This window comes from Aurantimonas sp. C2-5-R2, from assembly GCF_036549495.1.
Classification (GTDB): Bacteria; Pseudomonadota; Alphaproteobacteria; order Rhizobiales; family Rhizobiaceae; genus Aurantimonas; species Aurantimonas coralicida_A.
On sequence record NZ_JAZHLJ010000001.1, the window covers coordinates 1 to 56669 of the forward strand.

Consider the following 56669-nt stretch of genomic DNA (forward strand, 5'->3'; position numbering starts at 1 on the left):
CAGCTGCGCCGACCTTTGACGGGCTTTACTCCGGGGAATGGGCGCACCCCACATTTAGTGGGCGTGGGTAACAACCGGATAGGCAAGGAACGAAACAACCAATGCTCTGGGGATTGCCAACTCTTCAGCTCGCATACTTCCAAAAAATACAGTTTGCCTATCAAGGACAGCATCAGTTGGCTATGTGGTCGTCATGGGCTGCCCAATGGCAACAAGCCAAGACTTCGTCAACTGGGTCTGCGGCGACGAGCTAAATCCGCATTTCTTGAAATATGCCTTGTTATGCGAAAATCGCGCTCTCAAAATGTTTGCAACGGGCAGCGTGCACCAGACGATCTATTTTCCTGAGGCGAAAGCCTTTCATGTCTGCGCGCCGGTGCGGTCTGAACAGGACCGTGTCGTCGAGGTATTGAAATCGCTCGACGACAAGATCGAATTGAACAGGCGGATGAACGAGACGCTAGAGGCGATGGCGCGGGCGATCTTCAGGGATTGGTTCGTCGATTTCGGCCCGACCCGCGCCAAGATGGAAGGCCGCCCGCCCTACCTCGCCCCGGACATCTGGCCGCTCTTCCCCGACCGCCTCGACGACGACGGCAAGCCGGAGGGGTGGAAAATGGCGCGCATCGACCGGTTGATGGAATTTTCCTACGGAAAGGCGTTAAAGGCTGCTGACCGCGAGCCAGGCTCGGTCCCCGTCTATGGCTCCGGCGGCATCACTGGTTTTCATTCGTCACCGCTCGTGAAAGGACCGTCCGTCATTGTTGGGCGAAAAGGAACTGTCGGCAGCCTCTTCTGGGAGGATCGCTCGTTCTTTGCGATAGACACGGTCTTTTATGTCGTTCCGAAAGTCCCGCTGACATATTGCTATTATGGACTGGAGACTCTCCGCCTGCAAACAATGAACACAGATGCTGCAGTTCCAGGATTGAACCGAAACAACGTTTATCGGCTAGAGCTGGCATGGTGCGGCAACGGAATTGTCGATGCATTTGATCTGGTCGCCACCACTCATAGGGAGAAGATCAAAGCAAACAGTGACGAATTCTACACCCTCGCCGCCACCCGCGACCTCCTACTTCCAAAGCTGATGTCGGGCGAAATCCGCTTGAAGGACGCCGAGAAGATCGCCGGGGAGGTCGCATGAGCGCCGACTGGTATCCCGGCATCCGGGCGTTCTGCACGCATTGGAAACATGCGCCAATGCTCCAACAGACCTTCGAGACGCTGGAACGCGAGTTCGCCGATGAGAACGACGCCTGCATCGACGCCGCGAAGGGGCTGGTCGAATGTGCCTGCCGGGTGCTGATCGAGGAACTCGACGATCCGGTAAGCCCGAAAAAACCGGTGGAAGCAGATCCTAAGCTTGGCCATCTTGTCGGTGTCGCCACACGCCTGCTCGATCTGGGGGAAATCCGCGACCGCGCCTTTGCGGACCTAATCAAGCAGCACAACAACCTGACCGAAACGCTGCGGGTGCTGCGCAACCAGGCGGGCACGTTAAGCCACGGCAAGGACGGCTTCATCTCCAAACTGTCCGCGCATCACCGCCGCTCGTCCATGCTTGCCGCCGATGCGATCATCACCTTCCTGCACGAAGCCTATCTGGAACGCGAGCCCGACCCGATCCGGACGCTGGAACCCTACGAACGTTTTGAGATGTCGAACGCGCTGATCGACGAATTCGCCGCCATGCGCGCCGAAGCGGATGAAGACGGCCTGCTTCGCGCCGTAGTGGTTCTGCCGGGCGGCGATGAGGTCCCGCTGGCGATCGAGCCATCACGTCTACTGTTCGGGGTGGACCGTGAGGCATACAAGCTGGTGCTCAATGCCTGCGCTGAAGCGAGAAAGGCGGCCATTGAGGCTGGCGAGGCAGCGTGATGGCTTACTTATCCGAAGCTCAAGTCGAACAGGCTGCGCTCGAACGATTGCAGGCTCTCGGATACGAAGGGTCGTCGGATGCGCTGATCGGTCCCGACGGAGCAACACCCGAACGAGACGCCTATGCCGACGTCATTCTGGTCGCTCGCCTCGCCGCCGCAATCGAGAAGCTCAATCCGACGATTCCGGTCGAGGCGCGGAGCGATGCGCTCCGGAAGATCGTCGCGACCGAACGGCCTTCGCTGATCGATGAAAACAGGCGACTGCATCGACTGATCATCGAGGGCGTACCGGTTGAATATTATGATGTCGACGGGACCATTCGCGGTGATACCGTGCGCCTGATCGACTTCGACAATCCCGACGCCAACGACTGGTTGGCGAGTGGGCAATTCACGGTCGTCGAAAACGGCTTCAATCGCCGGCCGGATATCGTCCTGTTCGTCAACGGTTTGCCGCTCGGTGTGATCGAGCTGAAGGCGCCTGGTTCCGAAACCGCGACGCTGTCGAGCGCATTTACCCAGCTCCAAAACTACAAGAGCCAGATCCCTTCACTGTTCCGCACCAACGGCGTGCTCGTCATCTCAGATGGGCTGACGGCGCGGATCGCTTCGCTGAGCGCGGATGAAGAGCGTTTCATGCCCTGGCGCACGACCGATGGAGCGGAGATCGCGCCGAAAGGATCGCCGGAGCTGAGCGTGCTGATCGACGGTGTCTTCGAACGGCGCCGTTTCCTCGCGTTGATTCGGGATTTCATCGTTTTCGGCGAAACGGAGAAGGGCCTGGCGAAGATCATCGCGGGCTATCATCAGTTCCATGCCGTTCGCCGCGCGGTCGCGTCGACCTTGCGGGCGCTGGCGCTCAACATCGGTGGCGAGCCTCCCAGCCATGACTTCGCAGGCATGAGCGAGGAGCCGGCCGTCTATGGCCTTCCCGACGCGGCCGATCATCCGCGCGGGGACCGGCGCATCGGCGTGATCTGGCACACACAGGGCTCCGGAAAGAGCTTCCTGATGGCATTCTATGCCGGGCAATTGGTACGTCATCCGCAGCTGGAGAATCCGACCATCGTGGTCGTTACCGATCGCAACGACCTCGACGACCAGCTTTTCGGCACCTTCGCCGCCTGTAGCGACCTCATTCGCCAAAAGCCGCAGCAGGCCGACAGCCGCGATGATCTCCAGGCCGCGCTGAACCGGGCATCGGGTGGCGTCATCTTCACGACGATCCAGAAATTCGCGCCCGCTTCCGGCGAGACGGCCTATCCGATGATTTCAGATCGCCGCAATATTGTCGTCATCGCCGACGAGGCGCACCGCAGCCAATACGGCTTTGGCGCGAAGATCGATCAGAAGACCGGTGCGATGGCCTACGGCTTCGCCAAGCATCTGCGCGACGCACTGCCGAACGCGTCCTTCATCGGCTTTACGGGAACGCCGATCGAAGCCGAAGACGTCAACACGCCGCGCATCTTCGGCAACTATGTCGACATCTATGACATCAGTCGCGCGGTCGAGGATGGTGCGACCGTTCCGATTTATTACGAAAGCCGGTTGGCGAGGATCGAGCTTTCCGACGAGGAACGCCCAAAAATCGACGATGAAATCGAGGAATTGACCGAGGGCGAGGAGGTCGCCGAAGCTGAGTGCTTCAAGAGCAAATGGGCGACGGTCGAGGCTCTGGTCGGTTCGGAAAAGCGTCTGACATTGATCGCGCAAGATCTCGTCGATCATTTCGAGGCGAGGGAAGCCGCCAAACCCGGCAAGGGGATGATCGTCTGCATGAGCCGGCGCATCTGCGTGGCGCTCTACGAAAAGATCATCGCGCTCCGCCCGGATTGGCATAGTGACGACGACGCCGAAGGCGCGATCAAGATCGTCATGACCGGTTCCCGTTCCGATCCGGAGAGCTGGCAGCAACATATCGGTGAGAAAGCCCGCCGCGACCTGCTGGCGAAGCGCGCGAAGAACGCGGATGATCAACTGAAGCTCGTCATCGTCCGCGACATGTGGCTGACCGGGTTCGACGCGCCTTCGATGCATACAATGTATGTCGACAAGCCGATGAAGGGACACGGGCTGATGCAGGCGATCGCCCGCGTCAATCGCGTGTTCCGGGACAAGCCGGCCGGTTTGATCGTCGACTACATCGGCATCGCCCAGAATCTGAAGTCGGCGCTCGGACGCTATAGCGGTTCTGATAGACAGCAAACCGGGATCGACGCCGCCGAGGCCGTTGCGGTGTTTCTCGGAAAACGTGAAGTCGTGAAAGCGATGTTTCACGGCTTCGACTACGAGCGCGGGCCTTCGGGGACGCCTCATGAGCGCCTCGTCACGCTCGCCGAGGCGATCGAGTGGATTCTTTCACGCCAGCACGAGGCGGCGGCCAAGGAGACGACAGCGGAGGGTAAGCGGCGCGAGAACCGCCGGTATCAGGATGCAGTCTTGGCTCTTTCCAAGGCGTTCACATTGGCTTCGGGCAGCGACGAAGCTCGGAACCTCGCCGACGAGGTCGGCTTTTTCCAGACTGTCCGCGTTGCGCTCGTCAAATCATCGGCTGGAACGGGACGAAGCGGCGCGGATCGTGATTTGGCAATTCAGCAAATCCTGAACCGTGCAGTCATCTCGACCGATATCGTCGACATTCTCGGCGCGGCCGGCATTTCGACGCCCGACATCTCGATTCTCTCCGACGCTTTCCTGGAAGAGGTACGGCATCTCGACAAAAAGAATCTGGCGCTGGAAGCGCTGCGCAAATTGTTGAACGATGAGATTCGGTCGAGAAGCCAAACAAACGTCGTGGAGACCAAACGCTTTACCGAACGGCTGGACGCCGCGATTGCGCGCTATCACGCGAACGCCATCACGACCGTCGAAGTTCTCAACGAGTTGATCCGGCTGGCAAAGGAGATGCGTGAATCACTCCAGCGCGGCGAAGAAACAGGGCTGTCGCGCGACGAGATCGCATTCTACGACGCGCTTGCCGAGAACGAGAGCGCCGTCGACATAATGGGGGATGACTCGCTCAAGGTGATTGCCCACGAACTGCTGAACAGTCTGAAGAGCAATGCGACCGTCGACTGGTCGCATCGTGAAAGTGCCCGCGCGCGAATGCGGGTGCTGGTTAAGCGGATTCTACGTCGGCACGGATACCCGCCCGATCTTCAGGACGAGGCCGTTCAGACCGTTTTGCGACAGGCCGAAGCGCTATCGGCGCGATGGGCAGCTTAGGATATTGGGCCGCCACCCAAAATTTATGTGGGCTGGAATGTGGGTCGAGACAATGCTGCGACAAAGATTGTTCATATAAATCAATATATTAATAGAATTAATTGGCGGACCAGAGCCACCGGCCGCGGGGATCGAAATCCCGCGCCGCCTCGGCACCCTTGGCGGGCCTGCTTTTTGATTCTGACGGCAACAGGATGAGCCCGACCTACGCGATCAAGTCCGGGCGGCGCTACCGCTACTACACATCCGCGCCGCTCGTTCGCGGCACCGCCGACGGCAAAGGCATGCGCGTGCCGGCGCCGGACGTCGAACGACTGGTCGTCACCACTATCGCCGATCACCTCACCGATCCGCAATGGCTGGCCGGAATCGCACGAGGTGCCGAGCTCTCCCAGCTGACCAGGATCATCAGCTCCGCACAGCGGTTGTACCAATCGATGGGGGAGCCGGCCGAGCAAGAACTGCAGCTCAAGGCGATCCTGCAGATCATCGAGCGGATCGGGGTGGCCGAGGACAGCGTGACCCTCGCCATCAACCGAATGGCGCTGGGTGAGGCGCTGGAGATCGCAGAGCCTGACTGGATCGCGAACATCGCCGACGTTGAGGAGCCGATCGAGATCGCCGTCGCCATTCGACTGCAGCGATGTGGCAAGCAGGTCCGGCTCATCCTCGGGGAGGTCAGCAGCAAGACGAGATTACCCCATGCCGATCTCGTGCAACTCGTACGCGATGGCCATCGGTGGTTCGAAGACCTGCGCTGCGGCCGGGCAGCCACCATCGCCGCGATTGCCAGACGGGATCGGCATCAGGTCTCCCATGTCAGCCGCAACCTGTCGCTTGCCTTCCTCGCCCCGGATATCACGGAGATGATCCTTACCGGCCGACAGCCCATCACGCTGACGCCCGAGCGATTGAAGGCCGCGCGTCCCCTGCCTCCGGGCTGGAACGAGCAGCGCGCCATCCTGCTTGACTGACTCATCATCCGGCAATCCAGATGATATCCTTGGCTTCCGCCGGGGCATTGCTCGTTCACCTGGCATCATGCCAGCCCGCGGACTTGCTCCTGGTGTTTCGCATCATCCCGCGAGCATGTCGGGAATCTAACCGACGGAGAATGCGAGGCGACCATCGCGCGAATTTCGGCCGAATTGGCTTTGGAGAGAGCGGCACCGGCGGCGGGCTAGCCGCTAACCTCCGGAAACCACGGAGGTTCCTGGGGAGCACTCGCATGTCGCGGAAATGCCAGAGACTGGCTGGCTGGGGCGGCAGGGTTCGAACCTGCGAATGGCGGCATCAAAAGCCGCTGCCTTACCACTTGGCGACGCCCCAAAGCTCGCGTCCGGTGGCGTGCTATAGCCTCTGGCCGGCCGTCATGCAACGACCGACCGCGCGGCAAATCAATCATGTTTTTCGCTGATCGCCGCCGGGCAACTTGCATCATCCGCAGCCTGCCCGATGTACCGCCCGGAAAACAGCGGCAGGATGACACACCATGGCCAAGGGCAAGCAGACCCAACTCTCGAAACGGGCGGGCGCGGAAAAGAAGGCAGACCTGCTGCTCGATCGCGGGCCGGCGGCCAGGGTCGATCTGTTCTTCACCCATCAGGACCGGCTGGCCCATGTCGATGATCCGATCTGGCAGGATGTATCGGCGCTCGCCGTCACCGGCCGCTCGATCTTCTGCACTTGCGACGAGACCTCGACCATCGAGCGCGTGAGCTTCGATCCGAAGACCGGCAAGGCTGGCGAGCACACACATTTCGTGCTCGGCGAGACCTTTGACCTGCCGGAGGGACCCGGCGGCGAGATGGATATCGAGGGTCTGGCGGTCGCCGATGGCTATCTCTGGATCTGTGGCTCGCACTCCCTGAAACGCGACAAGCCGGAGGATGACGGGCTCAAGGACATGGAGGACATCGACTGGGACGCCAATCGCGGGTTTCTCGGCAAGGTGCCGCTGCTCGATCGGGGTGACGGCGTCTTCGATCTCGTGGCGGCGATCGAACCGCTCGACGGCGCGCCGGCTCGCGCGGCCCGGATGATCCCCATGAGGAAATCCCGGAAAACGCCGATCCGCAAGATGTTGGCCAAAGACAAGTTGATCGGCCCGTTCATGGATCATCCCTGCAAGGAAAACGGCTTCGACATCGAGGGGCTTGCCGTCACGGGAAACACGGTCCTTCTGGGGCTGCGCGGCCCGGTCGTCGGCGGCTATGCGATGATCGTTCGCATGGAAATGAAGGACGCCAAGAACGGGTTCCTGAAGCCGCGAAAACTCGATGGCGGCAAACGCTACAGGCTGCAGGCGATCGATCTCGACGGCCAGGGCATTCGCGACATGCACTGGCAGGACGGCCGGCTGTTGATTCTGTCCGGCGCCACGACCGATCTGGAAGCCCTGCAGTCGGTCTTCGCCATCGAGGACTACGATCCCGAGCAGAACATCTACGAGGACGACGCCCTGGCACGTGTGCTCAACCTGCCGGCGATCCGCGGCTCCGACCATGCCGAGGGAATCGCGCCGATCGAGATCGACGGCGTGGCGAAACTTCTCGTCGCTTATGATTCTCCGCACGAGGACCGGACCGACGCCAAGACCCAGCGCCTGACCACCGACATGTTCGAACTCGCCTCGGCGCGATCCGCGTCGCCGAAGCCGCGCGCCGCGGGCGGCAAAGGTTGAGCAGGCCAGTGACCAGCTTCGATACCGCCTTCGACCCCGCCTACGGAAAGGCCGTCCCCCTCGGCGACTCCGTCTGGCGGGTCACCGCGCGCAATCCGAGCCCGTTCACCTTTCATGGCACCAACAGCTATGTCGTGGGCGACGATCGTTGCTTCGTCGTCGATCCGGGTCCCGACGACCCGGCGCATCTGGACGCGCTGCTTGTGGCGATCGACGGCCGACCGGTCGATGCGATCCTGTTGACCCATACCCATCGCGACCACACCGGCCTGGTCGACCGGCTGAAGGACATTATCGGCGCTCCGCTTCTCGGCGGCGGGCCGCATCGCCCGATGCGCCCGCTGCTGGCCGGCGAGGCAGCGCGGATCGAGGCTGCTGGCGATGCGTCCCTCGTCTTCGACCGCACGCTTTCGGACGACGAGACGCTGGTCCTCGGCGGCACCAGCGTCACGGTGATCGCCACCCCCGGCCACTGCGCCAACCATCTGGCCTTCGCGATCGGCACGGACGGAACGGTGCTGTCGGGCGATCACGTCATGGCCTGGTCGACGACGATCGTCGCGCCACCGGATGGCGCCATGCGGGACTACATGAATTCGCTCGATCGCCTGCTCGCTCGCGACGATTCACGCTACCTACCCGGCCATGGTGGCGCGGTCGGACGGCCGAAGGCCTTCGTGCGGGCGCTCATCGGCCATCGCCGGATGCGCGAGAATGCGATCCTAACGCGTCTTCGCGCCGGTGACCGGACGATCCCGGCGGTCGTCGCGGCGATCTATCGGGGCACCGATCCGAAGCTGCATGGCGCCGCGGGTTTGTCGGTGCTGGCCCATCTGGAAGACCTGACGGAGCGCGGCCTGGTGTTGACCGACGGGCCACCGACGCTCGATACCCACTTCGCGCCTGCTTGACGGCCACAGGCCGCTCCGGGAAACGACGAGATCAGCCTCCCGTATCGACCGTCTCCAGTCCGGCCATCGCCGTGTCGAGATCTTCGAGGAAGCGCTCGATAAAGCGACGATTCTGGCCGAAGTCGATATCGATCGAGCGTGAGACCGATTGCAGATCGACGAAACTCTCGTCGCCGTCCTGGACAATGCGGATGCTGATATCGCTCGGCAGGGCGAAGAGAAGATCGCGGGCGATGGCGCTGATCCGGTATTGTTCGCTATCGGGCCGGTCGAGCGGATCGGAAGCGGCCTCGGCATCGATTCCGGCCCGCGCCGTTGGGATCGGGATGTCGCCAGCTCCGCTAACGCCGAGGTCACCACCGGCCAGTTCCGGCGCCGCGACGACGGCACTGGCCGGACCTTCGGCGACAACACCGCCGACCTGCCAGCCCAGATCATCCAGCACCACACGCGCGGCGGCATAAACCCGTGGCGCGGTGGCGACGAAACGCCGCCCCGGAACAACGCTCGGCTCCGCCAGGGCCGCCTCGGGCGCGGCCACAACCGGCGCGTCGGCAGGCGCTTGAGGCTCGATCACCGCGGCGGGACCGTCGGGGTCCAAGCCGTCCGTATAGGCGGCGTTCGTCCTCGGATTCACGGCCGCGAGATAGGCCGTATAGGCAAAAGGAGAGAGCACGATGCTCGCCAGGACAAAGGCCCCGAGCGCCGCGCCGCCGCCGGCGACCCCCTGGAACCAGACCCGAACGAGCCCATACAGGGAGATCAGCAACGCCAGCGCGGCAACGCCGGCGGTCAAGAGCAGAAGGCCGATCAAGGCCTGCGGCACGATGGCCCCAAGCCTGAAGATGGCAAGCGACGTGACCAACAACATCAACGCGAAGGCCGCCAGCCTGCGGGCAAAGCCCGCCAGCCGCAGCCGCTTGCGCAGATAGTGCCCCGAAACCGGGAGCCGTCCGTAAATCGAACTCATGGGCGATCCTTAAAAGCCACGGCCCTGTCGCGTCGGCCCCGGCGGCCATTGAACCGCCGGTACGCGCATAACTCAGGCCGTGGGCAGGCGATAGTCACGAAACTGATCCCTGAGTGTCGTCTTCTGTATCTTGCCGGTCGCCGTATGGGGAATTTCCGACACGAAGGCGACGTCGTCCGGCATCCACCATTTGGCGACCTTGCCCTCCAGAAAGCCGAGAATGTCTTCCTTGGAAGGCTCCCGCCCCTCCTTGCGGACGATGACGAGCAGCGGCCGCTCGTCCCATTTGGGATGGGCGAGACCGATCACGGCGGCTTCCGCGACATCGGGATGGCCGACGGCGAGATTTTCCAGATCGATCGTCGAGATCCACTCACCGCCCGACTTGATGACGTCCTTGGCGCGGTCGGTAATCTGCATGTAGCCGTGCTCGTCCATATGGGCGACGTCGCCGGTGTCGAACCAGCCGTCGTCGTCGAACACTTCCGGGCCGGTGTTCTTGTAGTAGCTACTGGCGACCGCCGGGCCGCGCACCTTGAGACGGCCGAAGGTCTTGCCGTCCCACGGCCGCTCGACATTGGCGTCGTCGGTCACCTTCATTTCGACGCCGAAGGGCGGGTGGCCCTGCTTCTGTTCGAGATCGAGCAGCGCCTCGCCCTCAAGATCGGCATATTCCGGCTTGATGGTGCACAGGCTGCCGAGCGGACTCATCTCGGTCATGCCCCAGGCATGGATGACCTGGACGCCGTAATTGTCCTGGAATTTCTGCGTCACGGCGCGCGGACAGGCGGCGCCGCCGATCACCACCCGTTCGAGGTCGGGCAGTTCACCACCCTCCTTCTCCAGGTGCTGCAGCAGCATCAGCCAGACCGTCGGCACGGCGGCGCTGAAGGTGACCTTTTCCTGGGTCAGCAATTCGAAAACCGAGGCGCCGTCCATCTTGGCCCCCGGCATCACCATCGCGGTTCCAGCCATCGGGCAGGTCAGGGCGAGTCCCCAGCCATTGGCATGAAACAGCGGCACGATCGGCAGCAGCCTGTCGCGCGAGGACAGGCCCATCGCATCGGGCTGTTGCGCCATCATCGAATGCAGAACGTTCGAGCGGTGGGAATAGAGCACGCCCTTGGGGTTGCCGGTGGTGCCGGACGTGTAGCACATGCCGGCCGCGGTGTTTTCGTCGAACGCCTTCCAGACGAAATCGCCGTCCGCCTCGGCCAGCCAATCCTCGTAGCAGACCACGTTGGCCAGTTTCGTCTCCGGCATATGCGCGGCGTCGGTGAGAACGATGATCTTTTCCAGGCTCGGAACCTTCGGCGCGATCGCCTCGATGATGGGCATGAAGGTCAGGTCGACGAAGATGAAGCGATCTTCGGCATCGTTCATGATCCAGGCGATCTGATCCGGGAACAGCCGCGGGTTCAGCGTGTGATAGATCGCGCCGATGCCGAGGATGCCGTACCAGCATTCGAGGTGGCGCCAGGTATTCCAGGCCAGGGTGGCAACGCGATCGCCGAGCTTGATGCCGTCGCGCTCCAGCCGCTGGGCGAGTTGCAGGGACCGCGTCCGGACCTCGCTGTAATTGGTGCGGTGGATCGGCCCCTCGACCGAGCGCGTGACGATTTCACGGCGCGGATGATAGGTCGCGGCGTGATCGATCACCTTCGAGCAAAGCAGTGGCCATTGCTGCATCAAACCCTGCATGAATATTCCTCCCTGGCGTCGAGGGTTCCAGACGGTTCCCGTTCGCGACGCCAATGTCGGCAACGGCCCGGCGTTTGTCCAGACGCCGCGAGCGAGACCTGACCGTCGCCACAGTTCGGCCGCTTGCCGGAGTCAGGTTTCGATCCCACGCGAGTAGGGACTAGGAGCGATACGATGCAGGTGGACGCACAGACGGCAATCGGCGCGGGGTCTGGAAACGAGGCTCTCGGCGCGGTCGAGTTCGAACTGGCCCTGGACATGCAGGATCCGACACGGATCGCTTTCGACGAATGCGTGCGTTCGGCTGCCGCCGTGGTCGGCGGAGAGCTCCTGTTCGACATGCCGTCGGATGGCTCTGTCGAGGATGCATCCCGCATTGCCGCAGTGCGCGTCGCCACCCCTCAGCGCGAGGACATTCTGTTCGCGATATTGAACGAGGCCGGCGACACCATCCGCAATCCGGATCGCGAGGAGATCGGCGAGCGCTTTTATGGCTTCGCCCGCGCCTTCGTCGGCGTCCTCACACGCATTCGCGACGCCATGCCCTTCGGCGGCATGGAAACCGAAGGCTCGGCCTGACGAGCGGCAGTCCCGTCTCGGTCGGACGAGTCGAGGACGGAACCGACCGCCCCGACGAACGACGCCGCAGCGGCCGAATTCAGGTCACGCCGGGAACGCTTACCGAATAATCGATATTTATCCGGCGTGATTGGCACAGCGGTCTTGTCAAACCGCCCGTTCGTCGCAGTTCTGAGTTCTGCCGGGACCTCCTCGCCGACGGAACCTCATGAACGCCTTTCTCACGGACTATTCCTCCTACATCGCGCTGGCGGTGATAGGCGTCGTTTTCGTGGCCTTCGCCCTCGAGCTCTACCCGCCGGAGGTGATCGCGGTCGGCGGCGCCGTGAGCTTCCTCGTGCTCGGCTATCTGGACGCGGACGAGTTCGCCTCGGTCTTTTCCAATCCCGCGCCGATCACCATTGCGGCGATGTTCGTGCTGTCGGGCGCATTGGTGCGAACCGGCACGCTGGAAGGGGCCGCGGGCTGGCTCGTCGCCAGCGTCGAGCGATACCCCCTCATGACCCTTGCCGTCATGGGTCTCGGCGTGATGGTCGCCTCCGCCTTCATGAACAATACGCCGGTGGTGATCGTGTTCATTCCGATCATGATGGAGATCGCCAAGAAACTGGGTGTGGCATCGACGCGGCTGCTGATCCCGCTGTCGTACCTGACCATTCTCGGCGGCACCTTGTCGTTGATCGGCACGTCGACCAATCTTCTGGTCGACGGCGTCGCGCGCGGCCAGGGGATGGAGCGATTTTCGATCTTCGAGATCACTCCGGTCGGCATCGTCGCGTCGATCACCGGAATTGTTTACCTGCTGATCGTCGGGCGGTTTCTCCTACCCGACCGCAGCTCGGCCGAAGACGTCCTGGGCGACGACGCAGGCAATCTCTATTTCAGCGAGATCGTCGTGCGGGACGGCGCGAGTTCGATCGGCAAGCGACTGAAGGACGCCGCAACCTTTTCAGCGCGCGGCATCCAGCCGATGGCCATTTTGCGCGGCTCGGAGACGCTTCGCCGCGACATCGGCGATATCGAGATCCAAAAATCCGACCGCATCGTGCTATTCGCGACAGCCGAGGAACTCTTGACGCTGAACGCCAACCAGAACGTCCGGATCGCCCGCGTCACGCTCTCCGCAGAGAAGGATGAAGAACGGGTCGTCGTCGAAGCGACCGTGGCGCCGCACCGGCGCGGCATCGGCCGCCGCATTTCCGAACTAACAGGAATTTCAGGATCCGGCGTCGCGGTTCTCGGCGTCCAGCGTCATCGGCACGTGCCGGGTCCCACGCTGCACGGTACGAAATTGCGTCCCGCCGATCGTCTGCTTCTGGAAGGACGTCCGGAGGCGCTCGCCCGCATCGCCGAGGCCAATGATCTCATCGGCATCGACGTCAGCGAGGCACGGCCGTTCCGGCGTCGCAAGGCGCCTATTGCCATCGGCGCGCTCGCCGGGGTCGTGGGCGTCGCCGCCTATGGGCTGGCGAGCATCCAGGTGCTTGCGTTCGTCGCGATCGCCGCCCTGCTTCTGGTGCGGGTGATCGATGCCGACGAAGCCTGGCACTCGATCCGAGGCGACATCCTCATCCTCATCTTCGCCATGCTGGCAATCGGTCTTGGGATGCAGAATTCGGGGGCCGTCGACTTGCTGGTCGGGGCGATAGAGCCGCTCCTGCGCGATGCCTCGCCCTTCATCGTGCTGTTGAGCATCTACGCGATCTCGTCGATCCTGACCGAGATCGTCACCAACAATGCCGTCGCCGTGGTGGTGACGCCGATCGCGATCAGCCTGGCTACCGCGCTCGGGCTTGATCCGAGGGCTGCCGTCGTCGCCGTGATGTTCGGCGCTTCCGCCTCCTTCGCGACGCCGATCGGCTACCAGACCAACACGCTGGTCTATGCCGCCGGCAACTACCGGTTCTTCGACTTCGTCAAGATCGGCGCGCCGATGAACCTGATCGTCGGCTTCACGACCTGCATTGCGATCTACTTCTACTACGGTTCCTGACGCCGCCCCCGGCCACGGAGCGAACGGCCCGCCCGGATCGCCGACTGGGCCGCGGCAAGCCGGGCAATCGGCACGCGAAACGGCGAACAAGACACGTAGTCGAGTCCAGTCTGTTCGAAAAAGGCGATCGAGGCCGGATCCCCGCCCTGCTCGCCGCACACGCCGAGCGAAATGTCCGGACGCGTGCGCCGCGCTTTCTCGACAGCGAGACCGATGAGTTCGCCGACGCCTTCGACGTCGATGGTCTGAAACGGGTCTCGCTCGATGATCCCCTGACGGACGTAGGTCGACAGGAAATTGCCGGCGTCGTCGCGCGAGATGCCATAGACGGTCTGGGTCAGATCGTTGGTGCCGAAGGAGAAGAACTCGGCGACCTCGGCAATCGTATCGGCGCGCACGATGGCCCTTGGCAACTCGATCATCGTGCCGACGAGATAGTTGATGCTGCAGCCGCGCTCAGCCATGACCAGTTCGGCGACCCGATCGACACGCTCCTTCACGAAGTCGAGTTCCTTGCGCAGGCTGACCAGCGGGACCATGATTTCGGGAACGACCGCGGCGCCGGTCTTTTCGCCGGCCTCGACCGCCGCCTCCAGGATCGCGCGCGCCTGCGTCTCGACGATCTCGGGATAGGAGATCGCCAATCGGCAGCCGCGATGGCCGAGCATCGGGTTGAATTCCTCGAGCGCCGCGATCCGGTGCTTCACGACTGTTTCGTCGACGCCGAGCATCGCCGCCGTCTCGGTAATCTCCGCATCGCTCTTGGGCAGAAACTCGTGCAGCGGCGGATCGAGCAGGCGGATCGTCACCGGTAAGCCCGCCATGATCTCGAACAACTCGATGAAATCGGAGCGTTGGATGGGCAAAAGCTTTTCGAGCGCCGCCCGCCGCCCGCTCTCGTCCGATGACAGGATCATCTCGCGCATGGCGCGGACGCGGTCGCCCTCGAAGAACATATGCTCGGTCCGGCACAAGCCGATGCCCTCGGCGCCGAAGGAGCGGGCGGAACGGGCTTCGACCGGTGTGTCGGCATTGGCCCGCACCCGCATGCGCCGCGCTCGATCGGCGAATTCCATCAATGTTGCGAAATCGCCGGTCAGTGACGGCCGGACCAAAGGCACTGCTCCCTCGATCACATCGCCGGTAGAGCCGTCGATGGTGATCCGGTCGCCCTCCCTGAGTACGCGGCCGGCGGCGTGAAGGGTTCCCTTTTGAGCATTGATGCGCAGTGATCCAACGCCGGTCACGCACGGTTTGCCGATGCCGCGGGCGACCACGGCCGCGTGACTTGTGGTGCCGCCACGAATGGTCAGGACGCCCTCGGCGACATGCATGCCGTGGATATCTTCGGGGTGGGTCTCGTTTCGCACCAGGATCACCGGGCGCTCTTCGTTCGCCAGTATCTGAGCCCGCTCGGAGGTGAACACGATCTCACCCGTCGCCGCACCCGGTGACGCCGGCATGCCCCGGCCGAGCACGACGAAATCCGCCGAGCGTTCGATGGTCGGATGCAGCAACTGATCGAGCGACGCCGGGTCGATTCGCAGAATCGCTTCCGATTCCTCGATCAGCCCTTCCTTGACGAGTTCGACCGCGACGCGGATTGCCTCCGGCGCGGTCCGACGGGCAATCCGCGACTGCATCAGGAACAGCTCGCCGTCCCCGACCATGAAATCGACCTCGACCGCATCGCCGGCATGGGCCTCGATGCGGCGAACATGACGGGTCAACTCGCTCAAATCGGTCGGAAAATCGCGACACTCGCCATTCGCGAGGTCCGCCAGGTCGAGGACCGGCGGCTTCTCGCCGATGGCGCTAGACCCCCTGGCGCCCAGTCCGAACTCTCCGGACAGCCGGGATTGCCCGCTACCCAGATCGCGGGAGACCGCGCGACCCGTCCCGGAGTGGTAGTTGCGCTCGTTGAAGATCATCGCATGCACGGTGACCGCGAGACCGGCATTTTCCGGGATACCCTGGATCAATCGGTGCGACACCGCCAGCGGATTGCGCCAGCTCGCATAGCTGGCGGCCACGACGCTGAATAACTGCTCGAGCGGCGTCTGCGGCAGCACCGCGCCGATCTCGCTGTCGAGATGGCCCTGATAACGCGCGATCAGCGCGCGCCAGTCGGCGGGCATCTCCGGCTCGACGGCCCAGCCCGCGCGATCGCGTTCCTCGTCCGCGATTTCTTCGAAGTGGGATGAATCGACGTCGAAGACCAGCGCGGCATAGCTTTCGATGAAGCGCCGGTAACTGCGATAGGCGAATGCGGGATCCTTGAGCTCGGTTGCCAGAATCTCGACGGTCCGGTCGTTGAGGCCGATGTCGAGGACTGTCTCGGCCAAGCCCGGCATCTGCGCCCGGGCGCTGCTGCGCACGGCCAGAAGCAACGGTCGTTGATCGCCGTCGAAACGCCGGCCGGTCACGCCCTCGAGCCACTCTATCGCCGCCCTCAGTTCGGCCCGCAGCGCCTGTGGCAGGCCGTCTTCGGATCCTTGCGCCTCACGCCAGACAGGTGTCGCGATGGTGAAGCCGGGCGGAACGGGCACATCGAGAGAGGCCAGCAGCGCCAGATTGGCGCCCTTCAGCCCCAGCGCTTCGGCGGCGTCGGCCGTGCGATCGGCCGCTCCGCGCCTGAAAGTGAATATCCGTTTGGACATTGAATGCCGCCGACTGCCTCCCCGATGAGTCGGGCCTTCCGCCGGAAACCCCGCCCACCTCTAGAAGAAAATCGCAGACACGCCAATTGTTGCAATGCAAAAACCCGACGCGGTCGATCGGCGGATATCTGCTCCCGCAGGAACGGGCACCCGCCGCGTTAGGTCGCCGGCTGTTACAGATGCGACTCGATCACGGCCGCCATCTCGTCCGGTCCAAGGGCGCCGGAGTATTTGTCGCCGTTGACGAAAAAGGTTGGCGTCGCGTTCACGCCGAACTCGTTCTGGCCGCGCTCCTGCGTTTCCACGACCTTCTGCTGCAACTCCTTGTCGTTGAGACACGCAGTGAAGTCGTCCTGGCTCATTCCGGCCAGCTTGGCGAATTTCAGCAGCGCCGCGGAGGCGTTTTCCGCCCGGGCCCATTCGGCCTGCTGCTCCATCAGGACGTCCACCATCGCCGTGCGTCTGGCGTCATCACCGGTGCAACGCGCCAGCATGGCAGCCGCCAGCGCGCGCGGATCGAACGGAAATTCCCGAAGAATCAGCTTGGCCTTGCCGGTCTCGATGAAATCCCTCTTGATCTGCGGGTAGGAATTCACATGAAAAGCCGCGCAATATCCGCAGGTCATCGACGCGTATTCGACGATCGTGACCGGCGCCTGGGGATCGCCGACGACGATGTCGGGAAGCGGCCCTTCGGCCATCAGTTCGGCTACATCGACAGAGCCGGACGAGGCCGGTGCTTCGACGGTGGGGGCCGGCGGCGTGGCGGGGGCGGTCTCCGACTGCGCGACCTGAATTTCCGTCGCTGACTGGGCAGAGCTGCCGGCCGCTTGGGCCAAGCCTCCGGTGCTCGCCACGAGCCCGGCGCTGGCGAGAAATGCGGCGATCTTGAAAGCCAGGGGGCGGCGGGAGGTGTCGGAAGACATACTCATCATCGATTGGAACCTTTGAGGATAGGGTGGCATCAGTCTTTGCGATCTATGGAAGAATTGCGATTTTTCCAATGAACTCTTCATGAACGGGCAAAGTGGCGTCGCAAAGGCCCATCATCCCTCATTGCGCCGTAACGTCGTCTCGGCGAAGGCCCGCAGTGCGTCGCGAAGCTTCGGATCCTCGATGCGCGCGACCATGTCGTCGATGCGGGTGATATCGCCGGGATCGAGGTCTCGCAGCTTCGGCTTACGGTTCGGACGCACCTGATTGACGGCTTTTTGCACGATCTTGATGCGCTCGACCGCCGCGAAGCCGAAGAACGCGTTCACCCGGGCGATCAATTCGCTGGTCTGATGCTGCAGACGCAGGGCCGCGGCCGCTTCGCAGGCGACCACGAGCGTCGCCGGCTCGAAAGCGTCGGTGTCGGATCGCCGCGCCGGCCAGAGCAGCTTTTCCGGTCGCGTCATGTCCTGCAGGCGGGGGCCGGCGATCTCCGACCAGGCGGCTACAAGGCCGCTGGTCATCCCCGCCTTGCGCCTCAGGATCGGGTCCATCAGGCCGCCAATGAGATCGGCAACCGGAATCGCAGAAGGCGGCCGGCGCCGCTTCACCCTCCGGCTCCGGACAGGCCGCTTCGATACCGCGCCCGGAAAGCGTCGCGGCGGATCGCGACAAGGATGAGGGTCATGAAGGAAAAGATCGACAGGATCATCCACTCGTTCAGGAGGACACCGTGGAACGATCCGAAGGTGACCACCAGAAAGACGAAGGCATAGGAGGTCTCCGGCACGAGATGGCCGGGCGAACATCGCGTGACGCGCACGAGAAAGACAGCGAAGATCGACATGAGCAGCGCCAGCCCGACAAGACCGTTGGACGCCGCCTCGTCGACGAACAGATTGTGCAGATGCGTGAAGTGGGCAACATAGGGTGCGTTTGCGGGCGCGACGGCGGCAGCGACCGCGTCCATCCGTTCCATCCCGCCGACGCCGACGATCGGGCTCTTGGACACGACATCGAAGGCCCCCGCCCACATGACCAGGCGAACGTCCATCGATCCGATCGCAGCGCCCGACCCGTTCATCTGCTCCAGTTCCACCATCCCCGCGCTGATGCGTTGGCTAACAATCGAACTTGCGGGGACCGCCGCCACGATTAGAACGGCGGCGGTCGGAAGCGCCAGCGAACGCAGCCGAAACGGAATTTTCCGCCAGTGCCGAATCAGCTCCAGTCCGTCGAACAGGGCGACCAGCAGGTAGACGAACCACGCCGCCCGGGTGCCCGACAGCAGGACCGGTACGAAGGAGAGGTAGAACCAGAGTCGGCTGTTGGGAAGAAGAGAGGCTGGGCGTCGGGCGTCCAGCCGGGCGGCAAGACCGGCCGTCGCGGCCAGGAATGCGACGATCGCCGCGTTGCCGCCAAGATCGATCCGGCCGCCGATGACCATCGGGTCGAAGGGAATCAAAGCCAGGACGGCGAGAATGGCCGCGCGCGAGCCGAGGATCAGCGCATCCAACGGTTCTCGCACCAGACTGATCGAGAGCGGCAGAAAGACAAAGCCGAGCATGATGAGGCTGTAGGAGAACATTCGGTTGCCGTCTACGGATTCGTTCCGGAACACCATGAGCCCGATCGACCAACTCGCATAGGCGATGATCGCAGCGCAAAAGGCGGTGTCGGCATAGCGCCAGGTCCGATGCCGGGCAAAGCCCAAATTGGCGCCAATCAGGCCGAAGAAGAGAAAGGCTCCCTTCGCGATGGGATTGCCGATGGCCAGCAGGGCGATCGCCAGGGCAATGAGCGGCGCATCGAAGGACCGCCGCGCCAGGAGCCAGCGTTTGATCATCGTTTGGTGCGCGCAATGAGGCCGAAGCGGGCGCGCCGCACCACTTCCGCCGTCCGGAAGAGCAAGGTCGTCAGACGCCGCCACGGCGCCAGCTTCATCGCTGAGTATTTTGCTCGCCCGCCGATCAGGCTCTGCTGTGTGAGCGGATTGCCGGCAACCAGATCCGGTTTGACGTGGCGCACCCTGACGCCGAGCGCCCAGCCGCGTTCCAGCGCCACATCGTAGGGCAGTTGCATCGGAACGAGCCGCTGCCGCAGGGTTTTCGCGCCCCGCCGGTTGACCAGGTAGGCGGCCGAGCTACCGGTCGGGCCGAACAGCGACGTCCCCAACCGGTGACCACCGCCGATCGAACGGTGCGCGCGGAACACCGGCAGGCGATGGTGCATCAGTTTCACGACGTCCCAATCGTCCACGGCAACGATCCGATCGAGTACCGGCAGGAGCGCAGGCGTCAGTCGCACATCGTCCTCGAAGATCACCGCGATGTCGGCGTCGCTGGCCAGGAAGGCATCGAACACGTCGATATGGCTTTGATAGCAGCCATATTCCCCGTCCATCGGGATCTTGCCGTGCAGGCGGCGAAACCCGCTCTCGTCGAGGATCTCGCGCGCCTGAGGCGGCACTGTCTTCCCATCGACCGCCTTGACCCGTATCAGGTCGATGCCGATCGTGGCGGCATCGGCACCGATCGCCGCAAGGCGCTCCGGAGACCGATCCAGATTGATGACGTAGTAATTGGTCTTCAAGACAACTCTTTCGTGGACGGGCCGCCGGTCCCCGTTTCGGGAGTCGATTGCGCGAACATCAGGCAATGTCAAGGCAAGCTCAGTCGATGCTCAAGCCAGATCCACCGACCCCTTCGGACAGCGTTCTTCCCTCCATCGCCGAGCCGCTTCTGTCCTGGTACGACGGTCACGCCCGAAAATTGCCGTGGCGCGTTTCGCCGCAAGAGCGCGCGGCTGGAATAAGGCCGGAGCCCTATCGCGTCTGGCTTTCGGAGATCATGTTGCAGCAAACCACGGTCGCGGCGGTGAAAGCCTATTTCGCCCGCTTCCTCGATCGCTGGCCGACGGTTGAGGACCTCGCCGCCGCCCCGGAAACGGATGTACTCGGCGAGTGGGCGGGCCTCGGCTATTACGCCCGCGCCCGCAACCTTCACGCCTGCGCCAGGACCATCACCGAAACCTTCGCCGGCGGCTTTCCCCGCAGCGCGGCCGAACTCAAAATGCTACCCGGCATCGGCGACTACACATCAGCCGCGATCGCGGCGATCGCCTTCGACGAGCCGGCAGCCGTGGTCGACGGCAATGTCGAACGGGTCGTCACGCGGCTGTTCGCGATCGAGGCGCCACTGCCGGGGGCGCGGAAGACGATTCGCGGCCACGTCGCGGCACTGACGCCGGATCGGCGCCCCGGCGACTTCGCGCAAGCCATGATGGACCTCGGCGCGACCGTCTGCACGCCTACCGGTCCCGCCTGTATCCTTTGCCCCCTCCGCGCCCACTGCCGGGCTGCGGCCGAAGGTCGCGCGGAGCAGTTTCCCGTCAAGAAGCCCAAAGCGGCCACGCCGGAGCGAAAAGGCGCCGCCTTCGTCGCCGTGCGGCCGGCGGACGGCGCTGTCTGGCTGCGCCAACGCGCCCGTAGCGGCATGCTTGCGGGCATGAGCGAACCGCCGACGACCGAGTGGCATGCCCGCGCCGACGGAGCGACCGGCGCCAAGGCCGCGCCATTCGCGGCGAATTGGCAATTCCAGGGCATGATCGCCCACGCCTTCACGCATTTCCGCCTGGAGCTCGAAGTCTACCGGGCCGAACTGACGCAGGATCCGCCCATCGCCGGATGGTGGTCGCACGAGGCCACGCGCGACAGCGAGGCGCTCCCCACGCTTATGCACAAGGTGCTCGTCCGCGCGCTTGCCGACGGGACCGCGCCAAAACCGTCAAGAAAGAGAACCGGATGACCGTCACGCATGTCGTTTTCGACATCGGCAAGGTGCTGATCCACTACGATCCGCACATTCCGTTTCGCCAGATCATTCCCGACGACGACCGCCGGGCGTTCTTCTTGAGCGAGGTCTGCTCGCACGCATGGAACCTCGAACAGGATCGCGGCCGGCCGTGGCCGGAGGCCGAAGCCGAAGCGATCGATCGTCATCCCGAGATGGCCGCGGAGATTCGCGCCTTTCGCCGCAACTGGCACCGGATGGTGCCGCATGCCTATGAGGGGAGCGTGGCGATCCTGCGCGGCCTGATCGCCTGCGGTGTCGATGTCACCCTATTGACTAATTTCGCCTCGGACACGTTTCGCGAGGCGCAGGCGAAATTCCCGTTCCTGACGGAAACGCGGGGCGTGACCGTCTCGGGCGACATCGCGCTGATCAAGCCGGACCGCGCGATCTACGACCACCACGCGGCAAGCTTCGACATCGCCCCGGCGAGAACGGTTTTCATCGACGACAGCGCGCCGAATGTCGACGGCGCCCGCCAGGCTGGCTGGCAGGCGATCCACTTCATGGATGGCGAGCAGCTTCGCCACGAACTCGTCGCCCTCGGCCTGCCGGTCCCGTCACGTTCAGCCCCGGCGGACTAATCGGACTCAAACGCTGACAGCGCCCAGTCCGTCGCGGATGCGCTGTCTCAACGCGTCGATCGGGGTCAGCGATTCACCCGAGCGCACATGCCAGAACGTCCAGCCATTGCAGGCGTCGAGACCTTGAACCTTCGCCCCGATCCGATGGATCGACGCGGCGTCCTCGCCGATAGAGATGGTTCCGTCGGCCCGGACACGTGCCGTCCAGCGACCTTTCGCGTCGGTGAGTTCGGTGCCCGGCGCGACAAGGCCGGCCTCGAGAAGGCTGGCGAACGGAATCCGCGGCTCCGCCCGTTTGCCGCCCGTCATCTTGAGCGCCGCGGCATCCAGCGGCTCGACTGCCGCAATCCGGGCTTCGGCGGCGCGAATATAGGCGTCCTCGCGTTCGATGCCGACGAAGTGGCGACCCAGCCGCTTGGCGACGGCGCCCGTGGTGCCGGTGCCGAAGAACGGATCGAGGACGACATCGCCGGGCTTCGTCGAGGCGAGAATGACCCGCGCCAGCAGCGCCTCGGGCTTTTGCGTTGGATGGGCCTTGCGTCCCGCCTCGTCCTTCAGCCGCTCGGCCCCGGAGCAGATCGGAAACAGCCAGTCGGAGCGCATTTGCACGTCGTCATTCGCCGCCTTCAGGGCGTCGTAGTTGAAGGTGTAGCCCTTCGCGTCCGCGTCGCGGGATGCCCAGATCATCGTTTCATGGGCATTCTGGAAGCGCCGGCCACGGAAATTCGGCATCGGGTTGGTCTTGCGCCAAACGACGTCGTTGAGCATCCAGTAGCCGAGGTCCTGCATCGAGGCGCCGACGCGGAAGATGTTGTGGTAGGAGCCGATCACCCAGATCGTGCCGTTCGGCTTCAGCACCCGGCGCGCCGCCAGCAGCCAGGCCCGGGTGAAGGCGTCATAAGCCTGGAAGCTCTCGAACTGGTCCCAGGCATCGTCCACCGCGTCGACCTTCGACTGGTCGGGGCGATGCAGGTCGCCGCCCAATTGCAGATTGTAGGGGGGATCGGCGAAGATGACGTCAATCGAGTTCGCCGGCAGCGCCTCCATGCGGGCAACGCAGTGCCCCTGATGGATCCGATCGAGCCAGTCGGGCTGCTCGACCCGCACAGTCGCCAAGGACGCGGAACGCTTGCTAATCATCTTCACCACCGGTTACGCAAAAACATCAAACCGAGGACATGGTTACCGAACGACGTAAATAATCGGTGAAACCCGGGCTTTGTCGTTTCCGGCGCCCCGTGGTAACGGAGCCGGCGCTTGCCGGTCGGCGGCCCCGATACGGCTTTCCGGGATCGGGCGCATGACCCAACCATCTGATACGCCGGAGCCTTTCATGTCCGAACCTTTGTTGGTGATCTTCGACTGCGACGGTGTGCTGGTCGATTCGGAGATCATCGCCGCCGCGGTTCAGACCGAGATGCTGGCCGAGCACGGCATCGAGGTCGACGCCGCGGAATTCGCCACACGCTATGCCGGCCTTACCTGGCAGTTGGTCATGGAGCGGCTGACCGCCGAGACCGGAACCCGCTTCCCGGACGACTTTTCCGCCCGCATCGATGCCGAAATCGATCGCCGGCTTGGCAGCGACGTCGAGGAGATCGCCGGGGCCCGGACCGCGCTCGATCTCATCACGCTGCCCCGTTGCATCTGTTCGAACTCGTCATCGCAGCGGCTGGAGCTGGAACTCGAGCATGTCGGCCTCTGGGATTATTTCCATCCGCACGTCTTCAGCGCGCCGGAAGTGGGAACCCAGAAGGTCAAGCCGGAGCCGGACGTCTTTCTGCATGCCTGCGAAACGTTCGGGGTGCCGCCACGCGCGGCGATCGTCATCGAGGATTCCGTCCATGGCGTCGCGGCGGCTTCCGCCGCCGGCTGCCGGGTGGTCGGCTTCACCGGCGGACGCCACACCCATCTCGGCCATGCCGAATCCCTGAGCGAAGCCGGCGCCGAGACGGTGATCAGCCGGCTGGCGGATTTCCCCGCGGTCGTCACCGCCTTTGCGAGTTGGCAAGACGCCTGATGGCGGAGCGTTATCCCGCCGGCCCTTCGTCGTAACCCGCATAGATCACGACGCTTCGCGCCGATGCCTGATCGATCGCGATCGCCTCGTCGACATAGACGAACGTCTGCGCGCCCGCGTTTGGCGTGACCGGCACGCTGGTTTTGCCGAGCCGGGAATAGATCACGTCCTCACCGTTGAGAATCGCGATCCGGATCGGCAGCGACACGGTCCGGTTCGTCGCCGCCGGTCCGGGCATCACCCTTCCGGCGATGCCGATCTTCATGCGCAATTTTCCGTCGACGATCCGGCAGTCGCGCGTGGTGTCGGTCACGGACGCCACATAATCGACGTCGTCGCCGACCTTCTTGGTCAGAATGGCGGTTCCCTCGCGCAGGCTCACATTCGGACAATACCGCGCCTCGGTTCCCTGCGCGGCGGCTAGGGACGCTGCCGGCGGCGCGTTACCCGCGAGATCGGCGCCGGAATTCGTCGGTGAGCAGGCCGACAGTAGCGCCAGCGCGCCGCCGAATGCCAGACCCCTCGCGGCGATCACCATATGCATCAGTCGGTTCTTCCCTTATTGTGGCGTGCCGTTCTATATCAGCCCGTGAACGGATAGGCGACTGATCGAAGCCATGCCAGACGGACAACCGACAAACCGGTCGTCCCGATCACGGGCGGCTCCGATCCGAAGCGAAGTGGAGACGATGTGCAATATGTGAGTTCGCGGGGCGAGGCGCCGGTGCTCGGCTTCGCCGACGCCCTGCTGGCAGGTCTCGCGAGCGATGGTGGGCTCTATGTGCCCGAGACCTGGCCGGTCCTGTCCGCCGACACCATTCGCGGTTTCGCCGGACGCCCCTATGCCGAAGTAGCCTTCGACATCCTCACCCCCTTCGTGGGCGACGATATCGCGGCCGCGGATCTGAAACGGATGGTGGAGGAGGCCTACGCGACCTTCCCACATCCGGCGGTCGCCCCCCTCGTCCAGATCGGCCCCTCGCACTTCGTGCTGGAACTGTTCCACGGCCCGACTTTGGCCTTCAAGGACATCGCGATGCAGCTCATCGCGCGCCTGATGGACCATGTGCTCGGCCAGCGGAAGCGGCGCGCCAGCATCGTCGGCGCGACCTCGGGCGACACCGGAGGAGCGGCGATCGCGGCTTTCGCCGCAAGCCAACGGACCGACATTTTCATCCTGTTCCCGCATGGGCGTGTCTCACCGGTGCAGCAGCGCCAGATGACCACGTCCGGCGCCGACAACGTCCATGCCGTCGCCGTCGACGGAACCTTCGACGACTGCCAGGCCCTGATCAAGGCGATGTTCAACGACCGCCGATTCCGCGAGACGGTCGCTCTCTCGGGCGTCAACTCGATCAACTGGGGCCGGATCATGGCCCAGATCGTCTATTATTTCACCGCCGCGGCCAGCCTCGGAGCGCCGGACCGGAAAGTCTCCTTCACCGTCCCGACCGGCAATTTCGGCGATATCTTTGCAGGCTATGGTGCCAAGCGCATGGGCCTGCCGATCGAGCGGCTGGTGATCGCCACTAACCAGAACGACATCCTGGTTCGCACGCTCGATCGCGGCTGCTACGAGACCACCGGCGTCCACGCCACCATGTCGCCATCGATGGACATCCAGGTTTCATCCAATTTCGAGCGCCTGATCTTCGAGGCGAGCGGACGTGATGGCGAGATGGTACGGCGACTGATGCAGCAACTGTCCCAATCCGGCAGCTTCACCCTTCCCGAACCGGTTCTGACAGCGATCCGCGCGGAATTCGACGCCGGGGCGACCGACGAACCGGCAACCGCCGAGACGATCGCGCGGATGCTGACGACGACGGCCTATCTCCTCGACCCGCACACCGCCGTCGGCGTGGGTGTTGCGGAAACCCGCCTCGGCCCCGAGCCGATGATCACCCTCGGCACCGCCCATCCGGCCAAATTCCCGGCCGCGATAGAACGGGCAACGGGCATTTCGCCGGCGCTTCCGCCCAGTCACGCCGACCTCATGCAAAAGCGCGAGACGCTGGACCGTTTGCCGAACGAGATCGGCGCCGTCCAGGACTATATTCTCGCGCGATCGCGCGCCGTCAGTCAGGGAGCCGAAGCATGAGCGTCGACATCACGAAGCTCTCGAACGGACTGATCATCGCCACCGAGACCATGCCGCATCTGGAAAGCGCCTGCCTCGGCATCTGGGTGAAGGCCGGCGCCCGCGACGAGGCGCCCGAGGAGCACGGCATCGCCCATTTGCTCGAGCATATGGCATTCAAGGGCACGAATCGGCGCAACGCCCGCCAGATCGCCGAGGAAATCGAGGACGTCGGCGGTGAAATCAACGCCGCGACAAGCGTCGAGACGACATCCTATTACGCCCGTGTCCTGAAAAACGACGTGCCGCTGGCGCTCGACATTTTGACCGACATCCTGATCGACTCGCGCTTCGACGAGCAGGAGCTCGAACGCGAGCAACAAGTGATTCTGCAGGAGATCGGCGCGGCCGAGGACACGCCGGACGACATCGTCTTCGACCATTTCCAGGAAGCGGCCTATCGCGGCCAGATCGTTGGCAGGCCGATCCTCGGCACGCGGCAAACGGTCAAATCCTTCAATCCGGGGAATTTGCGGACCTATCTGGCCCGGCACTATTCGCCCGACCGGATGATCGTTTCGGCGGCTGGCGCCGTTTCGCACCAGGCGATCGTGGACCAGGTGCAAGCCGCGTTCGGATCGAGCGCGGCCCCGCCCCTGCCGCTGCACTCGGAACCGCGGACGCCAGCCGCCTATACCGGCGGCGAGTTTCGCCAGGAGCGCGACCTGATGGACGCGCAAATGGTCCTCGGCTTCGAAGGGCGTCCCTACTACGCCCGCGATTTCTACGCCTCGCAGGTGCTGTCGCTGATTCTCGGCGGCGGAATGTCGTCGCGGCTGTTCCAGGAAGTGCGCGAGCGGCGGGGCCTTTGCTACGCCATCTACGCCTTCCATTGGAGCTTTTCCGATTCCGGCATTTTCGGCGTCCATGCCGCGACGGGCGAGGCGGAACTCGCCGAGCTCGCGCCGGTGATCATCGACGAACTCCTCAATGCAGCGGCCGGGATCACCGAGGTGGAGGTGACGCGCGCCCGCGCGCAAATGCGATCGAGCCTGTTGATGTCGCAGGAGAGCCCTGCCTCCCGTGCGGCGCAGATCGCTCGCCAGCTTCTGTTCAACGGATCGACGATCGCCAATGAGGAGTTGATCGGACGTCTCGACGCGATCACGGCGCCGCGCCTGTCCGACCTCGCCGAGCGGTTGTTCATGGGCCAGACCCCGACGCTCGCCGCCATCGGCCCGGTATCGCGCCTGCCGGGCACGGGCGAGATCGTCGCCCGCCTCAATAATCGAACGGGATCCGAGGCCTTGGTTGCCGCAGGTCACTGACGCGGGCAATGAGCATTCTCGACCATCTGACTGGACCGCAGCTTCCGAGCCTGGAAGGCGACGGGATCTTGCTGCGCATGCCCCGGCGCGGCGACTACGCGGCCTGGCGAGCATTGCGAGGCGACAGTCGCGAATTCCTGAAGCCGTGGGAGCCGTTATGGACGGCCGACGAATTGTCGTGGGAGGCCTATCGCCTGCGCCTTCGCCGCTACAGTCAGGACGCGCGCGAAAACACCAGCTTCTCCTTCTTTCTGTTCGACGCGGAAGGCAGAACCCTGTACGGCGGCACCACCATCGGCCAGATCCGGCGCGGGGTCGCGCAGTCCGGCACGTTGGGCTACTGGATGGGCGAGCGTTATGCGGGCTCCGGTCTGATGCCGCGCGCGGTGGATCTCATGAAGCTGTTCGCCTTCGACGTGCAGGGGCTGCATCGCATCGAGGCCGCCTGCCTGCCGTCCAACACCCGGTCGATAAGATTGTTGGAAAAATGCGGTTTCACGCGCGAGGGTCATCTGCGAAACTACCTGAAAATCGCCGGGCGGTGGGAGGACCACTATCTTTACTCTCTGCTCGCCGAAGAATGGTCGCGATCGAGGTCCAGGGAACGGCTCTGTGCCCTACCCGCGGAATGATCGCGGCATGGCTGTGACGCAGAGACGCAAGAAGGCTTCGCGAACGGCTATGCGATCCACACTCCCGTCCGGGAAACTGATTCTCGCGCTGATCGCGCTCGTCCTGGCGTCTTTCGTGACCGCGGTACCATCGCGGGCGTTGGAGCCGGTCAGCATTTCGCGCGACGATACCGCCATCGACCTGAAACCCGCGGTCGACATCCATCGCGACCAGGGACGCAGTTTCCAGGTGGCGACCGTCCCAGGCGCCGACGGGATCGTACGCCGGATCGAGATCGAGGCGAATTCGCCCGACGCCTCGGGCAATTGGGCGGTCTTCGCTCTTGCCAATAACGGCGACGAGCAGATCGACCGCCTCGTCGTGGCGCCGCATTTCCGTCTCGTCGGATCGGGCATCGTCTGGCCGGATCTCGGATCCCAGCGCATCGCCTCGATCACGCCCTCACAGGGCTTCGCCCTGGAACGCCAACCGAGCTCGGACGCGGACGTCTTTCTGGTGACCCTCGATCCGGGAGCGATCGTCACCTTCGTCGCCGAACTGACGGCGTCCAATCTCCCGGACATCCGGCTTTGGGAGCCCAACGCCTACAAGGACACGATCAACGCCTTTACCCTTTACCGCGGCATCGTTCTCGGCATTTCCGGCCTGCTCGCGGTGTTCCTGACGATCCTGTTCGTGGTCAAGGGCTCGGCGATGTTTCCCGCGACGGCCGCACTCGCCTGGGCCGTGCTCGCCTATATCTGCATCGACTTCGACTTCTGGCAGAAACTCGTGCCGGTCCTGCCGGGCCAGGAACGAATGTGGCGCGCCGGAACGGAGGTGGCCCTCGCCTTCACGCTGGTCGTCTTCCTGTATGCCTACCTCAACCTCAACCGCTGGCACGGCCTGTTGTCGATCTTTACCGTGCTGTGGCTCGCCGCGCTCGGAACGCTGGGGGCCGTAGCCGCTTTCGATCCCGTGATCGCGTCAGGGATTGCCCGCCTGTCGCTCGCAGCCACCGCCATTGTCGGGCTTGGGCTGATCGCGACGCTCGCCGCCCAGGGCTTCGACCGGGCGATCATGCTGATCCCGACCTGGTGCCTCATTTTGCTATGGCTCGTCGCCGGGTGGATGACGACGACCGGCCGCATCGACAACGACATCATCCAGCCGGCGCTCGGCGGCGGCCTGGTACTGATCGTGCTGCTCATCGGCTTCACGGTGATGCAGCATGCCTTCGCCGGCGGCGGCTTCGCGCAGGGACTTCTGTCGGACATGGAACGGCGCTCGCTCGCGCTGGCGGGCACCGGCGACGCGATCTTCGATTGGGACGTCAGCCGCGACCGCATCTTTGCCGGCGCTGACGGCGACGCCCTCGCCGGCATGCCGGTCGCGTCGATGAACGGCCCGGCGCGGGACTGGCTGCCGATCCTCCACCCCGACGACCGCGATCGTTTCAGGATGACGCTGGACACCATCCTGGAACACCGCCGCGGGCGCATCTCGCAGGAATTTCGTTTACGCGACGAAGATGGCCACTATCACTGGATGGCGCTGCGCGCGCGCCCGGTCCTCGGCAGCGACGGCGAGGTCGCGCGCTGCGTCGGAACGCTGAAGGACGTGACCGAGCGCAAGAAGGCCGAGGAGCGGCTGCTGCACGACGCGCTACACGACCAGTTGACCGGACTGCCGAACCGCGAGCTGTTCAAGGACCGGCTGGATGCAATCGGCGTTCTCGCGGCAACCCGCCCCGACGTGCATCCGACGATCTTCGTGATCGATCTCGACCGCTTCAAACAGGTCAACGACGATTTCGGCATCGCCACGGGCGATACCATCCTGCTGACCTTGGGACGGCGGCTGAAGCGCCTGCTGAAGCCCGAGGACTCGCTCGCCCGCTTGGGCAGCGACCAGTTCGGGCTGATCTTGCTGTCGCAGACCGAGGTCGGGGCCGTCGCGGCCTTCGCCGAGACGCTGCGCGACGGCATCAAGGCGCCGATCGCCTTCGCCAACCGGGAGATCGTGCTAACCGGCGCGATCGGCCTGACCGGCTGGACGGAGTCATCCAGCCCGGACGAGGTGCTCAAGGAGGCGGAACTCGCCATGTACGAGGCGAAGCGGGGCGGCGGCGACCGCATCGAGCCGTTCCGGCCCTCCTACCGCAGCGCCGGCTATGGCCGCCTGCAAGTGGAATCGGACCTGCGCCGCGCCTTCGAACGCAAAGAGTTGTCGCTGGCGTTCCAGCCGATCATCCGGCTCGACGGCGAGGAAACCGCCGGCTTCGAGGCGCTGCTGCGGTGGGAGCACCCGAGACGCGGCGCCATCTCGCCAACCGAGTTCGTGCCAATCGCCGAGAGTACAGGCCTGATCGTCCAGCTCGGCCAGTTTGCCCTCGAGGAAGCCGCCCGGCGACTGAGCGACTGGCAGCGAATGACCGGGAACCAGAAGCTGTTCATGTCGGTCAACATCTCCAGCCGGCAGCTCATTCGCCAGGATCTGATCGCCGACGTCAAAACGGTTCTGGAGCGTTACCGCCTGCCGCCGGGGAGCCTGAAGCTGGAGCTCACCGAATCGATCGTGATGGACAATCCAGAGCGCTCGGCGCAACTGCTGACGCGGCTGCGCAGCCTCGGCGTCGGGCTTTCGCTGGACGATTTCGGCACCGGTTACTCCTCCCTCGCCTATCTGATGGGCTTTCCCTTCGACACGCTGAAGATCGACCAGTCGTTCCTGAAGAACAACAGCCAGCCGCAACGCCCGATCATCCTGCACTCGATCGTCACGATGGCCCATGACCTCGGCTTGCAGGTGGTCGCGGAAGGCGTGGAAAGCGATTCCGACCTCGTCCTGCTGCGTCAGCTGAACTGTGAATACGCCCAGAGCTTCATGTTCTCGCAGCCACTGACGGCGGAGCAGGCGCGCAAGGCGCTGCACGATCACATGGTCGGGTTGAAACGGGCCAGCTGACGCGCCGGCGGGATCCGCGCGGGACGCAAAAAAGCGGGACGCCATGATCGCCGGAATTTTGCTCCGGCCGCCAGCGTCTAGGCGTGGCCGGCGTCGCTGGCCAGGAACGCCGCGTCGACCCCCAGCAAGGCCAGGGCGCGGCCGTATTTCTGGTCGAGCTGATTATCGAAGACGATGCCGAGATCGGCCTTGCAGGTCAGCCAGCCATTCGCCGCGATCTCGTTTTCCAATTGCCCCGGCGCCCAGCCGGCATAACCGAGCGCCATGATCGCTGTGCGGGGGCCGATGCCTTGCGAGATTGCCTTGAGGATATCGAGCGTCGGGGTCAGCGAAATCCGGTCGTCCACCGGCACGGTCGAGTCGGAATCGTAATCGTCGGAATGCAGCACGAAGCCCCGGCCCTTTTCCACCGGGCCGCCCATGCAGACCGAAACCTCCAGCCCTTTCTCCGGCAGGTGGATGTCCGTCTCGCTGGCGACGATGCCGAGCTGGGTCAAAAGAGCTGGAAAACTGACCGGCTGCGGCTTGTTGATGATGAAGCCCATCGCCCCATTCGCCGAATGGGCGCAGAGATAGATGACGCTGCGCACGAAGCGTTCGTCCTCCATGCCCGGCATGGCGATCAGAAAATGCCCCTCGAGCGTGGTATCGATGCTGTCGTGTCCGATGTCGTGATCCATATTCATGCCAACCACATGCTGTGCCCGGATGTCGTCACAAAGGTTCTCATCATTCGGACGATTAGACCAGAGCAAGCGGGCCACGTCTGTGGGTGGAAATTCCCTCTTCTCGTTATTTTGAATGGCGGGCGGTCCGCCGCCGGGTCTATCCACGCTTGACCGCACACAGCTTCGCGCGTTTGTACAGACAGGACGAAGGAGTGGAACCGATCATGATACGGACCATCCGCATGGCATACGGCCTTGCCGGCGTGCTCGGCCTTGCTCTTCTGGCCGGCGAAGCGCTCGCCGCGAGCGATGGCGCGACGCTGGCGACGGATCAGGTCACGATAAGGTTGGCGAGCGAGACCGCCATGCCGGACGGCACGGTTCGCGGCGCGCTGGCTGTCGACCTCGCGCCAGGCTGGAAGACCTACTGGATCGACCCTGGCGCCTCCGGCATCCCTCCCACGATCGACTTTTCCGAAACCAGCGGACTCGGTACAGCCACGCTTCGCTTCCCCGCCCCGCACCGCCTGGGCGAGGATTTCAGCCGCGCCAACGGCTACAAGCAACCGCTGTCGATCGCCTTTGAACTCGCGCCAGAGCCGGACGCAACGATCGGACCGATCGAAGCGCAGATCCTGCTCGGCGTCTGCGCCGAAATCTGCATCCCTGTGCAGGCGAACCTCACCGGCGAGAGCGATGCGGCAGCCGACGCCACCACCGTCGCCGCGGCCTTCTCGGCCCTGCCAGATCGATCCGGCGATATCGGCCGAATTCGATCGGCCGTTGCCAATGCCAAGGGCGATGTGCTGACGATCACCGCCGAATATGCCGGGGCAGCCGAAACGCCGGATCTTTTCGTGCGGGGACCCGAAGGCTGGTATTTCGACGAGCCGGCGGCACCAGCCTGGCGGGACGGCAATCTCGTCTTCGAGGTCAAGGTGGTGGATCGGCCGCGCGGCGCCGACGGCGCTCCGGAGTCGATCGACGTCGTCTTCACCGATGGTCCCCGCGCCTTCGAGGCCAACGACATCACGGTTGCGGGCAAACCGCCGCAAGGCTGACAGGGTCGACAAACGCCCCGAATGCCCCACATCCGGCATCGCTGGCGCTTGGCCAGGATCAAGCCGCTTGGCGGCGCACAAGAGGGACGACATATGGCTATCGGCGTAGGCGACAAACTTCCGAACGCGACACTGAAGACCAAGGTACCGGATGGCCCCGCCGATCTGTCGACCGATGAGATTTTCGCCGGCAAGACGGTCGTGCTCTTTGCCGTGCCCGGCGCGTTCACGCCGACCTGCTCGATGAACCATCTGCCGGGATTCCTCACCCACAACGACGAAATTCGCGCCAAGGGCGTCGATACGATCGCCGTCGTCGCGGTCAACGACGTCTTCGTCATGAGCGCTTGGGAAAAGGCCAATGACGCGGCTGGCAAGATCCTGTTCCTGTCGGACGGAAACGGCGAGTTCACCAAGGCGGTCGGGCTCGATGTCGACCTTTCGGTGGCAGGTCTCGGCGTGCGGTCCAAGCGCTACTCGATGATTGTGGAGAACGGGGTCGTCAAAGCCCTCAATATCGAGGAATCACCGGGGCAGGCTGACAAATCGTCGGCCGAGGCGCTGCTCGAGCAGCTCTGAGTCACCCCGACAACAGCATGGAGACGGGCCGTGAGGAACGTTACCTCGCGGCCCGTTCTCCTGTCTTGAACGGCTCCATGCCGGCGCGGGCGAGTTCGTCGGCGCGTTCGTTGAGTTCGTCGCCGTCATGGCCGCGGACCCAATGGAACGCCACTTCGTGGCGGCCCTTCTCCGCTTCGAGCCGTTGCCATAGCTCGGCATTCTTCACCGGCTTCCTGTCGGCGGTCTTCCAGCCGTTGCGCTTCCAGCCGTGAATCCATTTGGTGATGCCGTCGCGCATATACGTCGAGTCGGAATACAGATCGACGGTGCAGGGGCGCTTCAGCGCGGCGAGCGCCTCGATCACAGCCGTGAGCTCCATGCGGTTGTTGGTGGTCTGCTCCTCGCCGCCCTTCAACTCCTTGGCCGCTCCGTTGAAGCGCAGGATCGCGCCCCAGCCGCCCGGCCCCGGATTGCCCGAACAGGCCCCGTCGGTATGGATCTCGACCCGGATTGCCTCGCTCATGCCTTCACCCGTCCGGTATCGAACCCGTATCCTGCCGCATTTCCGACCGAGCGGTGGAAACGCAGCTTGCGCAAATATTCCTTCGGGTCCTTCTTGGTGACGAAGGAGCCCTCCGGCGTGTTCAGCCAATCGTAGAGCCGCGTCAGCAAGAAGCGCAGGGACGCCCCGCGGCAAAGGACGGGAAGCGCCGCGAGTTCTTCTTCCAGCAACGGCCGGACCGCGGCGTACCCCTCAAGCAGCGCCCTGCCCTTGGTCACGTTGAAGCTTGCGTCCGATTCAAAGCACCAGGCGCATAGCCCGATCGCCAAGTCGTAGGCCAGGAGGTCGTCGCAGGCGAAATAGAAGTCGATCAGGCCGGACAACTCACCGGAGAGGAAGAAGACGTTGTCGGGGAAGAGATCGGCATGGATGATGCCGCGCGGGATATCCGTCGGCCAGTTTGCTTCCAGGAACGCCAGTTCCGCCGCGATCTCGTCGGACAGACCCGGCTCCACCTCATCGGCGCGGCCATCGCAACTCACAAACAGCGGCCGCCAGTCAGCGAGCGCCAGGCCGTTTGCCCGATGCAGCGGGAAATCCGCGGCTTCCGCGTGCATGCGCGCCATGGCGCCACCGACGGCCCGGCAATGGTCCGCCGACGGTCGGCGGGTCCACATACCTTCCAGAAAGGTAAAGATCGCCGCCGGGCGACCCGACAGTTCTCCGAGCGACTCACCGGCGCGCGTATGGACCGGCAACGGGCAGGACAGCCCGCGCTCGGCCAGATGCTCCATCAGGCCGACAAAGAACGGCAGATCGTCGCGGTTTACCCGCTTTTCGTAGAGCGTGAGGATGAAGGTCCCGCCGCCGGTGCGCAGCAGGAAGTTCGAATTCTCGACGCCCTCTGCGATGCCCTTGTAGCTCAGCAACGGGCCAAGGTCGTAATCGGCGAGAAACGCCATCAGCTGCGATTCCGAAACGTCCGTATAGACCGCCACGCTCAGACCTGACCGTTCACGAAGGCCATGTCGGCCACCGTCAGTGGCGTCTGGCGAAGGCTGCGCATGACCGGGAAGTTCTCGTTCTCCTCGGCCGTCCGCACCAGTCCGATGGCGACCTCGAACCGCTCGCGGAAGGCCGCGACGATGGCGTCGATGAGAATTTCCGGCGCCGAGGCCCCAGCCGACATCGCGATGGTGCCGCCCGGCACGATCGCGTGCCAGGGAATGTCCGCCACGCCCTCGACCAGAACGCCCTCAGCCGCGCCGAAGCGTTCCGCCACCTCGACCAGCCGGCGCGAATTCGACGAATTCGGCGCCCCGACCACGAGGAAGACCTCGGCGCCGGGAGCGGCTGCCTTCACCGCCTCCTGCCGGTTGGTCGTGGCATAGCAGATCGATTCCGACGAGGGTGCGTGCAGCGCCGGGAACTTCGCCTGTAACGCCTCGACGATCCCGATCGTGTCGTCCACAGACAGCGTCGTCTGGGTAACGAAGCCGAGGGTCGCCGGATCGCTCGGAACATAGGCGGCGACATCCGCCTCGGTCTCGATCAGGGTCACGGCGCCTTCGGGCAGCTGCCCCATGGTGCCGACGACCTCCGGATGACCGCGATGACCGATCAACAGGACATGGCGGCCGAGCCGCATGTGCCGCATCGCCTGCTTGTGGACCTTCGAGACCAGGGGGCATGTGGCGTCGAGGTAAAGCATCTCCCGCGCCTCGGCCGCTGCTGGAACCGACTTCGGCACGCCATGCGCCGAAAAGACCACCGGTTGGCCATCGTCGGGAATATCGTCGAGTTCCTTGACGAAGACCGCGCCCATGTTGCGCAAGCCTTCGACGACATAGCGATTGTGGACGATCTCATGGCGGACATAGACCGGGGCGCCGTATTTCTTCAGCGCCAGAACGACGATCTGGATTGCCCGGTCGACACCGGCGCAAAAGCCGCGCGGCTCGCACATGCGGATCGTCAGTTTCGGCTTTGCGGCGGGGACGGACAAGAATGGCTCCGGTGTTGGCGGTATCGCGCGGTCGGCGGGGCGAATGAAGGGATCGACCATGCACGTGTCAAGTCTCGCCGTGCCTACAGCATGTTGGCGAAAACCGGAATCCGTTTTCGGAATACTGCTTCGCGGGACCTGATCGGTCGTTCCACTGCGCCGCCGGCGTTAAGCCTAACAACATCCAAATCTTGGCAGAGGCGTCTTTCGAATTTACTCAGGATACCGAATGAATTCGGGAGAGATCCAATGCTCGAACAAAGACGCAATCGCCGACGCCGTGTCTGCCTGGCCGGCGCGGTCACATGCGGCCCCGAAAGCGCGATCCTGCCCGTTCGGATCAAGAACCTGTCCGACCATGGCGCCGAAATCGTCGCTGCGGATGGACACATTCCCTCGCGCGATGTCGAGTTTTCCGTTCAGCGTGCCGACGCGCGGATCAGATCGGCCAAGGTCGTCTGGCGCAGAATGCGGAATTTCGGCCTAGAATTCAGCGACGGCCGCGACGATCGGGGCGATACGGACGCCACGGTCCGTCGGCTCTTGTCAGATCTCGGCAGGTTCGGTTCGACCCGCGGCGACTGAACGGTTCAGCTTGAGGCGCCGGTGGCTGCCCGAGCCGCGCGTCGATCCCGCACCACGAGCAACACCGTCATTACCGCCAGCACGAAGGCCAGCCCGTACCAGGTGATGGCGTATTGCAGATGGCTGTTCGCGATCTCGATGACAGTCGTCCCCCCCACCGGCCAGCCGCCGGGCGCCCGGCCCGGCCCGGCATCGACGAAAAACGGCAGCACCCGCGCGTCGCTTGTGAGCGTCAGGCCGGCGGCCATCGCATCGAGATCGCGCCAGAAAAACATCTGCTTGGCCGTATCGTTGTCGGGCACGAAATAGCCCGACTTCTGGGTCGGCGCGTTCCTTGCCAGACCCGTAATCGTCACGCTTCCCTCGACCTGCCCCTCCGGGCGCGTCGCCGGCTCGCGCAGCTCATAGGGGACGAAGCCGCGATTGACGAACACGACATCCCCGTCCCCTGTCACGAGCGGCGTATAAACGTTCCAGCCGGCCTGGCCGTCGAAGGTCGACAGAAAGTAGCGCTCGCCCTCATGGAGGAAGCGGCCGTTGACCGTCACCGGGATGTAGTCGACATCGCCTGTGGCGGCATACGCCGCGCGAAGCGCCGTCAGATCGACGGGTTTTGTGTCAACTCGCTGTTCGATCCGGTCGATGAGGCCTTGCTTCCAGGCGAGCCGTTCGACCTGCCAGGTGCCCAGACCGGCGAGGATCGCGATCCCGGCAAGGCAGAAACCCAGCGCCAACCAGAAGCGCGCGCGGGACATGCGGCTGCCCATAGCGTCGTTGGCGGCAGGGCTCACGGGCGCGATATCACCGGTCAAGATCGAGACGGCCTTCCGATGCCCGGTGCTTGTATTGCAACGCGATCATCAATCCCTTGAGACTGCGCAGGAGCGGCAGGCTGAGGATCAGCGTCAGCGGCAGCCAGAGCAGGAAATGCACCCACAAGGGCGGGCCCACCGTGACCTCCAGCCAGAGGGCCAGTCCAACGACGATAAAGCCGATGATCAAAATCACGAAGACCGCCGGACCATCGCCGCTGTCGATGAAAGCGTAGTCCAGATCGCAATTGGTACAGCGCGGCGCGACGGACAAAAAGCCGGAAAACAATCGCCCCTCGCCGCAGCGGGGACAGCGTCCCCGCAGCCCGGCCTTGGCCGGGTCGGCCGGCGTATGCGGCGCCCTGTCTTGGCTCATCGGTTTGCGGTCTCCCAAAAATGGCAGAGGCGGCTGCTTGCGCGCCGCCTCTGCCATAAACCATCGGCTCGCCGTCGACCGGCCGAGACAGGTTTCAGCCTTCGGCGATCGTCGCGCCCCAGCTGCCCCAGATATAGATGCAGAAGAACAGGAACAGCCAGACGACGTCGACGAAGTGCCAGTACCAGGCGGCGGCCTCGAAGCCGAAGTGCTTCTGCGGGGTGAACTGCCCCTTCATCGCCCGGATCAGGCAGACGGTCAGGAAGATCGTCCCGATGATGACGTGGAAGCCGTGGAAGCCGGTCGCCATGAAGAAGGTCGAACCGTAGATCGACCCGGCAAAGGCAAACGGCGCGTGGGCGTATTCGTAGAACTGGACGTAGGAGAAGATGACGCCGAGGATGATGGTCAGCGCCAGCCCCCAGACCAGGCCCTTGCGGTCGTTATGCAGCAGGGCATGGTGCGCCCAGGTGACCGTCGTGCCCGACAAGAGCAGGGTGATCGTATTGAACAGCGGCAGGTGCAGCGGATCGAGCACGTCGATGCCGACCGGCGGCCATTGCCCGCCCAGGACTTCCGCCCGCATTGGCTGAACGGCTTCGCCGGGAAACAGGCTGGCGTCGAAGAACGCCCAGAACCAAGCGGCGAAGAACATCACCTCGGAGGCGATGAACATGATCATGCCGTAGCGCAGATGCAGCGACACCACCCGCGTATGGGCGCCCTCGCGGCCCTCCTTGATGGTGTCCGACCACCATGCATACATCACGTAAAGAACGATCGCCAAACCGAGGAAGAACAGCCAGGGACCAGCGAGATCCAGGCCGAAGACCACAAACTGGTTGCCGGCGGCGCCACGCATGAAGCCGACGAGGCCGAACAGCATGACGAACGCGCCGATCGAGCCGATGAACGGCCACGGGCTCGGATCGATGATATGGTAGTCGTGGTGCTTGGCGTGCGTGTCTGCCATTACGGGTCCCCGGTCTGATCCTCTATGCCCGGCGATCTGCCTATCGGAGATCGCGAGCCAATTCCAGCTTCACTCTTGCCTGCCGCGCGCGTCCGATATCCCGGTCGCTCGCGGGTCTCACAGTTTGTTCGTCGTGTCCGTGCTCGTCCCGTTTTGCGGCGCCGCCGCAACCGACTCATCGGGATCGTCGACCCTGAAGAACGTGTAGGACAAGGTAATTCCCGGCGCATTCTTCAATTCGTCCGCTTCCAGCATGTCCGGATCGACGTAAAAGACGATCGGCATGTCCAGCTCTTCCCCCGGCTGGAGCGTCTGGTTATCAAAACAGAAGCAGGCGATCTTGTTGAAATAGACCCCGGCGGCGTTGGGCGTGACATTGAACGTCGCCTGCCCCGTGACCGCCCGGTCGGAATTGTTCTTCACATGAAAGCTGGTCTCGCGCGTCTCACCGAGTTTCACCGTGACCTGCCGGTCGTTCGGCTGAAACGCCCAGGGAAGGTCGCCGTCGACGTTGCCGTCGAAGCGCACGATCACCGTACGGTCGATGACGCGGCTCGAACCCGCCTCCGCCCGCTGTGTGGTGCCACCATAGCCGGTGACCTGACAGAACAGCTGATAGAGCGGCACGGAGGCATAGGCGGCGCCGACCATGCCGACGGCGAAGGCCGCGCAGGCAACGGCGATAACGATGCCCTTGCGGCCGGCTGTGCGGGGCGCCGGCTTTCCCGCGTCACGTTCCATCCCGCTCATGACGCCATCTTCGCGATCGAGACGACGTAGAAGATGACGACGAGCGCCACGAGGACGACCCCGATCGCGATCGACCGGTGCCGTCGCGCCCGCTGTTCCGCCTCGGTGAGCCTTACGCGATCCTCTTCCACATCAGGCTCCGATCATGGTCGACACAGGCCGCAAAAGCGCTTCGGCGAGAAGAATCACGAACAGGCCGAACAGATAAAGGATGGAAAAGGCGAACAACCGCTTGGCCGGAATCATCTTCGGATCGCCGTCGGCCATGCGCAGCGTCGCATAGGCATGACGAAGAAAGTTCGCCCCGAGCAGGACCGAGGCAATTCCGTAGACCGGCCCGGCGAAGCCCAGGAGCCAAGGCGCGACGCCGACCGGTACAAGCACCAGTGAGTAGATGAAAATCTGGATTCGCGTCGTGCGTTCGCCGGCGACATTCGGCAGCATCGGCACGCCGGCGTTGTCATAGTCTTTCAGCTTGAACAGCGCCAGCGCCCAGAAGTGCGGCGGCGTCCAAAGGAAGATGATGAGAAAGAGAACGATGCTCTCGACCGCGACGCCGCCCGTGACGGCGGCCCAGCCGATCATCGGCGGGAAGGCTCCCGCCGCGCCGCCGATGACGATGTTCTGCGGCGTCGAGCGCTTCAGCCACATGGTGTAGACGACGGCGTAAAAGAAGATCGTGAAGGCGAGCAGCCCGGCGGCGAACCAGTTCGAGGCGAGACCGAGCAGCGAAACCGCGAGCAAAGACAGCCCGAGCCCGAAGGCCAGCGCCGTCTCCGGCTCGACACGCCCGGCCGGGATCGGACGCTTCGCCGTGCGCGTCATGACGCGGTCGATGTCTGCGTCATACCACATGTTGAGCGCGCCCGAAGCGCCCGCGCCGATCGCGATCGACAGGATCGAGATAACCGCGAGCGTCGGATGCAAAGAGCCAGGGGCCAGCGCGAGGCCGGTGATCGCGGTGAGAACCACCAGCGACATGACCCGGGGCTTGAGTAGCGCCAGGAAGTCACGCGGCTCGGCAAGGCTCACGCCGTTGGAGCGCACCTCGCTGTTGGTGGGGCCGAGAAGCGTCAAGTCGAACCTCGAACTCGTCCATCTGACCGGTGTCCGGTCGCATTGGGCGCCCTCCCGAATGGGAAGGCCCCGAATATTGGTGCGCCCGGTCCGAAGACCGTAGCGCATTTACCGTGCGGCGTCAGCCGGCGCGTCTCACTTCACGCGCGGCAGCTCTTCCCACTGGTGGTAGGGCGGCGGCGAGGACAGCTGCCACTCGAGCGACGTCGCTCCCGCACCCCAGGGATTGGGGCCGGCGATCCGCTTTTTGGCGAAGGCTTCCCAAATTCCATAGAGGAAGATCGCGACGCCCACGGCCGAGATGTAGGAGCCCATCGACGACACGAAGTTCCAGCCCGCGAACGCCTCCGGGTAGTCGGCGTAACGACGTGGCATGCCGGCGGCGCCGAGGAAGTGCTGCGGGAAGAACAGAATGTTGACGCCGACGAAAGTCGTCCAGAAGTGTATCTTGCCGATCATCTCGTTGTACATGTAGCCCGACATTTTCGGGAACCAGTAGTACCAGGCCCCGAAGATGGCGAAGACCGCGCCGAGCGACAGCACGTAGTGGAAGTGAGCGACGACGTAATAGGTGTCGTGCAGCACGCGGTCCAGGCCGGCATTGGCCAGCTTGACGCCGGTGACGCCGCCAACGGTGAACAGGAAAATAAAGCCGAGAGCCCACAGCATCGGCGTCTTGAACGACAGCGAGCCGCCCCACATCGTCGCGATCCACGAGAAGATCTTGATGCCCGTTGGCACCGCGATGACCATGGTTGCGAACACGAAATAACGCTGTGTGTTAAGCGAGATGCCGGTCGTATACATGTGGTGCGCCCACACAACGAAGCCGACGACGCCGATCGCGACCATGGCGTAGGCCATTCCGAGATAGCCGAAAACCGGCTTCTTGGAGAAGGTCGAGATGATGTGGCTGACGATGCCGAAACCGGGCAGGATCAGGATGTAGACCTCCGGATGTCCGAAGAACCAGAACAGATGCTGGTACAGGATCGGATCGCCGCCACCCGATGGATCGAAGAAGGTCGTACCGAAATTGCGATCGGTCAGCAGCATGGTGATCGCGCCGGCAAGCACTGGCAGCGACAACAGCAGCAGGAAGGCAGTCACCAGCACCGACCAGGCGAACAGCGGCATCTTGTGCAGGGTCATGCCCGGCGCGCGCATGTTGAGGATGGTGGTGATGAAGTTGATGGCGCCGAGGATCGACGAGGCGCCGGCAATATGCAGCGAGAAGATCGCGAGATCGACGGCCGGGCCGGGGTGACCGGATGTCGACAACGGCGGATACAGGGTCCAGCCGGTGCCGGCACCGTTGGAACCGGGAGCTCCCTCGACGAACATCGACAGAATCAGTAACGGGAAGGAAACGGCGAGCAGCCAGAACGAGATGTTGTTCAACCGCGGAAAGGCCATGTCCGGCGCGCCGATCATGATCGGCACCATCCAGTTGGCGAAACCGCCGATCAGCGCCGGCATGACCATGAAGAAGATCATGATCAGGCCATGCCCGGTGGTGAACACGTTGTAGAGCTGCGGATCGCCGAAGATCTGCAAGCCGGGCTCCTGGAGCTCCATGCGCATCGCAACGGAGAGGCCACCGCCGATGATGCCCGCACAGATCGCGAAGATCAGGTAGAGCGTCCCGATGTCCTTGTGATTCGTCGAATAGACCCAGCGCGTCCAGCCGGACGGCTTGTGAGCGTCATGGGCGTCGTGGGTGGCGCCATAGGCCATTGTCGATCTCCCTCAAACCCTGTTGGTGTTCAGCGACCGGCAACGGCGATGCTGACCGCGGAGTCGATCTCCGCGGTCAGCTGCGCGTTGGCGTTCTCCAGATCCTGCGAAGCAGCGGCATACCAGCTGGCGAACTGCTCCTTCGAAACGACCCGGATGGCGATCGGCATATTGTAGTGAGCCTGGCCGCAGAGCTCCGAGCACTGGCCGTAGAAGATGCCCTCCCGCTGCGCCTCGAACCAGGATTCGTTCAGGCGACCGGGAACCGCATCGACCTTGACGCCCATCGACGGCATCGCGAAGGCGTGAATGACGTCAGCCGACGTCGACAGCAGGCGAATCACCGTATCGACGGGAACGACCACCTCGTTGTCGACCGCCAAGAGATGGGGATAGGTCCCCTTGTCCTGCTTGCCGGCGCCATCGCGATCTTCCTCCAGCAGAGGATAGGATTCATACGAGACCGTCTCGGCCTGCGCCTGCGCGGTGCCATCCGCCGGCTGATATTCGTAACCCCAATACCACTGATAGCCGGTCGCCTTGATGGTCAGTTCCGGCTCGCTTGGCGGATTGTACTGCGCCGTCAGCAGCTGGAAGGACGGGATCGCCAGGAACAGGAGGATGATCACCGGCGCGACGGTCCAGACGACCTCGATCAGCGTATTGTGGCTGGTGCGGGACGGGACCGGATTGCGGCTTTCGCGGAAGCGGTAGATGCACCACCCCAAAAGCGCCGCAACGATGATGGTGATCGGGATGACGAAGGCCAGCGCGTACCAGTTGAACCATTGAATCTGGCTCTCGATAGGCGACATGGCGTCCTGAAGCAGGATCTGCCAGGGATGCGGCTGTCCGGGAAGCAGGTCCGCTTCCTGCGCGATGGCAGCCCCGGCCGTCGAAAGAAACGCCGTTGCAGCAAAGATCGATCGTCTCACTCGCATTGTCTCCTGTCGCGCTCGCGTCAGTCCCTGATCCGGAACGGATACTGCTTGGAACCAGCGAACGCCAGCACCAAAACATATGATAATCCGAATATGTCCGGTAGCCCAGTGCTTCAAACCACGAAACCCGGTTTTCCGCAACATCTTAGAACGGCCATCCACTTGCGACATATTCGCGATGCCGCGGGCATAATCCGAGCAACATCAGTCGCTAGCGAGGCTTTGTGCGAAAGGACGGTGCTCGAGCGACGCGCGTTTTATGCGATTATCCCCGCGCTATGGACATCCGCCTCGCCGGCAAGCGGCATCGCCGGTAACCAATTATTTGCCATAGAAGCGGCAAATGAGAAGCAAGCCTGATTCGGATTTTACGATGACACATGCCTTTCTGCCGCGACTCGCGGCCCTCGTCCTGATGGCCGCCGCAGCCGCGGCGCAGCCCGCCGCGGCGCAATCCGGCGCCACCGGAACGGTCAAGTCCCAGCACGGGGCGTGGGCCATCGTCTGCGATCAGCCGGCCGGCGCCTCCGGCGAACAATGCGCCCTGCTTCAAAACGTCGTGGCCGAAGACCGCCCCGAAGTCGGCCTGTCGATCGTCGCGCTGAAGACCGCGGACCAGCAGGCGCGCATCCTGCGCGTGCTCGCCCCGCTCGGCATTCTTCTGCCCAACGGCCTCGGATTGTATGTCGACGGCAACGACATCGGCAGAGCGCAGTTCGTGCGCTGCTTCCAGGACGGATGCTTCGCTGAGGTGGTTCTCGCCGACGACCTGCTGGAAACCTTGTCCAGCGGCAAGATGGCGACCTTCATCGTCTTCCAGACGCCAGAACAGGGCATCGGTATCCCGGTAGACCTCGACGGCTTCAAGGACGGCTTCGCCGCCCTGCCGTGATCGCGGCGAACGCCGGCCGGAGCCGCGCGGCTGTCTCGTGCCCCCAGCCGTTGGCATACGGCCCACCCGCTCTTATGTCGTGGCTCTGAATCTTTCGACCGAGGAGCCTGCCATGACCGCGTCGCTGATCGAGCGCTTCGACATTTCCAGAGCCGAGATCGACACCATCCTTGGCGAAGCGCTCCAAGGCGCGGACGATGGCGAACTGTTCCTTGAATATCGCGAATCGGAATCGCTGGTGTTCGACAATGGCCGCCTCAAGGCCGGCAATTTTTCGACCGACCAGGGCTTCGGCTTGCGCGCCGTCGCCGGCGATGCCGTCGGCTACGCCCATGCGGGTGACTTTTCCGACGCCGCCCTGAAACGTGCGGCACAAGCCGTCACCGCCGTGAAAACCGGCCATCACGGGACCTATGCCGAGCCGCCCGCCGGCACCAATCGCAAGCTCTATGGCGACGAGAACCCGATCCCCTCGCCGGGATTCGAGGCGAAGATCAAGCTTCTCCAGGACATCGACGCCTATGTGCGGGCCAAGGGCGAGGATGTGCGCCAGGTTTCGGTGACGCTCGGCTCGCAATGGCAGACGGTCGAAATCCTGCGCGCCGACGGACGGCTGGCCAAGGACGTGCGACCGCTGGTGCGGATCAATGTTTCGGTGGTCTGCGGCAAGGATGACCGGCAGGAATCGGGCTCGTTCGGCGCCGGAGGACGGACTGGCTTCGGCGAGTTTTTTGTCACCGAAAACTGGCAGCATATCGCCGACGAGGCGCTGCGCCAGGCCCGGGTCAATCTCAGCGCCGTTCCCGCCCCCGCCGGCACTTTCGACATCGTGCTCGGGTCCGGCTGGCCGGGCGTCATGCTGCACGAGGCGGTAGGCCACGGACTGGAGGGCGATTTCAACCGCAAGAAGACCTCCGCCTTTGCCGGCCTGATGGGCAGCCAGGTGGCGGCCAAGGGGGTCACCGTCGTCGATGACGGCACCATCGCCGAGCGGCGCGGCTCGCTGACGATCGACGACGAAGGCACGCCGACGAACCGGACCGTGCTGATCGAGGACGGCAAGCTGGTCGGCTACATGCAGGACCGCCAGAACGCCCGGCTGATGGGGATGGCCGCCACCGGCAACGGTCGGCGCCAGTCCTACGCCCATTCGCCGATGCCGCGTATGACCAACACCATGATGCTGGAGGGGTCGCACACGCCGCAGGAGATAATCGCCTCGGTCAAGGACGGCATTTATGCCGTCTCCTTCGGTGGTGGCCAGGTCGACATCACCAGCGGCAAATTTGTCTTCGGCTGCACCGAGGCCTACCGGATCCGCGACGGCAAGGTCGAGGAGCCGGTAAAAGGCGCGATGCTGATCGGCAATGGACCGGAGGCGATGCACCGGGTGTCGATGATCGGCAACGACGTCGCCCTCGATACCGGGATTGGCATGTGCGGCAAGAACGGCCAGGGCGTGCCCGTCGGCGTCGGCCAGCCGCATCTGCGCATGGACCAGGTGACGGTGGGCGGCACCGAGGCGTGAGACGCCCCGGTTCGATCGTTATCCTGACCGGTGCTGGAATCTCGGCCGAATCCGGCGTCGACACCTTCCGCGACAAGGGCGGGATCTGGTCGCGGGTGAAGCTGGAGGACGTGGCGACGCCAGAGGGCTTTTCCCACGATCCGGCGATGGTCCACGCGTTCTACAATGCTCGCCGCGCGGGGCTTTCCGCGGTCGAGCCCAATGCGGCCCACCACGCCCTCGCCAAGCTGGAACGCGTCCATGACGGCGCCGTCACGCTGGTCACGCAGAATATCGACGATCTGCACGAACGCGCCGGCTCGCGAAATATCGTCCATATGCATGGCGAACTCACCAAGGCGTTCTGCGCGACCTGCGGAGCCCACTTATTGGCGGACGGTGATTTGAGCGCGGATCTGGTCTGTAGCGCCTGCGGACATGCCGGCGGCATGCGCCCGGACGTCGTCTGGTTCGGCGAGATCCCCTATCACATGGACGACATCTACAAGCGCCTTCTGGCCGCCGATCTTTTCGTCTCCATCGGCACCAGCGGCGCGGTCTATCCGGCGGCGGGCTTCGTCGCCGAGGCGCGCGCCGCCGGAATCCGAACCCTGGAACTCAATCTCGAGCCGTCGGACGGCACGCCGCTTTTCGACGAGGCCCGTCACGGCAAGGCAAGCGTCCTGGTGCCCGCGTTCGTCACCGAGATCCTCGCAGGGATCTGACGCGCCAGCCGCCTTGGCCTGAAGCCAGCCTCCACGCCGATCAGGCAGCCGCCGTTATGGATACACGCGTTCGACAGTCCAGGGCGCACCTGGCTCCGTTCGCCGGAAGATCGCCCGATCGTGCAAGCGAAACTGGCCATCCTGCCAGAACTCGATCTGGACCGGCACCAGACGAAATCCCGACCAACGGGCCGGCCGCGGGATGTCACCATCGCCATACTGTTCGCCCAATTCGGCGACACGCTTCTCCAGGACCGCGCGGTTATCGAGCGGCCGCGACTGCTCCGACGCCCAGGCCCCGACCCGGCTGCCCCGCGGCCGCTCGGCAAAATAGGCATCGGCTTCGTCGTCGCTGACGATCTCGACCGGCCCGCGCAGCCGAACCTGCCGGCGTAGCGACTTCCAATGGAAGCACATGGCGGCCTTGCGGCTGGCGAGAATCTGCCGACCCTTATCGCTCTCGAAATTGGTGTAGACGACGAAGCCCCGTTCATCGAACCCCTTCAGGAGCATCATCCTGACATCGGGCAGCCCGTGTTCATCGACGCTCGCCAGCGCGGTCGCGCCCGGATCGTTCGACTCGCTCTCTCCAGCGGCGTCGAGCCAGGTGGAAAACAGGGCAAACGGATCGTCGCCCACAGGCATTTCACCAAGGGTTAATAGTTCCTTCGCCATATTGGACCTGTCTTACCTTTCCGGGACATCTTGCCGAATCGCGCGCGGCAGCCTTAGACATAAAAGATTGATGGCACTGTTCAAAACTCTTTCAATGATCGCTCTTCTACTCGGCCTCGGCGGATGCGTCGTGTCGGGACCTGGACTTGGCGACATAGTGGATAACAGCTTCATCACCGGCTCGATCGCGCCGGCCGTCGACGCCGCGCCGACCCAGGTGGCCGCACAGCCGGACCAGGTCTCGGACCGGCGCACCGTGCGCAACGCCGTCTCCGCTGCCGATATCGAGGGCGCCGGCGGGCGCTACGCCTGGGCCAACCCGCAGACCGGTGCCAACGGCGTCATCACGGCGCTGCAGGAAGTGCGCGCGGGACGGCAGATCTGCCGCAAATTCCAGACCTCCCGCCAGCGCTTCGACGGCATCGCCCTCTACAATGGCGAGGCCTGCACGGTCGGGGAAGGCGAATGGGCTCTCGTGCGGTTCGACGAAAATCGCTGATCCGCCTTCGTCAGCCTACGCTCCGCCCTTAAATTTCCAACCTCCTGCCTACATATAGGCTTTCGGCGCGGCCCGGCCGCTGTCCCTCGTTCAACATCCGTCCGCATCGTGAAGGACCCATTGCCTCATGCGCGATCCTTACGCCGCTCTTGGCGTCGCAAAATCCGCGAGCGAGAAGGACATCAAGTCGGCCTTCCGCAAGCTCGCCAAGCAGTACCACCCTGATGCCAACGCGAAGGATCCGACCGCCGCGGCGCGTTTCAACGAAGCCAACCAGGCTTACGAGATTCTCGGTGACAAGGAGAAGCGGGCGCAATTCGACCGCGGCGAGATCGATGCGGAAGGCAAGCCGAAATTCCAGGGCTTCTCCGGATTTGGCGGGGGCGCGGGCGGCAGTCCGTTCGCCGGACGGCGCGCCGGTCAGCCGGGAGGCTTTGAATTCCGCTCCACGGGTCGGGCGGAGGATTTCGGCGAGGAGAGCACGTTCTCCGACTTCTTCGAACAGGCTTTTCGCGGCGCGGGCGCCGGCAGGGGGGGTGATCGCGCCGGGTTTTCTGCGGCACGCGAGGCAGCGGCCAAGGCACCCGACATCAAGGCCAACCTCAGGGTGCGGCTCGCCGACATCGTCTCGAACGAAAAGGTCGAGGCCATCTTCCCGAACGGGAAACGGCTGGCGATCCGGCTTCCCGATGGCGTCGAGGACGGACAGGTTATCCGGCTGAAGGGACAGGGCCAGCCGGCGGCCTATCCGGGCGGCGCGGCCGGAGACGCGCTCGTGACCATCAATTTCGCCGTGCATCCGCGCTTTCGGGTCGAGGGGCGCGATCTCGTCCATGATCTGCCGGTTCCGCTGACGACGGCGGTACTCGGCGGCAAGGTCGAGGTCGAGACACTGGACGGGCGGATCGCCTTGTCGATCCCGGCCTGGACCGATTCCGGCAAGACCTTCCGCCTTCGCGGCAAGGGCCTGACCGCCAAATCCGGCGGCCGGGGGGACCTTCTCGCCACCGTTCAGGTCATGTTGCCGGCCGGCGATCACGAACTCGCGGATTTGCTGAGACAGCGGGCCGAGAGCGAGAACGCGGCCGGATGACCGGTCGCATTGCCATGCGTCTGTCAACCTCGTGCGCAGGGATACGCGGGAGGGCCGCGCTTGATGGCCGGCCGGGCCTATGTCATACCCGCCGCCGCAAAACTATCGATCGCCGAGACATCTGAAGGAACAACACCATGGCCCAGTCGACCGGTCTGATGGACGGCAAACGCGGCCTCGTCATGGGCGTTGCGAACAACCGCTCGATCGCCTGGGGTATCGCGAAAGCCCTTGCCGCGCAGGGAGCCGAGATCGCGCTGACCTATCAGGGCGACGCCCTGAAGAAGCGCATCGGACCGCTCGCCGACGAGATCGGCGCGGTTCTTGCCGGACATTGCGACGTGACCGACGAGACCACGATCGACGCGGTCTTCGCCGATGTCGAACAGCGCTGGGGCAAGATCGATTTCCTCGTCCACGCCATCGCCTTTTCCGACAAGGACGAGTTGACCGGACGCTATGTCGAGACGTCGCGGGAAAATTTCCGCAAGACGATGGACATTTCGGTCTATTCTTTGACCGCGGTCGCGGCACGGGCGGAGAAACTGCTGGTCGATGGCGGATCGATCCTGACGCTGACCTATTACGGCGCCGAGAAGGTGATGCCGCACTATAACGTGATGGGCGTCGCCAAGGCCGCTCTCGAGGCATCCGTTCGCTATCTCGCCGTCGATCTCGGCAAGCAGGCGATCCGGGTCAACGCCATCTCGGCCGGGCCGATCAAGACGCTGGCCGCCTCCGGCATCGGCGACTTCCGCTACATTCTCAAGTGGAACGAGTACAATTCGCCGCTCAAGCGCACCGTGACCACCGACGAGGTTGGTCAGTCGGCACTCTATCTCTTGTCCGACATGTCGCGCGGCGTCACTGGGGAAGTTCACCATGTCGATTGCGGATACCACACCGTCGGCATGAAGGCGGTCGACGCGCCTGATATCTCGGTGGTGAAGGATCTTCCGTAGGCGGCATCCCGGCTCACCATGACGCTCCCGAACCTTTATCTCTGCCGCCATGGCCAGACGGACTGGAACGCCGAAGGCCGCCTGCAAGGCCAGGAGGACATCCCGCTCAATGCCCTCGGTCGGGCCCAGGCGAAGCGCAATGGCCGCTATCTGCTCAGCGCGCTCGGTGACGGCGCAGCGGAATTTCGCTTTCTATCGAGCCCACTCTCGCGCGCCACTGAGACGATGCGGATCATTCGCATCGAACTCGGTCTGGCCGAGAGCGATTTTACAACCGACGCGCGCTTGGTCGAATTGCATTTCGGAGACTGGCAAGGATCGACCATCAAGGAAGTGCGCGCCCGGGACCCCGAGGGTATCGCGGCGCGCAAGGCCGACAAATGGAACTTCGTGCCGCCCGGCCCCGATGCGGAATCATATGCGATGCTCGCAGAGCGCGTGCGGCCGGTCTTCGAAGACTTGGGCGAGCCGACCATCGTCACCGCTCATGGCGGCGTCACTCGCAGCTTTCTGCGCTGTTACGACAACCTGGGCGCCGACGAGGCGTCGCATATCGGCATTCCGCAGGACCGCATCCTGCATTACCGGGACGCGATCGTCAGCTGGGTTTGATATCGCTCCGGGTCAGCCGGCATCCACCAGACGCAAATTGTCGGCCTCGTCGAAGATCAGCACGACGTTCATACCCGGCCGGACCGCTTCATAGTCGAAATGATCCGGCAGATCGTAAATCAGTCCGTCGCTTAATTTCAGCTGCGCCCGGTCGCGATCGATCGATTCGATCGTGCCGTCGACCTCCTCCGCTAACGAGGGGATCGTCATCGCCACTGTCAGGAAGGACGTTGCGAAAAATGCAAGAATTTTTCTGGTCACCAGCTTGCCCTCGTTCCGATGTGCGTGCGTCTGCGACCCGTCTCGGTCGCGGCACTCGCCGGCCGCCCCCGAAGCAGCTTGCCGACAAGGACGGAAGTTCGCGCCGGATTGTGTCAATTCTCGTACCGTCCGGTTACGTTTGATGTCGATCGGTTGCATTTGACGGAGTTGGTTAAGCTACCGTAATCGAACCAGCCCCCTACTCTCTCTTCTCCTGGCGGAGTTTCATGTCTCACAACAGTTTCGGTCACCTGTTCCGCGTCACCACCTGGGGCGAAAGCCACGGTATCGCGATCGGCTGCGTCGTCGATGGCACCCCGCCAGGAATCCGCTTTTCGGAAGCCGACATCCAGGCGTTTCTGGACAAGCGCCGCCCGGGCCAGTCCCGCTATACGACCCAGCGCCAGGAGCCGGATCAGGTGCGCGTTCTGTCCGGCGTCATGCCGGGCGACAGCGAGGGCGAACTGGTCTCGACCGGCACCCCGATCGCGCTTGAAATCCAGAATGTCGACCAGCGCTCGAAGGATTATTCCGACATCGCCCGGCGCTACCGCCCCGGCCATGCCGACATCACCTACGACATGAAATACGGCGTCCGCGACTATCGCGGCGGCGGTCGCTCCTCGGCCCGCGAGACCGCGACGCGGGTCGCGGCCGGCGCCATCGCGCGGCGCATCGTGCCCGGTCTCGTGGTGCGGGCGGCGCTGGTGCAGATCGGCACCATCGCCATCGACCGCGAGCGCTGGGACTGGGCCGAGATCGATCGCAATCCCTTCTTCTGCCCGGACGCGGAAACCGCCGAACGCTGGGCAACGCATCTCGACGCAATCCGCAAGCAGGGCTCATCGGTCGGCGCGGTCGTCGAAGTGGTCGCCGAAGGCGTGCCAGCCGGGCTCGGCGCGCCGATCTACGGCAAGCTGGACAGCGACATCGCCGCCAACCTCATGTCGATCAACGCGGTCAAGGGTGTCGAAATCGGTGACGGCTTTACGGCCGCGACGTTGAGCGGCGAGGACAATGCCGATGAAATCCGCATCGGCGCCGACGGCCAGCCGCAATTCCTGTCCAACCACGCCGGCGGCGTTCTCGGCGGCATCTCTACCGGCCAGCCGGTGGTGGCGCGCTTCGCCGTCAAGCCGACCTCGTCGATCCTGACGCCGAAGCGCTCGATCAACGCCGATGGCGAGGAAGTCGACGTCATGACCAAGGGCCGCCACGACCCTTGTGTCGGCATCCGCGCGGTCCCGATCGGCGAGGCCATGGTCGCCTGTGCGATCGCCGACCATTATCTGCGCCATCGCGGCCAGACCGGACGCGGGTAAGCGGATGCGTCAGGACGTGCCCGTTAGGAGATCGCGCGGTTGGGCCTGGCTCACGACCAGCCTGTCGAGCGCCGTCCTGTTCGCCGCGACGCTGTCGCCATTGCCGGCGGCCGAGCGCCTTCCCGACGGCGAGATCGGCACGTCGGCCACCGGCGATATCGCGGCCGCCTGGTTCGCTCGCCCCACCACGCGCTATGCCCACGGGATTCTCGGCGACGCGATCGAAGCCGGCTCGCTGGTCGCCAAGACGCGCGATGGCCGGACGATCGAAGCGGTTCTCCCCGCGACCCAGGTCTTCGAAGACCTGACGCCGCGCCTTGTCGATCTTGATGGTGACGGCCGCAACGAGATCGTCGCCATCCGCTCCGATCTCGCCAAGGGAGCCGCTCTGGCCGTCTACGGGCTGGCCGGTGGGCAACTGGTCGAGCGCGCCGCGATCCCGCCGATCGGCCGTCCGAGCCGCTGGCTGAACGTCGCGGCGCTTGCCGATCTTAACGGCGACGGCCGACGGGACATCGCCATCGTGAAGACGCCGCATATCGGCGGGACGCTGGAGATCTATGCCTGGCGAGGCGGCGAGTTGCGCCTACGCGCCAGCCGGTCCGGCTACAGCAACCATGTCATCGGCTCGCGCGATCTCGATCTGGCGGAGGTCGTGAGCCTCAAGGGCGCGCCGGCGTTGATCCTGCCGAATGCCGCGCGCACGGCGCTGGAGGTCGTGCGGGTCGGGCCGGAAACGATCACGCCCGTCGCCAGCATCGCGCTTGCGTCGCGAGCGGTCGGACGCCTTCGGCTCAGCGCCGACGGCGAGGCGGTGGAGGTTCGAACCGAAGACGGCAGAACGGTGCGAATCAGCCTGACGCAGGTAGAGAATTGATCCGCAGGACAAAGGCGCTAGCTCGTAGGCCATGACAACCCGACTCTATCACCATCCGATCTTCGTCGAGCATCTCACCGGCTCGGGTCATCCCGAGCGGCCGGACCGCATGAAGGCGGTCGCCGCCGCCTTGGAAGACGAGGCGTTCCAGCATCTCGACCGGGTCGAGGCGCCCGAGGGAACGCTGGAGGCGATCTATCGCTGCCACCCGGAAGCCTTCGTCCGCAAGATCGCGACGGCGATCCCGGATGACGGCCTGGCGCGCATCGACGGCGATACCATCGTCAGCCCGAAGAGTTTTTCCGCCGCGTTCCATGCCGTCGGTGCCGCCATGGCCGGCGTCGACGACGTGATGTCGGGAGCGGCCGACAACGTCTTCGTCGCCTCGCGGCCGCCGGGTCACCACGCTGAAAGCAGCACCGCAATGGGCTTCTGCCTGTTCAACCAGGCCGCCATCGCCGCCCGCCATGCCCAGGCAACGCATGGCCTCGAACGGGTGGCGATCGTCGACTGGGACGTCCACCACGGTAATGGTTCGCAGGAAATCTTCTGGTCGGATCCGTCGGTTCTGTATTGTTCGACCCACCAGATGCCGCTCTATCCGGGTACCGGCGCCAAGAACGAGACCGGCGCCGGCAACATCGTCAACGCGCCCCTGTCGGCCGGCGACGGCGGGCCGGCGTTCCGCGAGGCGTTCGCGTCGCGCATCCTGCCGGCGCTTGAGGCGTTCCAGCCCGATCTCATCATCATCTCGGCCGGCTTCGACGCGCATCGCCGCGATCCGCTGGCCAATCTCATGCTCGAGGACACTGATTTCGACCAGGCGACGGCGGAACTGATGGCGATCGCCGGCACCTATTGCGGCGACCGGGTTGTGAGCCTCCTGGAAGGCGGCTACGACCTCGAGGGGCTCGCGGTCTCGACCGCCGCCCACGTCAAGCGGCTGATGACCGGCTGATGCCGTAAGCGCCGATAAGCTCGAAAGACGCGAACGCCATGACAGACACCGATGAGGCCGCCCTTCCGGCCGACGATTCCGACATCAAGCGCATGAGCTTCGAGGATGCGCTCGCGGCGCTGGAGCGGATCGTCTCGGATCTCGAACGCGGCGACGTACCGCTGGACCGCTCGATCCGCATCTACGAACGCGGCGAGAAGCTCAAGAACCATTGCGACCGGCTGTTGTCGGCGGCCGAAGACAAGGTCGAGAAGATCAAGCTGAACCGGCAGGGCAAGCCGGTCGGCACGGAGCCGCTCGACCCGGGCTGAGAGACCCTCGTACCCAAGTGCGGATCATTTTATTGCGAAAGCAGCGCGCGCAAGCGTTCGCGGTCGTCAACGCCGCCCAGTTCTCGGATCGCCTCATCAATCCGTCGCGCCACAAGGTAGCTCGCGATCGCCCCGTCCCCAGGAGCCTTCCCCATCTCAGCGACGAAGCGTTTGGCGAAAGGCGCCAGTTCGTTTCCCGCCGCGCCCCGCAAGAATGCGCCAGCCGTTGCTCCGTCCGGATCCAACGGGCCAACCATGACCGCGCCCGTGGCCTGGGCCACATCATCCAACCCGGCTTCGACTGGCAGTAGTGCGGCAATGACGTCCGGCGCCGCGTTCGCGATATCGGCCAGTTCGCCAGCCCGAACCGGGACGAGATAGACGTCGAGTCCGCCCAGATGTCCGTCCGACTCCTCGTCGGCGTGGCCGTCACGCTCGTCGGCCGCGAGCAAGAAGGCCGCAACGATCTCGGATCGGGCAGCGTCGGGCGTATCCGGCGGCACGATCAGAACGGTCGTGAAGCTATGACCCCGTGCCGGCGAGACGAGGCCGCCCACGAGCGCAATCGAGCCCAGCATCAGGGGGAGTGTAAGGAGTCGGATCAGTCCGGTCAGCATGGCGAATCTCCTGATAATCGGGTAAATGATGAGGCTATTGGAAATGCCGGCTTGGCGAAATTGCTAGATGCGCTGCGCGGGCTTATCAGCCGGCCACCGGCTTTTGCCTCGGTCCGTTTGCGCCTCAGCGCTTGAATGGCGCAGGCTGGAACCAATTTAAACTGGAGACGCGCCGTTCCAGCGCAACGATACGACCGGCGAGGTGACGAAGTGCCCAACGAGTTGACGACACCGCTGCTCGACCAGATCGCCTCGCCGGCCGACCTTCGCCGGTTCAAGGAAAGCGATTTACGGCAGATCGCCGACGAATTGCGGGCCGATCTGATCGACGCCGTCTCCAAGACCGGCGGGCATCTCGGCGCGGGCCTCGGCGTCGTCGAACTGACCGTCGCGCTCCATTACGTCTTCAACACCCCGGACGACCGGCTGATCTGGGATGTCGGCCACCAGGCCTATCCGCACAAGATCCTCACCGGCCGGCGCGAACGCATGCGCACGGTGCGCCAGGAAGGCGGCCTGTCGGGCTTCGCCAAGCGCACCGAGAGCGAATACGACCCGTTCGGCGCCGGCCACTCCTCGACCTCGATCTCGGCCGGCCTCGGCATGGCGGTGGCACGCGACCTGTCCGGCGGCACCAACAACGTGGTGGCGGTGATCGGCGACGGCGCGATGAGCGCCGGCATGGCCTATGAGGCGATGAACAACGCCGGCGCGCTTGACGCGCGTCTCATCGTCATCCTCAACGACAACGACATGTCGATCGCCCCGCCGACCGGCGCGATGAGCGCGTATCTGGCGCGGCTGGTTTCGGGCAAGACCTATCGGACCCTGCGCAACCGGGCGAAATCGCTGAGCCAGCATTTGCCGGACTTCATGCGCGAGGGCGCCCGCAAGACCGAGGAATACACCCGCGGCTTCTTCACCGGCGGCACCTTGTTCGAGGAACTCGGCTTTTACTACGTCGGCCCGATCGACGGCCACGATCTCGACCACCTATTGCCGGTGCTCAAGAACGTTCGCGACGTCCAGACCGGGCCGATCCTCGTCCACGTCGTCACCCGCAAGGGCAAGGGCTATGGACCAGCCGAGGATTCCGACGACAAATATCACGGCGTTTCCAAATTCGACGTCATCACCGGCGCCCAGGCGAAAGCCAAGGCCAACGCACCGAGTTACACCAGCGTCTTCGCCGAAACGCTGATCCAGGAGGCGCAGGAGGACGACAAGATCGTCGCCGTTCATGCCGCCATGCCCGACGGCACCGGCCTCGACAAGTTCGGTGCGGTGTTTCCGGCCCGCACCTTCGACGTCGGTATCGCCGAGCAGCACGCCGTGACCTTCTGCGCGGGGCTCGCCAGCGAGGGCTACAAGCCGTTCGCGGCGATCTATTCCACCTTCCTGCAGCGCGCCTACGACCAGATCGTCCATGACGTCGCGATCCAGAAGCTGCCCGTCCGCTTCGCCATCGACCGCGCCGGCTATGTCGGCGCCGACGGCCCGACCCACGCGGGCGCCTTCGACACCGGCTTTTTATGCCCCGTGCCCGGCATGGTGGTGATGGCCGCCGCCGACGAGGCGGAGCTGCGCCACATGGTCCGTACCGCCGCACTTTACGATGACGGACCGATCTCCTTCCGCTATCCGCGCGGCAACGGCACCGGCGTCGACATGCCCGAGCGCGGCGAAGCGCTCGCCATCGGCAAGGGCCGCATCGTCAAGGAAGGTACGAAGGTCGCGATCCTCTCCTTCGGCAGCCGGCTCGCCGACAGCATCGCCGCGGCCGAAGAACTGGACACCTTCGGCCTGTCGACGACGGTCGCCGACGCCCGCTTCGCCAAGCCGCTCGACGCCGATCTGATCGCCCGCCTCGCCCGCGATCACGAGGTGCTGATCCTCGTCGAGGAAGGGGCGAGCGGCGGCTTTGCCACCCAGGTGCTGCAGCATATGGCGGTACGCGGCTTGCTCGACCACGGGCTCAAGGTCCGGCCGCTGGTGATGCCGGACCGCTTCGTCGACCACGCCGCGCCGGAAGCGATGGTCAAGACCGCCGCCCTCGACCGCAAGGGCATCGTCGACGCGGTGTTCCGGGCGCTGGGGACCGAAGCGGAGCGGGTGTTGAAGGCGTGAGGGCCAAGCTGCCGCTGAAAAGCGGTCGCGCAATCTGACAGGACAGGCCCGGGGATATCCCTTCCCCGCGAGGCGAGGTCCGCCTTAGCGGTTGTTCGTCAGAGTGCGAGCATAGGTCTCCAAAACGGCGTTCATGCGTGTCTGGTAGCCCTTCCCCTGCGCTTTATAGACATCGAGGACGGACTTCTTGACCCGCAAGG

55 protein-coding genes and 1 tRNA gene (1 of these 56 running past the window's edge) are annotated in these 56669 nt (G+C 64.2%); 30 read left to right on the forward strand and 26 right to left on the reverse strand.

Going from position 1 to position 56669, the window contains the following annotated elements; translation table 11 throughout:
• Positions 1-106: 106 nt before the first annotated feature.
• From VQ044_RS00005 to VQ044_RS00020, 4 genes are all read left to right on the forward strand, one after another.
• Positions 107-1147: a restriction endonuclease subunit S gene (locus tag VQ044_RS00005; protein WP_327645137.1), complete on the forward strand. Its 1041-nt coding sequence runs from the start codon at positions 107-109 to the stop codon at positions 1145-1147.
• Positions 1144-1881 carry an abortive infection family protein gene (locus tag VQ044_RS00010; RefSeq protein ID WP_327644879.1) on the forward strand — a complete coding sequence of 246 codons (738 nt, stop codon included), beginning with the start codon at positions 1144-1146 and terminating at the stop codon, positions 1879-1881. The genes VQ044_RS00005 and VQ044_RS00010 overlap by 4 nt, the downstream gene beginning before the upstream one ends.
• Positions 1881-5111, forward strand: a complete 3231-nt coding sequence (locus tag VQ044_RS00015) for a type I restriction endonuclease subunit R (RefSeq protein WP_327644881.1) — start codon at positions 1881-1883, stop codon at positions 5109-5111. Before VQ044_RS00010 ends, VQ044_RS00015 begins: the two co-directional genes overlap by 1 nt.
• A gap of 158 nt (positions 5112-5269) precedes the next feature.
• Positions 5270-6085, forward strand: coding sequence for a hypothetical protein (locus tag VQ044_RS00020; RefSeq protein WP_327644883.1), 816 nt, complete (start codon positions 5270-5272; stop codon positions 6083-6085).
• Positions 6086-6365: 280 nt separating this feature from the next.
• Here VQ044_RS00020 and VQ044_RS00025 read toward each other — a convergent pair.
• Positions 6366-6440, reverse strand: a tRNA-Gln gene (locus VQ044_RS00025).
• Positions 6441-6603: 163 nt separating this feature from the next.
• On the opposite strand from VQ044_RS00025, the gene VQ044_RS00030 reads away from it, so the two are divergent.
• Positions 6604-7794, forward strand: coding sequence for a DUF3616 domain-containing protein (locus VQ044_RS00030; RefSeq protein ID WP_327644885.1), 1191 nt, complete (start codon positions 6604-6606; stop codon positions 7792-7794).
• An 8-nt stretch (positions 7795-7802) separates the two neighbouring features.
• Positions 7803-8705, forward strand: a complete 903-nt coding sequence (locus VQ044_RS00035; RefSeq protein ID WP_327644887.1) for an MBL fold metallo-hydrolase — start codon at positions 7803-7805, stop codon at positions 8703-8705.
• Positions 8706-8736: 31 nt separating this feature from the next.
• Here the strand turns inward: VQ044_RS00035 and VQ044_RS00040 are convergent, their stop codons facing one another.
• Positions 8737-9675: a DUF1499 domain-containing protein gene (locus VQ044_RS00040; RefSeq protein WP_327644888.1), complete on the reverse strand. Its 939-nt coding sequence runs from the start codon at positions 9673-9675 to the stop codon at positions 8737-8739.
• 72 nt (positions 9676-9747) lie between these two features.
• Positions 9748-11376, reverse strand: a complete 1629-nt coding sequence (locus VQ044_RS00045) for a fatty-acid--CoA ligase (protein WP_327622295.1) — start codon at positions 11374-11376, stop codon at positions 9748-9750.
• Positions 11377-11550: 174 nt separating this feature from the next.
• Here VQ044_RS00045 and VQ044_RS00050 point away from each other — a divergent pair, with 174 nt between their 5' ends.
• Positions 11551-11955, forward strand: a complete 405-nt coding sequence (locus VQ044_RS00050; protein ID WP_206455406.1) for a hypothetical protein — start codon at positions 11551-11553, stop codon at positions 11953-11955.
• 208 nt (positions 11956-12163) lie between these two features.
• The gene (locus VQ044_RS00055; protein WP_327622296.1) at positions 12164-13948 is read left to right on the forward strand and encodes an SLC13 family permease; all 1785 of its coding nucleotides are present in this window, start codon (positions 12164-12166) and stop codon (positions 13946-13948) included.
• On the opposite strand, the gene ppdK is transcribed toward VQ044_RS00055, so the two are convergent.
• The 5 genes from ppdK to VQ044_RS00080 form a co-directional block, all read right to left on the reverse strand.
• Positions 13936-16608, reverse strand: a complete 2673-nt coding sequence (gene ppdK, locus VQ044_RS00060; RefSeq protein WP_327644890.1) for a pyruvate, phosphate dikinase — start codon at positions 16606-16608, stop codon at positions 13936-13938. The genes VQ044_RS00055 and ppdK overlap by 13 nt on opposite strands.
• Before the next feature lie 173 nt (positions 16609-16781).
• Entirely contained in the window at positions 16782-17543 is a 762-nt protein-coding gene (locus tag VQ044_RS00065; RefSeq protein WP_327644893.1) for a DsbA family protein, read from the reverse strand.
• Positions 17544-17654: 111 nt separating this feature from the next.
• Positions 17655-18152, reverse strand: coding sequence for a DUF721 domain-containing protein (locus tag VQ044_RS00070; RefSeq protein ID WP_327644894.1), 498 nt, complete (start codon positions 18150-18152; stop codon positions 17655-17657).
• A complete protein-coding gene (locus VQ044_RS00075) occupies positions 18149-19387 on the reverse strand; it encodes an O-antigen ligase family protein (RefSeq protein WP_327644895.1) in 1239 nt (412 codons plus the stop codon). Before VQ044_RS00075 ends, VQ044_RS00070 begins: the two co-directional genes overlap by 4 nt.
• The gene (locus VQ044_RS00080) at positions 19384-20133 is read right to left on the reverse strand and encodes a glycosyltransferase family 25 protein (RefSeq protein WP_327644897.1); all 750 of its coding nucleotides are present in this window, start codon (positions 20131-20133) and stop codon (positions 19384-19386) included. The genes VQ044_RS00075 and VQ044_RS00080 overlap by 4 nt, the downstream gene beginning before the upstream one ends.
• Positions 20134-20219: 86 nt before the next feature.
• Between VQ044_RS00080 and mutY the strand changes: the two genes are divergently transcribed.
• Both mutY and VQ044_RS00090 read left to right on the forward strand, forming a co-directional pair.
• Positions 20220-21347, forward strand: coding sequence for an A/G-specific adenine glycosylase (mutY, locus tag VQ044_RS00085; protein WP_327622302.1), 1128 nt, complete (start codon positions 20220-20222; stop codon positions 21345-21347).
• Positions 21344-21976, forward strand: a complete 633-nt coding sequence (locus VQ044_RS00090; RefSeq protein ID WP_327622303.1) for an HAD family hydrolase — start codon at positions 21344-21346, stop codon at positions 21974-21976. The genes mutY and VQ044_RS00090 overlap by 4 nt, the downstream gene beginning before the upstream one ends.
• A gap of 6 nt (positions 21977-21982) precedes the next feature.
• On the opposite strand, the gene VQ044_RS00095 is transcribed toward VQ044_RS00090, so the two are convergent.
• Positions 21983-23116: a site-specific DNA-methyltransferase gene (locus VQ044_RS00095; RefSeq protein WP_327644900.1), complete on the reverse strand. Its 1134-nt coding sequence runs from the start codon at positions 23114-23116 to the stop codon at positions 21983-21985.
• Positions 23117-23309: 193 nt separating this feature from the next.
• On the opposite strand from VQ044_RS00095, the gene VQ044_RS00100 reads away from it, so the two are divergent.
• On the forward strand, positions 23310-23996 hold the full coding sequence (locus tag VQ044_RS00100; protein WP_327622305.1) for an HAD family hydrolase: 687 nt from the start codon (positions 23310-23312) through the stop codon (positions 23994-23996).
• 10 nt (positions 23997-24006) lie between these two features.
• Here the strand turns inward: VQ044_RS00100 and VQ044_RS00105 are convergent, their stop codons facing one another.
• Positions 24007-24540, reverse strand: coding sequence for a hypothetical protein (locus tag VQ044_RS00105; RefSeq protein ID WP_327644903.1), 534 nt, complete (start codon positions 24538-24540; stop codon positions 24007-24009).
• Positions 24541-24687: 147 nt separating this feature from the next.
• Between VQ044_RS00105 and thrC the strand changes: the two genes are divergently transcribed.
• Genes thrC through VQ044_RS00125 form a run of 4 tightly spaced genes read left to right on the forward strand, consistent with a single transcriptional unit; the run spans position 24688 to position 30983 of the window.
• The gene (gene thrC, locus VQ044_RS00110; RefSeq protein WP_327644905.1) at positions 24688-26097 is read left to right on the forward strand and encodes a threonine synthase; all 1410 of its coding nucleotides are present in this window, start codon (positions 24688-24690) and stop codon (positions 26095-26097) included.
• Positions 26094-27404: a M16 family metallopeptidase gene (locus VQ044_RS00115; protein WP_327644907.1), complete on the forward strand. Its 1311-nt coding sequence runs from the start codon at positions 26094-26096 to the stop codon at positions 27402-27404. Before thrC ends, VQ044_RS00115 begins: the two co-directional genes overlap by 4 nt.
• Positions 27405-27412: 8 nt before the next feature.
• On the forward strand, positions 27413-28036 hold the full coding sequence (locus tag VQ044_RS00120) for a GNAT family N-acetyltransferase (RefSeq protein WP_327622309.1): 624 nt from the start codon (positions 27413-27415) through the stop codon (positions 28034-28036).
• A 49-nt stretch (positions 28037-28085) separates the two neighbouring features.
• Entirely contained in the window at positions 28086-30983 is a 2898-nt protein-coding gene (locus tag VQ044_RS00125) for an EAL domain-containing protein (protein ID WP_327622310.1), read from the forward strand.
• Positions 30984-31060: 77 nt separating this feature from the next.
• Here VQ044_RS00125 and VQ044_RS00130 read toward each other — a convergent pair whose 3' ends face one another.
• A complete protein-coding gene (locus VQ044_RS00130) occupies positions 31061-31663 on the reverse strand; it encodes a YqgE/AlgH family protein (protein ID WP_442872837.1) in 603 nt (200 codons plus the stop codon).
• 212 nt (positions 31664-31875) lie between these two features.
• On the opposite strand from VQ044_RS00130, the gene VQ044_RS00135 reads away from it, so the two are divergent.
• Both VQ044_RS00135 and VQ044_RS00140 read left to right on the forward strand, forming a co-directional pair.
• Positions 31876-32712 carry a protein-disulfide reductase DsbD domain-containing protein gene (locus tag VQ044_RS00135; RefSeq protein ID WP_327644910.1) on the forward strand — a complete coding sequence of 279 codons (837 nt, stop codon included), beginning with the start codon at positions 31876-31878 and terminating at the stop codon, positions 32710-32712.
• A 93-nt stretch (positions 32713-32805) separates the two neighbouring features.
• A complete protein-coding gene (locus VQ044_RS00140) occupies positions 32806-33291 on the forward strand; it encodes a peroxiredoxin (RefSeq protein ID WP_327644912.1) in 486 nt (161 codons plus the stop codon).
• Between the two features lie 40 nt (positions 33292-33331).
• Here the strand turns inward: VQ044_RS00140 and rnhA are convergent, their stop codons facing one another.
• The 3 genes from rnhA to ispH are packed head-to-tail and all read right to left on the reverse strand — an operon-like array spanning position 33332 to position 35780.
• Positions 33332-33796: a ribonuclease HI gene (rnhA, locus tag VQ044_RS00145; protein WP_327644913.1), complete on the reverse strand. Its 465-nt coding sequence runs from the start codon at positions 33794-33796 to the stop codon at positions 33332-33334.
• A complete protein-coding gene (locus VQ044_RS00150) occupies positions 33793-34773 on the reverse strand; it encodes a homoserine kinase (protein ID WP_327644914.1) in 981 nt (326 codons plus the stop codon). Before VQ044_RS00150 ends, rnhA begins: the two co-directional genes overlap by 4 nt.
• A gap of 2 nt (positions 34774-34775) precedes the next feature.
• Positions 34776-35780: a 4-hydroxy-3-methylbut-2-enyl diphosphate reductase gene (ispH, locus tag VQ044_RS00155; protein ID WP_327644917.1), complete on the reverse strand. Its 1005-nt coding sequence runs from the start codon at positions 35778-35780 to the stop codon at positions 34776-34778.
• Positions 35781-36029: 249 nt separating this feature from the next.
• Between ispH and VQ044_RS00160 the strand changes: the two genes are divergently transcribed.
• Positions 36030-36365, forward strand: a complete 336-nt coding sequence (locus VQ044_RS00160; protein WP_327644919.1) for a PilZ domain-containing protein — start codon at positions 36030-36032, stop codon at positions 36363-36365.
• Between the two features lie 5 nt (positions 36366-36370).
• Here VQ044_RS00160 and VQ044_RS00165 read toward each other — a convergent pair whose 3' ends face one another.
• The 8 genes from VQ044_RS00165 to coxB form a co-directional block, all read right to left on the reverse strand.
• Positions 36371-37177 carry an SURF1 family protein gene (locus VQ044_RS00165; protein WP_327650737.1) on the reverse strand — a complete coding sequence of 269 codons (807 nt, stop codon included), beginning with the start codon at positions 37175-37177 and terminating at the stop codon, positions 36371-36373.
• Complete coding sequence (locus tag VQ044_RS00170) at positions 37167-37553, reverse strand: DUF983 domain-containing protein (RefSeq protein ID WP_327644923.1); 387 nt, start codon at positions 37551-37553, stop codon at positions 37167-37169. The genes VQ044_RS00165 and VQ044_RS00170 overlap by 11 nt, the downstream gene beginning before the upstream one ends.
• Positions 37554-37647: 94 nt before the next feature.
• Entirely contained in the window at positions 37648-38526 is an 879-nt protein-coding gene (locus VQ044_RS00175; RefSeq protein ID WP_327622320.1) for a cytochrome c oxidase subunit 3, read from the reverse strand.
• A gap of 117 nt (positions 38527-38643) precedes the next feature.
• Positions 38644-39267 carry a cytochrome c oxidase assembly protein gene (locus VQ044_RS00180; protein WP_442872840.1) on the reverse strand — a complete coding sequence of 208 codons (624 nt, stop codon included), beginning with the start codon at positions 39265-39267 and terminating at the stop codon, positions 38644-38646.
• Positions 39268-39272: 5 nt separating this feature from the next.
• On the reverse strand, positions 39273-39407 hold the full coding sequence (locus VQ044_RS00185; protein ID WP_327644925.1) for a protoheme IX farnesyltransferase: 135 nt from the start codon (positions 39405-39407) through the stop codon (positions 39273-39275).
• A 1-nt stretch (position 39408) separates the two neighbouring features.
• Complete coding sequence (locus VQ044_RS00190) at positions 39409-40353, reverse strand: heme o synthase (protein WP_442872836.1); 945 nt, start codon at positions 40351-40353, stop codon at positions 39409-39411.
• A gap of 135 nt (positions 40354-40488) precedes the next feature.
• On the reverse strand, positions 40489-42090 hold the full coding sequence (gene ctaD, locus VQ044_RS00195; protein ID WP_327622323.1) for a cytochrome c oxidase subunit I: 1602 nt from the start codon (positions 42088-42090) through the stop codon (positions 40489-40491).
• A gap of 29 nt (positions 42091-42119) precedes the next feature.
• Positions 42120-43031 carry a cytochrome c oxidase subunit II gene (coxB, locus tag VQ044_RS00200; RefSeq protein WP_327644927.1) on the reverse strand — a complete coding sequence of 304 codons (912 nt, stop codon included), beginning with the start codon at positions 43029-43031 and terminating at the stop codon, positions 42120-42122.
• 415 nt (positions 43032-43446) lie between these two features.
• Here coxB and VQ044_RS00205 point away from each other — a divergent pair, with 415 nt between their 5' ends.
• The 3 genes from VQ044_RS00205 to VQ044_RS00215 all read left to right on the forward strand — a co-directional run bounded on the left by VQ044_RS00205 (position 43447) and on the right by VQ044_RS00215 (position 46155).
• A complete protein-coding gene (locus VQ044_RS00205) occupies positions 43447-43923 on the forward strand; it encodes an invasion associated locus B family protein (RefSeq protein ID WP_327622477.1) in 477 nt (158 codons plus the stop codon).
• Positions 43924-44035: 112 nt separating this feature from the next.
• Positions 44036-45451, forward strand: coding sequence for a metalloprotease TldD (tldD, locus tag VQ044_RS00210; RefSeq protein ID WP_327622325.1), 1416 nt, complete (start codon positions 44036-44038; stop codon positions 45449-45451).
• Positions 45448-46155 carry an NAD-dependent deacylase gene (locus VQ044_RS00215; protein ID WP_327644928.1) on the forward strand — a complete coding sequence of 236 codons (708 nt, stop codon included), beginning with the start codon at positions 45448-45450 and terminating at the stop codon, positions 46153-46155. Before tldD ends, VQ044_RS00215 begins: the two co-directional genes overlap by 4 nt.
• Before the next feature lie 54 nt (positions 46156-46209).
• Here the strand turns inward: VQ044_RS00215 and pdxH are convergent, their stop codons facing one another.
• Positions 46210-46830 carry a pyridoxamine 5'-phosphate oxidase gene (gene pdxH / locus VQ044_RS00220; protein ID WP_327644929.1) on the reverse strand — a complete coding sequence of 207 codons (621 nt, stop codon included), beginning with the start codon at positions 46828-46830 and terminating at the stop codon, positions 46210-46212.
• A gap of 70 nt (positions 46831-46900) precedes the next feature.
• Between pdxH and VQ044_RS00225 the strand changes: the two genes are divergently transcribed.
• The 4 genes from VQ044_RS00225 to VQ044_RS00240 all read left to right on the forward strand — a co-directional run bounded on the left by VQ044_RS00225 (position 46901) and on the right by VQ044_RS00240 (position 49996).
• Positions 46901-47329 carry an RT0821/Lpp0805 family surface protein gene (locus VQ044_RS00225; protein ID WP_327644931.1) on the forward strand — a complete coding sequence of 143 codons (429 nt, stop codon included), beginning with the start codon at positions 46901-46903 and terminating at the stop codon, positions 47327-47329.
• Between the two features lie 127 nt (positions 47330-47456).
• A complete protein-coding gene (locus VQ044_RS00230; RefSeq protein WP_327644933.1) occupies positions 47457-48422 on the forward strand; it encodes a DnaJ C-terminal domain-containing protein in 966 nt (321 codons plus the stop codon).
• Positions 48423-48559: 137 nt separating this feature from the next.
• A complete protein-coding gene (fabI, locus tag VQ044_RS00235; RefSeq protein ID WP_327644935.1) occupies positions 48560-49384 on the forward strand; it encodes an enoyl-ACP reductase FabI in 825 nt (274 codons plus the stop codon).
• Positions 49385-49402: 18 nt separating this feature from the next.
• Entirely contained in the window at positions 49403-49996 is a 594-nt protein-coding gene (locus tag VQ044_RS00240; protein WP_327644937.1) for a histidine phosphatase family protein, read from the forward strand.
• Positions 49997-50008: 12 nt separating this feature from the next.
• Here the strand turns inward: VQ044_RS00240 and VQ044_RS00245 are convergent, their stop codons facing one another.
• Entirely contained in the window at positions 50009-50416 is a 408-nt protein-coding gene (locus VQ044_RS00245) for a DUF1344 domain-containing protein (protein ID WP_327622333.1), read from the reverse strand.
• Between the two features lie 68 nt (positions 50417-50484).
• Here VQ044_RS00245 and aroC point away from each other — a divergent pair, with 68 nt between their 5' ends.
• From aroC to VQ044_RS00265, 4 genes are read left to right on the forward strand one after another with little or no spacing between them, the layout of a single operon-like run.
• Entirely contained in the window at positions 50485-51579 is a 1095-nt protein-coding gene (gene aroC, locus VQ044_RS00250) for a chorismate synthase (protein WP_327644939.1), read from the forward strand.
• A gap of 16 nt (positions 51580-51595) precedes the next feature.
• Complete coding sequence (locus VQ044_RS00255) at positions 51596-52456, forward strand: FG-GAP repeat domain-containing protein (protein ID WP_327644940.1); 861 nt, start codon at positions 51596-51598, stop codon at positions 52454-52456.
• Positions 52457-52487: 31 nt separating this feature from the next.
• Positions 52488-53414: a histone deacetylase family protein gene (locus VQ044_RS00260; protein WP_327644942.1), complete on the forward strand. Its 927-nt coding sequence runs from the start codon at positions 52488-52490 to the stop codon at positions 53412-53414.
• 38 nt (positions 53415-53452) lie between these two features.
• Positions 53453-53725 (forward strand): exodeoxyribonuclease VII small subunit, encoded by a 273-nt coding sequence (locus VQ044_RS00265; RefSeq protein WP_327644944.1) that lies wholly within the window; start codon positions 53453-53455, stop codon positions 53723-53725.
• 29 nt (positions 53726-53754) lie between these two features.
• Here VQ044_RS00265 and VQ044_RS00270 read toward each other — a convergent pair whose 3' ends face one another.
• Positions 53755-54342, reverse strand: coding sequence for a hypothetical protein (locus VQ044_RS00270; RefSeq protein WP_327644946.1), 588 nt, complete (start codon positions 54340-54342; stop codon positions 53755-53757).
• 210 nt (positions 54343-54552) lie between these two features.
• Here VQ044_RS00270 and dxs point away from each other — a divergent pair, with 210 nt between their 5' ends.
• Complete coding sequence (dxs, locus tag VQ044_RS00275) at positions 54553-56469, forward strand: 1-deoxy-D-xylulose-5-phosphate synthase (protein ID WP_327644947.1); 1917 nt, start codon at positions 54553-54555, stop codon at positions 56467-56469.
• An 84-nt stretch (positions 56470-56553) separates the two neighbouring features.
• Here dxs and VQ044_RS00280 read toward each other — a convergent pair whose 3' ends face one another.
• On the reverse strand, positions 56554-56669 hold the final stretch of the coding sequence (locus VQ044_RS00280) for a BrnA antitoxin family protein (RefSeq protein ID WP_327622340.1). Its footprint extends 124 nt past the window's final position; 116 of the gene's 240 nt are visible here — the last part of the coding sequence; the start codon falls outside the window, past its right edge; the stop codon is at positions 56554-56556.

Coding starts and splice junctions, on each gene's coding strand:
- VQ044_RS00170 (WP_327644923.1), bottom strand. CDS start 37,553: ATGAGCCAAGACAGGGCGCCGCATACGCCGGCCGACCCGGCCAAGGCC.
- VQ044_RS00105 (WP_327644903.1), bottom strand. CDS start 24,540: ATGCATATGGTGATCGCCGCGAGGGGTCTGGCATTCGGCGGCGCGCTG.
- pdxH (WP_327644929.1), bottom strand. CDS start 46,830: ATGGCGAAGGAACTATTAACCCTTGGTGAAATGCCTGTGGGCGACGAT.
- VQ044_RS00115 (WP_327644907.1), top strand. CDS start 26,094: ATGAGCGTCGACATCACGAAGCTCTCGAACGGACTGATCATCGCCACC.
- tldD (WP_327622325.1), top strand. CDS start 44,036: ATGACCGCGTCGCTGATCGAGCGCTTCGACATTTCCAGAGCCGAGATC.
- VQ044_RS00055 (WP_327622296.1), top strand. CDS start 12,164: ATGAACGCCTTTCTCACGGACTATTCCTCCTACATCGCGCTGGCGGTG.
- VQ044_RS00100 (WP_327622305.1), top strand. CDS start 23,310: ATGTCCGAACCTTTGTTGGTGATCTTCGACTGCGACGGTGTGCTGGTC.
- fabI (WP_327644935.1), top strand. CDS start 48,560: ATGGCCCAGTCGACCGGTCTGATGGACGGCAAACGCGGCCTCGTCATG.
- VQ044_RS00175 (WP_327622320.1), bottom strand. CDS start 38,526: ATGGCAGACACGCACGCCAAGCACCACGACTACCATATCATCGATCCG.
- rnhA (WP_327644913.1), bottom strand. CDS start 33,796: ATGAGCGAGGCAATCCGGGTCGAGATCCATACCGACGGGGCCTGTTCG.
- VQ044_RS00180 (WP_442872840.1), bottom strand. CDS start 39,267: ATGGAACGTGACGCGGGAAAGCCGGCGCCCCGCACAGCCGGCCGCAAG.
- VQ044_RS00015 (WP_327644881.1), top strand. CDS start 1,881: ATGGCTTACTTATCCGAAGCTCAAGTCGAACAGGCTGCGCTCGAACGA.
- VQ044_RS00065 (WP_327644893.1), bottom strand. CDS start 17,543: ATGATGAGTATGTCTTCCGACACCTCCCGCCGCCCCCTGGCTTTCAAG.
- VQ044_RS00245 (WP_327622333.1), bottom strand. CDS start 50,416: ATGCAACCGATCGACATCAAACGTAACCGGACGGTACGAGAATTGACA.
- VQ044_RS00010 (WP_327644879.1), top strand. CDS start 1,144: ATGAGCGCCGACTGGTATCCCGGCATCCGGGCGTTCTGCACGCATTGG.
- VQ044_RS00095 (WP_327644900.1), bottom strand. CDS start 23,116: ATGATTAGCAAGCGTTCCGCGTCCTTGGCGACTGTGCGGGTCGAGCAG.
- VQ044_RS00125 (WP_327622310.1), top strand. CDS start 28,086: ATGCGATCCACACTCCCGTCCGGGAAACTGATTCTCGCGCTGATCGCG.
- VQ044_RS00090 (WP_327622303.1), top strand. CDS start 21,344: ATGACCGTCACGCATGTCGTTTTCGACATCGGCAAGGTGCTGATCCAC.
- VQ044_RS00205 (WP_327622477.1), top strand. CDS start 43,447: ATGGCCGCCGCAGCCGCGGCGCAGCCCGCCGCGGCGCAATCCGGCGCC.
- mutY (WP_327622302.1), top strand. CDS start 20,220: ATGCTCAAGCCAGATCCACCGACCCCTTCGGACAGCGTTCTTCCCTCC.
- VQ044_RS00120 (WP_327622309.1), top strand. CDS start 27,413: ATGAGCATTCTCGACCATCTGACTGGACCGCAGCTTCCGAGCCTGGAA.
- ppdK (WP_327644890.1), bottom strand. CDS start 16,608: ATGTCCAAACGGATATTCACTTTCAGGCGCGGAGCGGCCGATCGCACG.
- VQ044_RS00240 (WP_327644937.1), top strand. CDS start 49,403: ATGACGCTCCCGAACCTTTATCTCTGCCGCCATGGCCAGACGGACTGG.
- VQ044_RS00130 (WP_442872837.1), bottom strand. CDS start 31,663: ATGGATCACGACATCGGACACGACAGCATCGATACCACGCTCGAGGGG.
- aroC (WP_327644939.1), top strand. CDS start 50,485: ATGTCTCACAACAGTTTCGGTCACCTGTTCCGCGTCACCACCTGGGGC.
- VQ044_RS00030 (WP_327644885.1), top strand. CDS start 6,604: ATGGCCAAGGGCAAGCAGACCCAACTCTCGAAACGGGCGGGCGCGGAA.
- VQ044_RS00040 (WP_327644888.1), bottom strand. CDS start 9,675: ATGAGTTCGATTTACGGACGGCTCCCGGTTTCGGGGCACTATCTGCGC.
- VQ044_RS00160 (WP_327644919.1), top strand. CDS start 36,030: ATGCTCGAACAAAGACGCAATCGCCGACGCCGTGTCTGCCTGGCCGGC.
- ctaD (WP_327622323.1), bottom strand. CDS start 42,090: ATGGCCTATGGCGCCACCCACGACGCCCATGACGCTCACAAGCCGTCC.
- VQ044_RS00260 (WP_327644942.1), top strand. CDS start 52,488: ATGACAACCCGACTCTATCACCATCCGATCTTCGTCGAGCATCTCACC.
- VQ044_RS00265 (WP_327644944.1), top strand. CDS start 53,453: ATGACAGACACCGATGAGGCCGCCCTTCCGGCCGACGATTCCGACATC.
- VQ044_RS00225 (WP_327644931.1), top strand. CDS start 46,901: ATGGCACTGTTCAAAACTCTTTCAATGATCGCTCTTCTACTCGGCCTC.
- coxB (WP_327644927.1), bottom strand. CDS start 43,031: ATGCGAGTGAGACGATCGATCTTTGCTGCAACGGCGTTTCTTTCGACG.
- VQ044_RS00230 (WP_327644933.1), top strand. CDS start 47,457: ATGCGCGATCCTTACGCCGCTCTTGGCGTCGCAAAATCCGCGAGCGAG.
- VQ044_RS00270 (WP_327644946.1), bottom strand. CDS start 54,342: ATGCTGACCGGACTGATCCGACTCCTTACACTCCCCCTGATGCTGGGC.
- VQ044_RS00045 (WP_327622295.1), bottom strand. CDS start 11,376: ATGCAGGGTTTGATGCAGCAATGGCCACTGCTTTGCTCGAAGGTGATC.
- VQ044_RS00075 (WP_327644895.1), bottom strand. CDS start 19,387: ATGATCAAACGCTGGCTCCTGGCGCGGCGGTCCTTCGATGCGCCGCTC.
- VQ044_RS00050 (WP_206455406.1), top strand. CDS start 11,551: ATGCAGGTGGACGCACAGACGGCAATCGGCGCGGGGTCTGGAAACGAG.
- VQ044_RS00140 (WP_327644912.1), top strand. CDS start 32,806: ATGGCTATCGGCGTAGGCGACAAACTTCCGAACGCGACACTGAAGACC.
- VQ044_RS00135 (WP_327644910.1), top strand. CDS start 31,876: ATGATACGGACCATCCGCATGGCATACGGCCTTGCCGGCGTGCTCGGC.